The following is a 54363-nucleotide window of genomic DNA, read 5'->3' as shown; positions in this document are numbered from 1 at the left end:
GTGGAACTCGCGTTCCAGCGCCACGCGGCTGATGTTGACGAAGTGGCGCCACAGCAGGCGGTAGCCGAAGCGGCCGTTCTGCAGCTCGGCGGTGGCCTTGCGGGCCTTTTCCTTGAACTCGAGGTCTTCCTTCTGGCGCTGCGAGGCGGCCGGATAGAGGCGGTCCAGGTCCTCCAGCGTCACGCGCTGGGCGAACTCAGACATGAGATTGGCCTCGTCGGCGGCCGAGAAGCCGCGCGGGGCCTCGACCAGGCGCTCGAGCAGGGCGCGGATGAAGGCGTCCTCCTCCATGATGGCGCTGATCAGCAGCCCCATCTGGAAGCCCCAGTCGCCGAAGTGGGCGTCGCCCACCACGTCGTCGCCGCGGAAGCGGTACAGGCGCTTGACCGACTCGCCGATGATCGAGGCGCGCAGGTGGCCCACGTGCATCGGCTTGGCGACGTTGGGGCCGGCATAGTCGACCAGCACGCGACGCGGCGCGGCCAGGAGTTCGGCCCCGGCGCGCGGATCGGTCGCGATCTCGTTGGCGCGGGTCGACAGGGCGTCGCTGCTGACGCGCATGTTGATGAAACCGACGCCGGCGATCTCGACCGAGGCCAGGCGCGGATCGGTCTTCAGGATGTCGACGACCTGTACGGCGATCTCGCGCGGATTGCGCTTGGCGCTCTTGGCGGCCGCCAGGGCCCCGTTGCATTGGAAGTCGGCCAGGTCGGGCCGGTCGGACGCGGTGACGCGACCGAAGTCGGGGGACAGTCCGGCGGCCTGGAAGGCGGCCGCGGCCGCCTCGCTCAGGGACCGCTTCAAATCACTCATGGCTTGGCGACGTTTCCGGGTTGGGTCTGGGCTTGCTGCGTCTGGCCGGCGTTGACGCGGAAGCGCTTGCCGTCACGATTGAAGGCGGCCATTTCCGGGGTCACGTCGAAGCCGATCAAGACCTCGAAATTACTGCCGCTGACCTTTTCGTCGGCGCGCGGGATGGTGATCGTGTTCAGGCTCTGGTTCACGTAGACGCGATCGCGACCTTGCGGAAAGGTCACCGGCAGATCGAAATATTCCTTGGCCAGGACGTCCTTGTTGCGCTCGGTCACCGCGACCCAATAGCGGTAGGTCTTCTGGTTGCCGACGGCCTGCGGGCCGCGACCCATTTCGAACAGCATCTCGACCCGCATCTTGATCGGGTCGTTGCTCTTATAGGCGCAGCCCGAGCTCAGGCCCTGGATCTCGCCGGTATAGGCGGTCTGGGCGGCGGATTCCTTGCCGTCCTTGAACTCGACATAGCGGCTGGCGTCGTACAGCACCTTCACATAGGGGCACGGGCCGGCGTTGCGCAGCTGGGCCAGGGGCGCCTTGGGCTGGTTCCACTCGCTGTCGCGCTTCTTCTTCTTGGCGGCCTGGTCCTCTTCGCCGCCCTGGCCGCCGGGCCGTCCCCCCTGCTGGGCGTGAACGGTCGTCGCCGTGGCGGCGATCGAGAGGGCCATCAGAGCACTGAGGGCGACGGGAAAAGTGCGGCGCATGAAACGTCCGGTCCGAGATTGGAAAGCTTGAGCGGGAATTCCCACCAGCGTCATGGAGCCTGATAAAGGCATATGCGTGACGTCGCAATGTGCAGCAGATTTCAAGCGGATGCAGCCGACTTTTCCGGCGGACGCTGGCGCGGACGGGCCGGAACCCTTAGGTTCGGCGTCATGAACGCCCATTCGCCCATCTCCAGTCCCGGCCGCCGCGAACTCCGCGTGGTCCTGGCCAGTCCGCGCGGCTTCTGCGCCGGCGTCGACCGGGCGATCCAGATCGTCGAGCGGACCATCGAGAAGTTCGGCGCGCCGGTCTATGTGCGCCACGAGATCGTCCACAATCGCCATGTCGTGGACCGTCTGAAGGCCTTGGGCGCGGTGTTCATCGAGGAGCTGGATGAGGCGCCTGCCGATCGTCCCGTGGTGTTCTCGGCCCACGGCGTGCCCAAGTCGGTGCCCGCGGCGGCCAAGTCGCGCGAGATGGTCTATCTGGACGCCACCTGCCCGCTGGTCTCCAAGGTCCATGTCGAGGCCCAGAAGCATTTCGACGCCGGTCGCGAGATCGTGCTGATCGGCCACGCCGGCCATCCCGAGGTCGTCGGCACCATGGGCCAGTTGCCCGAGGGGACCGTCACCCTGATCGAGGACATCGACGACGCCCGCGCCTGGGTTCCCAAGAACCCGGCCAACGTCGCCTTCCTGACCCAGACCACCCTGTCGGTCGACGACACCGCCGAGATGGTCGACCTGCTCAAGCAGCGCTTTCCGGGCATCGCCGCGCCGCACAAGGAAGACATCTGCTACGCCACCACCAACCGCCAGGAGGCGGTGAAGCTGCTGGCCGGCGCGTCGGAATTGATCCTCGTGGTCGGCTCGAAGAACTCGTCCAACTCGGTGCGGCTGATGGAGGTCGGCAAGCGGGCCGGCGCCAAGGACGCCAAGCTGATCGACGACGCCCGCGGCATCGACTGGTCGTGGTTCGAAGGCGTGAACGCCGTCGGCCTGACCGCCGGCGCCTCGGCCCCCGAGGATCTGGTCCAGGGCGTGATCGACGCCATGGCCGCCCGCTACGACGTGACCGTCGAGGAACTGATCGAGGCCCGCGAGACCGTGACCTTCAAGCTGCCGCGGCTGCTGACGGCTTAGCCCCCGTTCCCCTCGGACCAAGGGTCCCAACCCAGGTTTTCTCAGGTCCGCTCGACGAAAAGCACGGCCGCTCGCTCTTGACCGCCAGCTTCGCCTCCCGCATCCCCGCGCCATGGCCGTCTACACCGACATCACCGACGACGAACTCGCCGCCTTCCTGGGCGACTACGACCTAGGACAGGCCGTGGCGTTCAAGGGCATCGCCGAAGGGGTGGAGAACTCCAACTTCCTGCTGGAGACCACCACCGGCCGGTTCATCCTCACGGTCTACGAGCGGCGCGCCAAGCCAGAGGACCTGCCCTATTTCCTCGACCTGCTGACCTGGCTGGCCGATCGCGGCTATCCCAGCGCCAAGCCGATCGCCGACCGCTCGGGCGCGACCCTGAAGACCATTCGCGGCAAGCCCGCCGCCCTGGTCGAGTTCCTGCCCGGCCTGTCGGCCCGCCGGCCCACCGTCGCCCACTGCCGCGAGGCGGGCGAGGGCCTGGCCTGGCTGCACCTGGCCGGCGAGGGCTATCCGGCCCGCCGCGCCAACGACCTGGGCCAGCCGCACTGGGCGCCGCTGTTCGCCAAGCACCGCAAGGCCGCCGACGGGCTGAAGCCGGGCCTGGCCGCGACCATCGACAAGGACCTGGCCGCGCTGGCCCTGGCCTGGCCGCGCGGCCTGCCGTCGGGGGTGATCCACGCCGACTATTTCCCCGACAACGTGTTCTTCAAGCCGGACGGCAAGTTCGCCGCGACGATCGACTTCTATTTCGCCTGCGACGACGCCTACGCCTACGACATCGCCGTGACCCTGAACGCCTGGTGCTTCGAGCCCGACGGCAGCTTCAACATCACCGCCGCCCGGGCCCTGATCGCCGGCTACGAGCGCCGCCGGCCGCTGAGCCCGGCCGAGCGCGACGCCATCCCGATCCTGGCGCGCGGCGCGGCCATGCGCTTCTTCCTGACCCGCCTGGCCGACTGGGGCGCGACCCCGGCCGGGGCCCTGGTCAAGCCGAAGGACCCGCTGGAGTACGAACGCAAGCTGGCCGTGCACCGCGAGGGCCTCAGCCTGTTCGGAGCCGGCGCGTGACCCCCAGGCTGGTGATCTACACCGACGGCGCCTGCCGCGGGAATCCCGGCCCCGGCGGCTGGGGCGCGCTTCTGATGTTCGGCGACAAGAAGAAGGAAATCTGCGGCGGCGAGCTGGCGACCACCAACAACCGCATGGAGCTGATGGCCGCCATCCAGGCCCTGGAAGCGCTGAACAAGCCGACCAAGGCCGAGCTGCACACCGACAGCCAGTACGTGATGAAGGGCGTCACCCAGTGGATCCATGGCTGGAAGGCCAAGGGCTGGAAGACCGCCGACAAGAGCCCGGTCAAGAACGTCGACCTGTGGCAGCGCCTGGACGCCGCCCGGGCCCGGCACGAGGTCGACTGGCGCTGGGTCAAGGGCCACGCCGGACACGTGCACAACGAACGCGCCGACGAGCTGGCGCGGCTGGGCATGCTGAAGACGCTGGGCGAGCGGGCTTAGACCTTTGATCCCGCTCATCCCGGCGAATGCCGGGACCCAGATGGAATGGCGGCGAGGTTGACGCCAAAAGCGCTGAGCTCTTCCAATCAGCCTCTTAGCTTTGGGATCTGGGTCCCGGCATTCGCCGGGATGAGCGGATCTTTTTAAGCGGCCAACACCCCCGGCTCTTCCCCCGTCGCGAACGGCAGGCCCTCGTCCTCCCAGCCCGTCACCCCGCCGATCATCAGCTTCACGGGGCGGCCCAGCGTCGCCAGCTTCAGCGCCGCGCGGTCGGCGCCGTTGCAGTGCGGGCCGGCGCAATAGACCACGAACAGGGTGTCGTCCGGCCATTCGGCCATGCGCTCGGCGTCGATCTCGGCGTGGCGGAGGTGCAGGGCGCCGGGCACGTGGCGGCGGGCATAGGCCTGGGGCGAGCCGACCACATGCAGCAGGACGAAGTCCTGTTCGCCGGCCCTCATCGACGCGGCGACGTCGGCGCAGTCGGTCTCCAGGGCCAGGCGGCGGGCAAAGTGCGCGGCGGCTTCCGGCGACGGCGCGGCGGGAATGGCGGAAACAAAGCTCATGTCGGCCTCCTCTGTTGGCGAGGAAGACTTGCCCCAGGCGGCGGCCTGGCGTTAGCTGGCACGATCGACAATGACCGTAAAGATCATGCCAAACGCGCCCGCTCGCTCCGGACCCGCCAACAGACGCGTCGTCGCCCTGGCCTATGACGGCCTGTGCACCTTCGAGTTCGGGGTGGCGGTCGAGCTGTTCGGCCTGCCCCGGCCCGAGATGGGGCCGGACTGGTACGCCTTCGCCGCGGCGGCGGTCGAGCCGGGCCCCCTGCGCGGCCTGGGCGGGGTGCAGGTGGTCGCCGACGGCGGGCTGGAGCTGGTCGAGCAGGCCGGCACCATCATCGCCCCCGGCTGGCGCGGCGCCGACAGCCCCGTGCCCCGACCCTTGATCGAGGCCCTGCGAGCCGCCCACGCCAACGGCGCGCGGGTGATGTCGATCTGCTCGGGCGTTTTCGTGCTGGCGGCGGCGGGCCTGCTGGCCGGGCGGCGGGCCACCACCCACTGGCGCTATGTCGACACGCTGCGCGCCCTTTACCCCGACATCGAGGTGCAGCCCGACGTGCTCTATGTCGACGAGGGCGACGTGATGACCTCGGCCGGCAGCGCCGCGGGGCTGGACCTGGGCCTGCACCTGGTGCGCCGCGACTTCGGACCCGAGGCGGCCAACACCGTGGCCCGGCGGCTGGTGATCCCGCCGCACCGCGACGGCGGCCAGGCCCAGTTCATACAGCGGCCCGTGCCGACCGCCCACGAGGCCTCGCGCCTGTCGCCGATTCTGGACCGAATGCGCGCCGACCTGTCCCGCGAGCACACGGTCAAGGCGCTGGCCGACGCGGCGGGCATGAGCCCTCGCACCTTCCTGCGCCGCTTCGAGGCCGCCACCGGCGTCACCCCGGCCCGCTGGCTGCTGGCCGAGCGCCTGGCCCGGGCCCGCGACCTGCTGGAGACCACCCCGGCCGGCGTCGAGCAGATCGCCCAAGCCGTCGGCTTCGGCGCGCCGGCCTTGCGGCACCATTTCAGGAAGTCGCTGGCGACGACGCCCCAGGCCTATCGGGCGCGGTTCGGGGGCCATCCAGGAGCCGCCGACACAAGGTCGCCCGCCTGAAACGAACCCGCCGCGAAATGACCTTGGTCGCGCCGTTGCGAAGCCTGGTTCGGATCCCAATCTCTTATTCGACGCGGACAACCCGGCTTTCCCCCCAGCCGGCCCCAGCGTCCTTAAAGCGCAGCGTCCGTGCCCTCCCCCCTCGGCACGGGCGCTGTTTGCGTTCAAGCCCGACCAACGTCGCTGAACATTGTCCTGGTAACGCTACCATTCCGCGCTATCCTGCACCCGAACACCTTCGTCCGTCTCGAGAACGAAGGATCACGGGAGCGAAGCGGTCATGCGGCCACTGGCCTACGCCTTGACGATCCTGGCTGTCTGCGGCGCCGCCCGCGCCGCGACGCCGCCCCCTCCACAAGCCCGACCGCCGATCGTCTCGGTCTCGCACCTGGCGGTCCACGCCGCCGATCCCGCCAAGAGCGAGGCCTTCTACGTCCATGACCTGGGCGCGGTGAAAGGGGCAGATCCCGAGAACCCCAAGGGCGCGCGCTACTATTTCAGCCCGACCCAGTTCGTCGAGGTGCTGCCCTTGCCCCCCGGCGCGCCGAGGGTCGACCGGCTGGACCATGCCGCCTTCAACACCGCCGACGCGGAAGCCCTGCGCGCCTATCTGGCCGCCAAGGGCGTGGCCGTGCCCGCCAAGGTCGAGACCGGCGCCGACGGCGGCCGCTGGTTCGACGTGGTCGACCCCGAGGGTGTGAGGGTTCAGTTCGTCCAGCCGCCGGCGACCCTGCCCGCCGTCGCGGTCAATCCGCTGTCCAGCCGCATCATCCATGTCGGCTTCATCATCCACGACCGCGCCAAGCAGGACGCCTTCTACCGCCAGATCCTGGGCTTTCGGCCCTACTGGTTCGGCGGCATGAAGGACGACTCCCCGTCCTGGGTCTCGCTGCAGGTCCCGGACGGCTCGGACTGGCTGGAATACATGATCGTCGCCCCGCCCGAGGGCCGGGGTCCGCCGCCCGGCATGAGCCAGGCCACGGCCGGGGTGCTGGACCACTTCTCGCTGGGCGTGCCCGACACCCGCGTCGCCTACACCCTGCTGTGGAACGGCGACCGCCTGAAAGGCCAGAAGGAGACGCCGAAGATCGGGCGTGACGCCAAGTGGCAGCTGAACCTGTTCGACCCCGACGGGACGCGGGCCGAGATCATGGAGTTCCACGCCGTCGGCAAGCCCTGCTGCTCGCCGTTCACCGCCGCCGATCCGGAAAAGTAGCCCACGACCACCGCTTCGAAGCCCCTTCCACGAGGCCGCCCGTGTTCAAGCTCCGCGCCCTGCTCGTGACCGCCGCCTGCGTCCTGTCCAGCATCGCCCAGGCTCAGACCCCGCCGACGGCGCCGGACTGGGCCTATCCCGACAGCCCGACCCACAAGCAGGTCCCGCCGCCGGCGGACTTCCATCGTCCCACCACGGTGATCGCCACGCCGATCGGGGTGTTCGAGGGGCAGGCCGATGTCGGTTCGGCCCTCGTCCCCGGCGCGGCCAGCTTCAAGGAGGGCGCCTACACCATCAGCTCGGCCGGCTATAACGTCTGGTACACGCGCGACGAGTTCCGCTTCCTCTGGAAGAAGATGTCGGGCGACGTCTCGCTGGCCGCGGACATCGCCTATCCCGACGCCCAGGGCTACGGCGACCGCAAGGCGGTTCTGGTCATCCGCCAGACCCTGGACGACGACTCCCCCGAGGCTCTGGTCGCCCTGCACGGCGCGGGCATGATCCATATCGCCCGCCGGCCGGCCAAGGGCGCGCGGATCGATGACATGGAATACCGGATCGGCAGCCGCGGCGGCCTGCCCGGCGGCACCAGTCCCGACAGCCTGGTGACCCTGCACGCCAAACGCATCGGCATCCAGAAATCGGGCGACGACTTCACCCTGTGGGTCAGCGAGCGCGGCGAGCCGATGCACCAGTACGGCGCGCCGTTGCCGCTGCATCTGGACGGGCCGTTCTATGTGGGCGTCGGCTTCGTCTCGCACCTGCCCGTCACCCTGGACACGGCGGTGCTGTCCGACGTCGTGCTGGAAAACGCGGCCGGCAAGGTTCGCTAGAAACAGAAGGAGGCCGTCATGCCCAATCGCATTTCCCGCCGCAGCCTGCTGGGCGCCGCCGGCGCTTCGGCGGCGCTCGCTCCGACGATCGCCAGTTCACAGGGCGCCAATTCACAGGGGGCCGCCATGGCCGACAACGACAAGATCGGTTTCGCCATCGTCGGCCTGGGCAAGCTGAGCCTGGGCCAGCTGATTCCCGGCCTGAAGGTCGCCAAGGGGGCCAAGCTGGCCGCCGTGGTCAGCGGCCATCCCGAAAAGGCCCGCCGTGTCGCCGCCGAGAACGGCCTGCCCGCCGACGCGGTGTACGGCTATGACGACTACGACCGCATCGCCAAGGATCCGCGCATCGATGTCGTCTACATCGTGCTGCCCAATTCGCTGCACGCCGAGCACACGATCAAGGCCTTCAAGGCGGGCAAGCACGTGCTGTGCGAGAAGCCGATGGCGACGACCACCGCCGACGCCGAGGCGATGATCGCCGCCGCCAAGGCCGCCAAGCGCCACCTGATGATCGCCTATCGCTGCCACTACGAGCCGCAGAACCTGGACGTCATGCGCCGTCTGCGCGCCAAGTCGATGGGCAAGGTGCGGCAGATCAACACCACCATGGGGCGGCAGGCCGATCTCTCCGATCCGTCCGACGTCTGGCGGCTGGACGGCAAGATGTCCGGTGGCGGGGCCCTGGGCGACATGGGCGTCTATGGCGTCAGCGCCGCCCGCTATCTGCTGAACGAGGAGCCGATCGCCGTTCAGGCCTGGGCCCAGACCGACCGCGCCGATCCCCGGTTCAAGGAGACCGAGGACCTGATCAACTGGCAGTTCCGCTTCCCCTCGGGCGTGATCGCCAACGGCTCGACCTCGTTCGCCTACGCTCCCACCATGGCCTTCGAGGTGATCTGCGAACAGGGCCGGCTGGACGCCGATCCGGCGGCCTTCTACGGCGGCAACCGCCTGACCGTGATCAAGGGCGGCCAGGCCCAGCCGCCGATCCCCGCCCCGCCCAGCGACCAGTTCGCCCGCGAAATGGACTGGATGGCCGACGTGGTGCGCGGCAAGGCGCCGATGGTCTCGCCGGGCGAGGAGGGGCTGCAGGACATGCGCCTGATGCAGGCGATCCTGGAGTCGGCGGCCAAGGACGGGGCGACCGTCAAGACCGACTGGGGCTACAAGCGGGCGGTCGATCCGGCGGCCGTGGTGGACGTGCCGGGGAAAGCCTAACCCCGAAAAATCCGCTCATCCCGGCGAATGCCGGGACCCAGATGGAATGACTTGAGGCTGACTCCAGGAGCGCTGAGCCCTTCCAATCATCCACACCGCCATGGGATCTGGGTCCCGGCATTCGCCGGGATGAGCGGTGGTTAGGTTGGGGGGTCTATTTCCCCCGCAGCAAACGCCACCAGCTTTCCGCCAAAGCGTCCAGCAGCGGCTCCAGTGGAGCCGAGGCGCGCTGCACCACCATCACGTAGGACAGCCGCTCGAACTGCACGAGCTGCATCAGCATCCGCGTGCGCGCCGCCGGCCGCTCGGCGTCGGAGAACCGCGCCAGGTAGTTGGGCATGGCGTCGATGAACAGGTTGATGAAGCGCAGATAGTCGTCGGCCAGGTCGGGGTCGGCGACATTGGCCTCGGTGGCCACCGCCAGCAGGTTGCGGCGCTCGTCGGTCTGCTCGGCCATGCCCTGGGCCAGCCAGGCGCGGACGTCCTCCAGGCTTGGATCCGGGATGGCGTCGAGCGCCGCGAAGGTGGCCTGGATGTTGGGGACCAGCCGGTCGCCGATGGCGTTGGCCACGTCCTCCTTGTTGCGGAAATGCAGGTAGAAGGTGGCGCGGTTGGCGCCGGCCTCGGCGGCGATCTGCTCGATGGTCACGGCCCGGAAGCCGCGCCGGCCGAACAGGGCGACGGCCGCGTCGATCAGCCGCTCGCGGGTCAGCTGGCGCTGAGCCTCGCGCAGGCCTCCCGTCCGTTCCACCGCCGCCTTCGCCAAGTTCGTTCTCCTCGTCGCTTCCGTTTTGCCACGCCCCCAGATTCGACGCCAGTCGATTGACACGACAGGTGTCGTCTGAACTACTCGACGCGTCACGCGACGGAGTGCGCGGGCTCATAGGGAAGACGCGCATGGTCATGCAGCTAGTCAGCGAAACCGCCGTCGACGGTGTCGAGGGTCCCGGCGCCCCGACCCTGTTCCCGACGCTCGAGGGGATCGACCTTTCGGACATCACCCAGTTCACACGGGGCCAGCCCTACGCCGATTTCGCCCGTCTTCGCGCCCAGGCGCCGGTGATGTGGCATCCCGAGCCCTATGGCGGCCCAGGCTTCTGGGCGGTCACCCGCCACGCCGACATCATGGCGGTGGAGGCCGACCCCCAGACCTTCTCGTCGCGCAAGGGCGGGATCCTCATGGCGCACGGCGATCCGCAGAAGCGCCATGCCCTGCTCTATCGCGCCTCGATGGACACCATGATCAATCTCGACGGCGCCGAGCACATCCAGCTGCGCCGCGAGCACATGGCCTATTTCACCCCCGCCTATCTGCGCGGCGTGACCGAGGCGGTGCGGGCCGAGGTCAGCCGGCTGCTGGACGAGATGGCCCCTCTGGGCCGCGTCGACCTGGTCGAGGCGTTCTCGTCCAAGCTGCCGCTGTTCACCCTGTGCGAAATCCTAGGGGTGCCGGCCGAGGATCGCGGCAAGTTCCTGAAGTGGATGCACTATCTGGAGATGGCCCAGGACCTGGCCCTGAAGCAGGCCCTGGCCCCGATCACCCCGACCCTGGAGCTGATGCAGTTCGTCCAGGACTTCAACACCAACGTCGAGGAGATGTTCGAGTACGGCCGCACCATGCTGCACAAGCGGCGGCAGGACCCTCAGGCCGACCTGATGAGCGCCATCGCCCGCGCCCAGGTCGACGGGACCTTGCTGAGCGACGAGTACCTGGACGGCTCGTGGCTGCTGATCGTCTTCGCCGGCAACGACACCACCCGCAACACCTTGTCGGGCACGATGAAGCTGTTGACCGAGTTCCCCGACCAGAGGGCCCGGTTGATCGCCGACCCGTCGCTGATGGGCGGGGCGGTCAACGAGTTCATCCGTATGGTCAGCCCGGTGATCTACATGCGCCGCACGGCCACGCGCGACGCGGAGATCGCCGGCCAGGCCGTCCGCGAGGGCGAAAAGGTGGTCATGTACTACGGGGCGGCCAACCGCGACGAGGCGGTGTTCGACAATCCCGACCAGCTCGACATCACCCGACCCAACGCCGACAAGCACATCGCCTTCGGCTACGGCCCGCACGTCTGCATCGGCAAGCGGGTGGCGCAGATCCAGCTGGAGGAGGCCTACCGCCAGATCCTGGGCCGCTTCCCCGACATCCGCTGGACCGGCGAGATCGACATCGCCCCCAACAACTTCGTCCACGCCATCAGCAAGCTGGAGGTCGAGTTCACGCCGGGCGGGACGGCCTGAGATGGCCCTGACGCGCGGGGACGATTATCCGATCCACCAGACGGCCGAGCCGGTGGCCTATGCCGGCACCGACCGCAATTTCTACGACCGCTACTTCTTCAACGGCTACGCGGCCGCCAATAGCCAAGAGGGGGGCGACGACGACGCCTTCTTCGCCGCCGCGTTCGGAGTCTATCCGCACCTCAACATCGCCGACGCCGCCTTCTGCTGGATGAAGGACGGCCGCCAGGTGAACCTGCACGCCAGCCGCTGGCTGGAGATGGAGCGGATGGACCTGAGCGTCGGTCCGATCACCATCCAGGTGCTGGAGCCGCTGCGCCGGCTGCGGATCACGGTCGAGGCGCCCGAGCAGGGGATCCGCGCCGAGGTCACTTTCGAGGGCAGGTCGTTCCCGATCGAGGAGCCGCGCTTCACCCGCCGGATCGGGCCGCGCACCCTGCTGGACTACACCCGCCTGACCCAGAACGGCCGCTACATGGGCTGGATCGAGGTGGACGGCGCGCGCCACGACCTGGCCGGCTTCGTCGGTACGCGGGACCGCTCCTGGGGCGTGCGGCCCATCGGGGCCCGCGATCCGCAGGAGATGGCGCCGGCCGTCCCGCCGCAGTTCTTCTGGCTGTGGAGCCCGTGCGCGTTTCCGGACGGCGACCTGTTCTTCCACACCAATGACGACGAGCACGGCCGGGCCTGGAACCGGCGGGCGGTCTGGGCGCCGCTGGGCTCGGACCGCGACGGGGCGATCGACTTCGACGCGGTGGACTACGGCGTCGACTGGCGCCCGGGCACGCGCCACGCGGCGCGGGGGACGATCCACCTGCCGGACGGCGGCGAGGTCGACATCACGCCCCAGGCCGAGTTCTTCATGCTGGGCCTGGGCTACGGCCATCCGGTCTGGGGCCACGGGCTGAACCACGGCAAGCTGAAGGTCGAGCGCGAGGACCTGGTCCTGGCCGACCTGGACCGCGCCCTGCCGTTCCACCTGCACGTCCAGGCCCTGTCGAAGGTCACCTGGCGGGGCGCGGACGGGACGATGCGGGTCGGGCGCGGGGTGTTCGAGCAACTGGCGCTCGGGCCGCACGCGCCGTCGGGCTTCAAGTCGATCCTGGACATGGCCCCATGAGCGACCTGCGAGCGGGCCTCGAAACCTACCTCACCCAGCTGTGGGGCGCGCCGACGGCGGTGACGAACCTGTCGCGCATCCCCGGCGGGGCCAGCCGCGAGACCTATCGCCTGGACGCCGACACCGGTGGGGTGAGCCGCGGCATGATCCTGCGCCGCGACCCGCCCGGCAGCCTGATCGAGACCGACCGGCGGCTGGAGTTCCTGGCCTATCGCACTGTCCACGGCCACGTGCCCGTCCCCCAGGCCATCGCCCTGGAGGAGGACGGCGGACCGCTGGACCGACCGTTCTTCCTGATGGAGCGGATCGACGGCGGGACCGTGCCCTCGCCGTTCGTGTTCGATCCCTATGCGGAACACGCGGACGCGCTGGGCCGGCAGTTCTTCAGCACCCTGGGCAGGCTGGCGGCGCTGAACCATGAGGACACGCCGATCCGCCAGGCGGCCGAGGCGCCCGCGCCGGACGACTGCTGGCGCATCGCCCTGGACCACTGGTCCGGCGTGATCGAAGCCGACGAGCAGCACCCGCAGCCGATCGTCCGCGCCGCCATCCGCTGGCTCCACCGCCATCCGCCGCCGCCGGCCCAGCGGATCAGCATCGTCCATGGCGACTATCGCAGCGGCAATTTCATGCACGACGGGGCGGGCCAGATCCTGGCCATCCTCGACTGGGAGATGGCCCACCTGGGCGACCCGATCGAGGACCTGGGCTGGGCCTTCGATCCGCTGTGGAACCACTTCGACGAGGGCAAGGTGGCGGGCCTGATCCCCAAGGCCGAAGCCATCGCCCTGTGGGAGGCGGCCAGCGGCCTGACGGTCGACCCCGAGGCCCTGGCCTGGTGGTCGCTGTTCAACGCCGTGAAGGGCCAGGCGATCTGGACCTCGGCGGCCAAGGAATATCGCGACGGCGGCTTCGTCGACCCGATCCTGGCGATCTCGGGCTGGTACACGGCCCGGCGGCACGACCTGATCCTGGCCGAGCGGCTGGCCGCTCTCGCGGCCCTTGGGGAGACCATCTGATGACCCCGGCCCTGCCCGACATCCTGCGCGGCAACTTCATGTGCCTGGCCATCCCCGGCCCGCCCGAGCAGCAGGGCGAGTTCATGACCGGCCGGGTCGGGGTGATCGCCCTGCTGTCGCTTTTGGCCGCGCAAGAAGTCGAGCGCGGGACCACGGCCCGGGTCTGGGAGAACGCGGCCATCGCCGCCGTGCTGGCTGATGCGGCCGACGCCTACGGCGTGCAGTACGCCGAGCTCGCCGCCATCGGTCCGACGGACCTGTCGCTGGAAGCCCTCGACCGCGCCAACGCCGCCCTGCGCCGGGGCTTGATCGCCCTGCACGAGGCGGTGGAGACGGCCGGCGACCTGGCCCGGCATCGGGCGATCGTGGGGCTGTACGGCGAGATGGCCGAGAAGCGCCGGCTGGACCTGCCGCCGCTGCCGGCCAGATAGTTCCTCCACCTTTTCGGCCGTCATCCTCGGACTTGTTCCGAGGACCCCTGCCTCGGCCGCGCTGTGATTTCAGGATGGGTCGCGGCGATGACAGCGCCCTCTTCTGTCGGCGGCAGCTCAGCGGAACGAGGGGTCCTCGGAACAAGTCCGAGGATGACGGAGGTGGGGAACGTGGGCGTGAACTCACAAACTTCCACTCATAAGCCTCATCAGCCCTAGCCAAGTCCGCGCTTCCGCCCCATCTGGCTCAGGCGGCCCGGTTCCAGGGAGGGACGGCCGCTCACCAGGGGCCCCATGGCGATCATTTCCGTTTCCGGTCTGACCAAGACCTATGCTTCCGGCCACCAGGCCCTGAAGACCATCGATCTCGACATCAAGAAGGGCGAGATCTTCGCCCTGCTGGGTCCCAACGGGGCCGGCAAGACCACGCTGATCAGCATCATCTGCGGCATCGTCAATCCCAGCACCGGCACGGTCACGGCCGACGGCCACGACGTGATCAAGGACTATCGCGCCGCGCGGACCAAGATCGGGCTGGTGCCGCAGGAGCTGAGCACCGACGCCTTCGAGACCGTCTGGGCCACCACCCGCTTCAGTCGCGGCCTGTTCGGCAAGCCGCGCAACGACGCCTACATCGAGAAGGTGCTGCGCGACCTGTCGCTGTGGGACAAGAAGGACGCCAAGATCATGACGCTGTCGGGCGGCATGAAGCGGCGGGTGATGATCGCCAAGGCCCTGAGCCACGAGCCGACCATCCTGTTCCTGGACGAGCCCACCGCCGGCGTCGACGTCGAGCTGCGCCGCGACATGTGGGAGATGGTCCGGGGCCTGCGCGAAAGCGGCGTCACCATCATCCTGACAACCCACTATATCGAGGAGGCCGAGGACATGGCCGACCGGATCGGGGTGATCAGCAAGGGCGAGATCATCCTGGTCGAGGACAAGGACGTGCTCATGCGCAAGCTGGGCAAGAAGCAGCTGACCCTCCAGTTGCAGAGCCCGCTGGCGGCCATCCCCGCCAAACTGTCGGACTACGCGCTGGAGCTGGCGGCCGACGGCCACGAGCTGATCTACACCTTCGACGCCCAGGCCGAGGAGACCGGCATCGCCGGCCTGCTGCGACGGCTGGGCGAGCAGGGCGTCGACTTCAAGGACCTGCACACCAGCCAATCCTCGCTGGAAGAGATCTTCGTCAGCCTGGTGAGGGACAGCAAATGAACATCCACGCGATCAAGTCCATCTACCGCTTCGAGATGGCCCGCTGGTTCCGCACCCTGGCTCAGAGCGTTATCTCGCCGGTGCTGTCGACCTCGCTGTATTTCGTGGTGTTCGGCTCGGCCATCGGCTCGCGGATGCAGGCCATCGACGGGGTCAGCTACGCCGCCTTCATCATCCCCGGCCTGATCATGCTGTCGCTGCTGGGCGAGAGCATCTCCAACGCCTCGTTCGGCATCTACATGCCCAAATGGGCGGGCACGATCTACGAGCTCTTGTCAGCGCCGGTGTCGTGGATCGAGACGGTGATCGGCTATGTCGGGGCCGCGGCGACCAAGTCGGTGTGCCTGGGCCTGCTGATCCTGGCCACGGCCCGGGTCTTCGTGTCCTACGAGATCGCCCACCCGTTCTGGATGCTGGGCTTCCTGGTGCTGACGGCGGTGACCTTCAGCCTGTTCGGCTTCGTGATCGGGGTCTGGGCGACCGACTTCCAGAAGCTGCAGATCGTGCCGATGCTGGTGGTCACGCCCCTGACCTTCCTGGGCGGCAGCTTCTATTCCATCAGCATGCTGCCGCCGATCTGGCAGAAGATCACCCTGTTCAACCCGGTGGTCTATCTGGTCAGTGGCTTCCGCTGGAGCTTCTACGGCGTCTCGGACCTGAACCCGATCGTCAGCTTCGGCGCGACGCTGTGCTTCCTGGCCGCCTGCCTGACGGCGGTGTGGTGGGTGTTCAAGACGGGGTATCGGCTGAAGGTGTAGGGCGTTGGGGACATGCACTTGTTGCGTGTCCCCTCCGCCGCCTCGAAGGCCAGAAGAAGCCCAGAATAGGATCCTCCGCGCCATGCGGTGAGGACACGCAACAAGTGCATGTCCCCGGTCGTTTATCGAACCGTCAGCACCGCGCCGTCGACGGCGACGACTAGGACCTTCTGCCCAGCCGCCGGCGGCTCGCCGTCCGCCACGACCGCCGCCCATTCCTTGCCGTCGACGAACACCCGGCCCTTGCCGTTCTGGAAGCCGCCCAGCGCCTCGCCGTCGCGGCCGACCAGCCGCAGCGACGGGTCGTTGAGGTCGGCGTTGTGGGCCTCCAGCACCGGCCGCAGGAAGCGGCGCGCGAAATAGGTGGCGGCGATGGTCAGCACCGCGAACAGGCCCAGCTCGATCGGCAGGCCGGGCGCGACGACCAGGGTCAGCAGGCCGACCAGCAGGCCCGCGGCGGCCGGCCACAGCAGCCAGCCGGTGCCGGTGGCCACCTCGACCGCCAGGAAGATGGCCGCGACCGCCAGCCAGACCCAGAACGGATGGGTGGCGTAGAACAGCATCAGGCCGTGCATGGGTTCAGGCTCCGCGTTGGGGCTTGGTCGGCGGGACCACGGTGCGGACCGCGTCGCCGCCGCCCAGGGTCTTCACCAGCTCGGCGACGCCGGCCACCGTGCCGGTCAGGCCGGCGAAGTCGGCCGGCACGATCACGGTCTTGGCGTTGGGCGACTTGGCCAGCTCGCCGAAGGCTTCGACATATTTCTGGGCGATGAAGTAGTTGATGGCGTTGACGTCGCCCTTGGCGATGGCTTCCGACACGAAGGCCGTCGCCTTGGCTTCGGCCTCGGCTTCGCGTTCGCGGGCCTCGGCGTCGCGGAAGGCGGCCTCGCGGCGGCCCTCGGCCTGCAGGATGGCCGACTGCTTCTGGCCCTCGGCGCGGGCGATCTGGGCCTGCTTCTCGCCCTCGGCCTCGGTGATCACCGCGCGCCGCTCGCGCTCGGCCTTCATCTGCCGGGCCATGGCGTTGGTGATGTCGGCCGGCGGCGTCAGGTCCTTGATCTCGATCCGCGCCACCTTGACCCCCCAGGGGTTGGTGGCGTGGTCGATGGTGGCCAGCAGCCGGGTGTTGATCAGGTCCCGCTGGCTGAGCACCTCGTCCAGCTCCATCGAGCCGACCACGGTGCGCAGATTGGTCTGGGTCAGCTGGGTGATGGCGTACATCAGGTTGTCGACCCGGTAGGCGGCCTGCGAAGCCTCCATCACCTGGATGAAGACGATGGCGTCGACCTTCACCGAGACGTTGTCCTTGGTGATGACTTCCTGCTGCGGAACGTCCAGCACCTGCTCCATCATGTTGACCCGCCGGCCGATCGCCTCGACGAAGGGGGTCAGGATGCTGATGCCGGGCTTCAGGGTGCGGGTGTAGCGGCCGAACCGCTCGACGGTGAATTCACGCCCCTGGGGCACGATCTTGATGACGTTGACGACCAGGAAGATCGCCAGCGCGACGAGCACCAACGGGACGAGATAAGACAACACTTCAAGAGCCTCCCACAACCGATGGAGGCGACCCTAGCGCGGGGCTCAGTTGTCCGCCACGGTTTCCGGCGGCGCTTGGCCCTGCGAGTCTTGTGGCGGCGCTCGGGTCCGCATCGACTGGGCCAGCTTGACGGCCAGGGCCTGGCCCTTGCGGGCCACCGCCTGCTCGGCCTGGCGGCTGGCGTCCTCGCAGCCGGGGAACTCGCCCTGGCGCGCGGCGAAGCCGGTGTTGAACCGCTCGCGCAGCTGGGCGTCGAAGGCCTGGTCGGCCTTCTCCACCTCGGTCAGCCGCACCATGCGCGAGCGCCAGTACTGATCGTCGCCACCCTGGCAGAGCTGCCGCAGGGCGTGGCTTTCGCCCAGGGTGAAGGCCAGGTCGAGCAGGGTCTGGCGCTCCGCCGGTCCCCGGTCCTGGGCCAGGGCGGACCCGGCGCCGGCCAAGGGCGCGGAGAGCACGGCGAAAGCGAGCAAGGCGTTGAGCGGCAGGCGTTTCATGGACCGCACTATCGCCATTGCCGACGCGCCTGTCACCGCTTCGCGCGCCTCAGGCGAACCGTGCGAATGCACAAAAAGACTCCGGCAGGCCTTGCGAAGGCCACGGTTTGGAGCGACCCTGTGGATAACGTGGGGAACAACACGCGCAGGGAGGTCGTCATGGCTGAAGTGCATTACGGTGTAGTCCGCGTCGGCGAAACCTGGGCCATCATCGGCGACCAGCTTCGGGTCGGCGCCTACGCCACCCGCCGGCAGGCCGAGAGCGCGGCCCGTCGCCTGGCCGAACAGGTCACGGGCGTGGGCCTTCCGGTCCGCATGCACCTGCAGGACGACATGGGCCAGCTGCATCAGCCGACGCTGCTGAGTTGATCCCCGTCATCCTCGGACTTGTTCCGAGGACCCCTGCTTCAGCCGCGAAGAATGCAGATCCGTGAAGCGGTGAGCTCGCGAACCATCCCTACCCGGCAAACCAGCGGACAGAGGGGTCCTCGGAACGAGTCCGAGGATGACGGGCTGGAGGGCAAACAGCTAAGCCGTCTCGACGTCCCCATCGTCGCCGCCGCCGTACAGAAAGCCCCGCGCCGCCTTCCAGACCTGGACCATCGAGGCCAGGAAACCGATCACCGACGCAACGACCTGGAAGATCGCCCACACCGCCGTGGCCAGCGGGCTTTCGGTGAACAGCGAGACCAGTGGATAGATCAACTGGCTGACGGCGATCCGGAACCCGGCATAGGCGGTGGAATATTCGATCACCACCCCGCCGATCGCCGCCGTCACCAGCACCGCCAGGACCGGCGCCCACAGCAGCGGCAGCAGCAGCAGAAGGCCCAGGACCGTCACCAGGCTCTTGGTCGCCAGGCCGGCCCGCGACACCGCCGTGGCCCCGACTCCGAACGCCATGGCGCCGCCCAGCAGGACGAAGGCGACCGGCAGGACCAGGTCGGCCACGTCGATCAGGTCGAGCCCCGCCACCAGGCTGGCCCCGGCGGCGATGATCAGCACCAGCAGGAAGCCGCCCAGCCACAGGGCGCTGTACTGGCTCAGCCGATGTCGGATGACGGCGCGGTCCCGCATGATGTCTCCCCCCAGAGCCAAGCTTCGCCGGACGGTGACTCGGAACCCGCCCGCCGTCGACCGGAAACTGGCCGACTGGAAACTGGTCGGCAGGAAACTGATCGCCCCGTCATGCGCTTTGCTAGGGAAGAAGCTTGGCTGTCCTCCAGGAGGCGAACATGGCCGACACCGCTGAAATGACCGTCGTGGCCGCGGCGCCGCCGCCGGGTTGCGCGGGCAACCGCCTGCTGGCCGCCTTGCGGCCCAGCGACCTGGCGATGCTGACGCCGCACCTTTCCTCGATCACCCTGGCCACCGGCCAGACCCTGTTCGAAGCCGGCGAGGACGTCGTCAACACCGTCCTGCCCTGCTATTCGACCATGGCCTCGCTGCTGGTGGTCACCCGCGACGGCGACGAGATCGAGGTCGCCTCGATCGGCCGCGAGGGCGCCATCGGCGGCATCGTCAGCGCCGGCTTCAAGCCCGCCTACGGCCGGGCCGTGGTCCGCATCCCCGGCGCCGCCCTCAGCATCCCGACCAACAGGTTGGAAGAGGCCAAGCTGCGCTCGCCGGCCCTGGCCGACCTGTTCGCCCGCTATGCCGACGTCCTGCTGGCCCAGATGATGCAGTCCTCGGCCTGCAACGCCCTGCACAGCATCGACCAGCGCATGTGCCGCTGGCTGCTGTCGACCCATGACCGGGCCAACGACGCCACCATCCGCCTGACCCAGGAGACCCTGGCCGACATGCTGGGCGTGCAGCGCACCACGGTCACCGCCGTGGCCAAGGCCCTGCAGGACGAAGGGCTGATCCGCACCGGCCGCGGACGGATCGAGATCCTCGACCAGCCGCGCCTGGAGCGCCGGGCCTGCGAGTGTCACGCCCAGGTCGAGGCGCACTTCCAGCGGATGCTGCCGGAGGTGAAGGTCTAGAGGCGCTAGCCCCTTAAAGCCGCCACCCTTCCGATCGCCGCCTCCGCCTCGCTCATGATCCGGCGCACGATCTCGCCCGCCGGCAGCACGTCGCGGATCCCGCCGGCGCTCTGGCCCATGGCGAAGCAGGACCGGTCGGGGTCCAAGCCCTCGATCTGGCCGCCGATGCCGCCCATGGCCCCGGCCTGGATCGAGGCGATGGCCTGTTGCGGGAACGGCTGGATGTCGGCCGGCCGCGCCTCCCAGTCGTCGACCCAGGCGTTCTTGCGCACCCGCATCGGCTTGCCGGAATAGGACCGCGTGCGGACGGTGTCCTCGTCGGCGGCCTCCAGCACCGCCTGGCGATAGAGGTCGCCGGCATGGGCCTCGGTGGAGGCGATGAATCTTGTGCCCATCCAGACGCCCTGGGCGCCCAGGGCCAGGGCCGCCGCCAGGCCGCGTCCGTCGTACAGACCGCCGGCCGCGATCACCGGGATGTCGACCGCGTCCACCGCCTGGGCGACCAGCGGCAGGGTCCCGACCAGGCCGGTGTGGCCGCCGCCCTCGCCGCCCTGGCAGATCACCGCGTCGCAGCCGGCCTGCTGAGCCTTGACCGCGTGCTTCACGGCCCCGCAGACGACCATGACCTTCAGCCCCGCCCCCTTCAGCCGTTCGATGATCGGCAGGGGCACGCCCAGGCCGGCGACGAAGGAGCTGGCCCCGCCGTCGATGATCGCGTCGACCGAGGCCGTCAGGGCGTCGGGCGTGGCGGCCAGCAGGTCGACGCCGAACGGCTTGTCGGTCAGGTCGCGGACCTGGGCCATCTGCAGGCGGATGAAGTCGGGACTGGTCCCGGCCATGCCCAGCACGCCGTAGCCGCCGGCGTTGGAGACCGCCGCCGCCAGCGGCGCGTAGGACACTCCGCCCATGCCGGCCAGCAGGATCGGATGCTCGACGCCGAGCAGGTCGCACAGCGGAGTGTGCAGGGTCATTGGACTTCCTCCCGTCTTTTCCGGGAGGATGGGCGCGGTTTCGGGTGATGCAAAGCGTGCCGCGAGGGCAGGCCTCAATCCCGGCGCAGGACGTCCGGCTGGGCCTCGGCTTCCGACGTCCAGAAGCAGGCCGCCATCGAGGTCAGGATCATCGCGATCAGGGCCAGCACGCCCCGGGGCGGGGTCAGGCCCACGATGTCTTGCGGGGTCATCTGTCGTTTCCTCTGGCGACGCCCGGATCTGATGCCCAGGCTGTCGACAGGGAAAGCTTCTCATCAGCCCGATGGTTCCGCAAGCCCCTTGTTTCCAAAGGGAATTCGTGGACCCTAGCGTCCAGCTTTCATCAGAAGATCGAATAGGCCCCGTCGATCACGAAGGTGTCGCCCGAGTGATAGCTCGAGGCGTCCGAGGCCAGATAGACGGCGATGCCGCCGAAGTCGGCGGGCTCGCCCCAGCGCCGGGCCGGCACGCGGGGAATGACCTTCTCGGCGAAGGCGGGATTGTCCTGGGCGCCCTGGGTCATGTCGGTGGCGATCCAGCCGGGCAGGATGGCGTTGGCCCGCACCCCGTAGCGGGCGTGCTCGACGGCGACGGACTTCATCATCGAGATCACCGCCCCCTTGGTGGCCGCGTAGGCCTGATTGCGGGCCGCGCCCTCGATGGCGGCCAGCGAGGCGACGCCGACGATCGAGCCGCCCGGATCGCCGCCCTTGGCCCGCTCGACCATGTGGCGGCAGGCCTCGCGAAAGGTGAAGAACACCCCGTCCAGATTGACCGCCAGGGTCTTGCGATAGGTCTCGGTCTTCATCTCCACGAAGCTGGGCGCGCCGTAGCCGACCCCGGCGTTGGCGAACACGCTGTCGACCCGGCCCATGGCGGCCACGGCTTCCTCCATGCCCTCGCGGACCTGGTCTTCCTGCGAGACGTCGACCACCTGGGCCTTCACCCGGGTCCCGTGCTTGAGCAGTTCAATCTCGGCGGCCTGGTTGCGTTCGGCGTTGGAGCCCCAGATGACGATGTCGGCCCCGGCCTGGGCCAGGGCGCTGGCCATGCCCAGGCCGATGCCGCGATTGCCGCCGGTCACCAGGGCCACGCGGCCGGTCAGGTCGAAGGGTTTGTAGGCCATGGCGTGTCGCTCCCGAACGTTTGCCCGGGCGCGGAGCGTCCGAACGTTTGTTTGAGGGGAGCGGTTGTGAGGCCAAACGTCAAGGGCTCCGCCGGTGAACACTTGCCCCCTACGGGTCGCTTCGCGACCGTCTTCCCCCGCAGGGGGAAGAGGAGCCGCGCGGACGCGTGCGCCCTCCGCCCCCTATGGGGGCGGACAGACCGCGAAGCGGTCAGGTGGGGGCAAGGGGGTGAGCCGCCTACGCTCCCCTACGACCCGAACCGCGCGAACGTCTCGGTGATCACCTGGCGCGTCACGTCCCACTCGACCATGGCCAGGGCCTCGTCCAGCGATACGAACCGGGCCTCGGCCGCGTCGTCGCCGGCCACGGGTTCGCCGGAGATCCAACGGGCGGCGTAGTCGATCATCACGTAGTGGCGGGTGGTCGCGCCGGTCTCGCGCGAGGTGAACAGGCCGTCGACCACGTCGACCAGGCCCAGCAGCTCGGCTTCGACGCCCGTCTCCTCGGCCAGCTCGCGCAGGGCCGCCACGACCGTGGTCTCGCCGCGCTCCAGGCGGCCGCCGGGCAGGCTCCACTGGCCCAGGCGCGGCGGGGTGCCGCGCTTGATCAGCAGCACCTGGTCGCCGCGCAGGCAGATGACGCCGACGGTGGGGACGGGAAACGCGGAGACGGCGGGCTGGACGGCGGAAGCGGAAACCATGGCGCGTCAGATACGCTCGGTTCGGGCCGCGTCAAGCGATCGGGGATAGGCGCATGCGCCTGTCCCCATCACGTTCATCACGGAAACCCGTTCCGGAGGTCCAGGCTGGAGCTGACTCCCACCTGGGTCAGGCAATGGCCCAGCCAGTCGTCGGCCGCCTTGCGCCCGCGCTCGCGCAGGTTGGTCAGGAAGGTCCACTCGGTGTCGAACTTGCTGCCCAGCGACAGGTCGGCCAGGGCCTTGTCGGCGGTGATGGCGTGCATCAGCATCTTGCGATAACGGCCGCGGGCGTTGTCCTTCAGCAGGCCCTCGTCCAGCAGCTTCTGCACGAAGCCGATGGCCCGCAGCTCGCTGGCCAGGGCGGCGTTGAAGGTGATCTCGTTCAGCCGGTCCATGATCTCGCCCGGCGTCCTGGGCGTCTCCTCGCGGACGAACGGGTTGAGGCTGACCAGCAGGATGTCGTCGGGGGTGTCGTCGTAGAACAGCGGCCACAGCGGCGGATTCGCGAGAAAGCCGCCGTCCCAATAGGGCTCGCCGTCGATCTCCACGGCCTGGAACACCTGGGGCAGGCAGGCGCTGGCCATGATGTGGCGGGCGGTCAGCTCGGTCTCGCGGAACACCTTGGACTTGCTGGTCCGCACCTGGGTGGCGGCGATGTACAGCTTGATCGGCGAGCGCTCGCGCAGAGCCTTGAAGTCGATCTCGCCTTCCAGGGCGTCGTGCAGCGGGTTCAGGTTGAACGGGTTGAACTCGTAGGGGCTCATCGACAGGGCGAAGGTCTCGGCCAGCCGCCAGCCGGGGCTGTTCTTGATCCAGTCGGTTCCGCCGGCGAAGGCGGTGGTCCAGATGCTGGTGTCGCCGAACACGTTGCGGCCGCCGTTGCGGTTGACCTGTTTCCAGAAGCGTTCGAGCCGGATCTTGGCCCCGTCCCGCCCGCCGTCCAGCAGGCCCTGGGCCAGGCACACGGCGTTCATCGCCCCGGCCGAGGCGGCGGTCACCGCCGAGATCTCGATGTCCTGCTGCTCGAGCAGGCGGTCCAGCACCCCCCACTCGAACGCCCCGTGCGAGCCGCCGCCCTGCAGGGCCAGGGTGATCGGCTTTGGGCCGGAGGACTTCTTCTTGAACGGACCGATCGGCATGCGGACTCCGTCTTACGGTCGGGGACATGCCCTCGCGGCGTGTCCCCATCAGAAAGCGCCGCGCCCGCCCGTGGGGACACGCCGCGAGGGCATGTCCCCAGTTACTGCGCCGTCCAGCCGCCGTCGATGCTGAAGGCCGAGCCGTTGGCCGAGGCCCCGGCGTCGGAGACCAGGTACAGCAGCATGCCGTTCAGCTGGTCGAAGGTGACGAACTGCTTGGTCGGCTGGGCCGCCAGGATCACGTCCTTCATCACAGCCTCTTCCGAGATCCCCCGGGCCTTGGCCTGGTCGACGATCTGGGCCTCGACCAGCGGGGTCTTCACGAAGCCGGGGCAGATGGCGTTGCAGGTGATCCCGAAGGTGGCGGTCTCCAGGGCGACGGTCTTGGTCAGGCCGAGGATCCCGTGCTTGGCGGCGACATAGGCGGCCTTGAACGGCGAGGCCACCAGGCCGTGGGCCGAGGCGATGTTGACGATCCGTCCGCGCCCCTGCTCCTTCATGATCGGCACGGCCGCGCGGGTGGCGTGGAAGGCCGACGACAGGTTGATGGCGATGATCAGGTCCCACTGGTCGATCGGGAAGTCCTCGATCGGGGCCACGTGCTGGACGCCGGCGTTGTTGATCAGGATGTCCAGTTCGCCGAACTCGGCCTTGGCCGCCTTGACCATCTCGGCGATCTGGCCGGGCTTGGTCATGTCGGCGCCGTTGTAGAGCACCTCGACCCCGTGTTTTTCGGCCAGTTCCGCGCGGGTCTTCTCGATGGCGGTCATTTCGCCCAGGCCGTTGAGGACGATGTTGACGCCCTGGGCCGCGAGCGCGTCGGCCATGGCGTGACCGATGCCGCTGGTCGAGCCGGTCACGATCGCGACCTGCCCCTGCAAACCGAAATCCACGGCCATCGGCATCTCCCTGCGCTCAACGCCCATCATGCTGCAGCGCAGCATATAGCTCGCCCTTGCGATGGGCGAGTGCTTATAAATTCATCGTTAGATGAAATTATGGCTGGAGGCGAGCGAAAACCCAGTCGGCCGGCGTGGAAAGGTCGGCGCGATATTTGTAGCCGTCCAGGTCGAAGGCCCTGAGGTCGGCGGCCTTGTCGATGCGGTTGTCGACGGCGAAGCGGGCCATGCGGCCGCGGGCCTTCTTGGCGAAGAAGCCCAGCACCCTCAGCGTATTGCCCTTCTCTTCCTTGAAGTGGCAGGTGACGGTCGGCAGCTTCAGGGCCTTGGCGTCGACGGCCCCGAAATATTCCTGGCTGGCCAGGTTCACCAGGGTGGGGTCGGCGTGGTCCTTGGCCGCGGCGTTCAGGGTCTTGGCGATGGTCTCGCCCCAGAAGTCGTAGAGGTTCGAGCCCCTCTTGGTCTTCAGCCGCGTGCCCATCTCCAGGCGATAGGCCTGCAGGGCGTCCAGCGGACGCAGCAGGCCATAGAGGCCCGACAGGATCCGCAGGTGGTCCTGGGCCCAGTCCAGCGCCGGGCGGTCCAGTTCACGGGCGTTGAGGCCGGCATAGACGTCGCCGTTGAAGGCGATGACCGCCTGCAGGCCGTCCTCGACCTGGGCGTCGAAGGCCTGAAAGCGCTGGTAATTCAGGTCGGCCAGCTTCTCGGAGATGTGCATCAGGCGACGCAGGTCGGCCGCGGTCAGCTTGCGCGTCACCTTGGCCAGCTCGGCGATCTGCGGCTTCAGCTCGGGCGTGGTGAGCGGCAGCACCTGATCGGGCGCGGTGAAGTCCAGCGACTTGGCGGGGGAGATGACCATCAGCATGGCGGTGCAGATAGAGCCTCGGAGCGGCCACGGCTAGTGCGGTCGGGCTGGACAAGGGCGCCGCGCGCCGCGATGTTGCCGCCCCTTTCGCCGGACCGCCCGACCATGCCCCAGATCCTTGGCCTCCTGGCCGCCCTGACCTGCCCTCTGGTGATGTTCGTCGCCCTGTTCCTGGTGATCCGCACCCCGGGCCTGAAATGGCGCATCGCCTGGGCGGTGCTGTGCTTCGTCGGGGTCGGGGCGTTCTGGATGCGAGCGTCGGACGGGATGTGGGGCTTCGTGCCGGCGGCGATCAACCTGCTCGGCCCCGGCCAGCAGCCGGGCTTCTACAAGGCGACATTCCCGATCGGGGCCCTGGCCTCGATCTTCGTCTGCCTGAGCGTCCGGCGCGCCCAAGCGGCGGCGGCGAAACGGCGCCAGGAGACGGATTAGACCGTCTTTTTTAATCCGCTCATCCCGGCGAAGGCCGGGACCCAGATCCCATAGCGGTGTGTTGGGCTGGATTAGCTCTGAGCTTCAGGAACTCACCCCAAAGCCATTCCATCTGGGTCCCGGCCTTCGCCGGGATGAGCGGAAAAATTAGAACAGCACGCGCGGGTTCATGATCCGCTTGGGGTCCAGGGCCGCGCGGACGGCGCGCAGGGCCTCGACCTCGACGGCGCCCTTGTAGCGCAGGGCCTCGACCGACTTCATCGCCCCCAGGCCGTGCTCGGCGCTGATCGAGCCGTTCATCGAAGCGACGATGTCGTGGACGATCCGAGCGCCCTCGTCGCGCAGGGCGTCGTGCGGGTCGTCCGCCGCGCCGTCGGCCCGCAGCACGTCGTAGTGGACGTTGCCGTCGCCGACATGGCCGAAGGCCACCACCCGCACGCCCGGCCACCGGGCCTCGACCGCCGCGGTGGCCTGGTCGATGAAGTCGGCCACCTTGGACACCGGCACCGAGACATCGTGCTTCCAGGCCGCCCCCTCGGGCTTCTGGCCGCCGGACTGGTTCTCGCGCACCGCCCAGAAGGCGTGGGCCTGGGCTTGCGTCTGGGCGATCGCGGCGTCCTGGATCAGGCCGGTCTCCAGCGCGCCGGCCAGCAGCCGCTCCATGGCCGCCTCGGCCGCGCCGGGCTCGCCCGAGGCGGTCTCGATCAGCACGTACCAGGGATGCACCGCCTCCAGCGGCTCGCGCAGGCCCGGTATGTGCTTAAGCGCGAAAGCGACACCCAAGCGGCTCATCAGCTCGAAGGCCTCGACCGCGCCACCGGTCTCGTCCTTGGCCCTGGCCAGCAGGGCGATGGCGTCATGCGGCGTGGCGACGGCGGCGACGGCCACGCAGCGCGAGGCCAGCAGCGGATAGAGCTTCAGGCTGGCGGCGGTGATGATCCCCAGCGTGCCCTCGGCCCCGATCAGCAGGTGCTTGAGGTCATAGCCGGTGTTGTCCTTGCGCAGCCGCTTCAGACCGTTCCAGACCTCGCCATTGGGCAGCACCGCCTCGATCCCCAGGATCTGCTCGCGCATGACGCCATAGCGCAGCACCGCCGTGCCGCCGGCGTTGGTCGAAGCCAGGCCGCCGATCGTGCACGAGCCTTCCGAGGCCAGGCTCAGCGGGAAGCGGCGATTGACGCTCAGGGCCACCTCGTGGGCCTTGGCCAGGGTGACCCCGGCCTCCAGCACCATGACGTCGTCGAAGGCGTCGACGTCCCGCACTACAGTCAGCTTTTCGGTCGAGAGAAGGATCTCGCCCTGCGGGATCTGGCCGGCGACCAGGCCGGTGTTGCCGCCCTGCGGGGTGATCGCCACGCCTTCGGCCGCGCAGATGCCGACCACCGCGGCGACCTGATCCGTCGAGCGCGGCAGGGCCAGCAGTGGGGTCTGGCCGGACCACCGCCCGCGCCACTCCCGCAGCTTGGGCGCCAGCCGGTCGGGATCCTGGCTCCACCCGCCCTCGCCGAGCACGGCCTTGAGGCGGGAGACGACATCAGCGGGAACGGGCTTGGTCATGGTCGCGGAGGATACGCTTCTGGATACCGTGCTGTCAGTATATACTGCGGGCTATACGGAGGCGCCGATGGGCATCCTGATCAAGAACCCGGAGGCCGAGCGCGCTGTCCGCGAACTGGCCGAACTGACCGGCGAGAGCCTGACCACCGCCGTGGAAATCGCGGTGAAGGAGCGGCTCGAGGCCAAGCGCGCAACGCCGCCGAAGCACAAGCCGCGCAGCGTCGCGGAGATGCGCGCCATCACCTGGAAGTACCTGACGCCGGAAGCGCGCGCCGGCCTCATCCCGCCCATCACCAAGGCCGACTTCGACGCGCTCAACGCCATCCCGGGTGTCGACGACGAATGAGACTCGTCGTCGACACCTCGGCCCTCGTAGCGATCGCGACCGAGGAACCGGAATGCGACTCGTTCATCGAGCAGTTGGAAGCCGCCGACGAAAACCTGATCTCGCCCATGAACTACGTCGAGGCGGGCGTGGTGCTGACCACGCACGGCCTATTCACCTCGCGCGACGCGATCGACGCCTGGCTCGCGGACTATCGTGTCCAGATCGCGCGGGAGCCGGCGATCGAGGCCGCCGCCCTCGACGCCTATCTGAAATTTGGCAAGGGGCGGCACCCCGCGAAGCTGAACCTCGCCGACTGCTTCGCCTACGCCCTAGCCAAGTCGCTGGACGCGCCGCTGCTTTACAAAGGCGATGACTTTCCGCTGACGGACGTGCGCTCGGCGCTCGATTAGACGCTGTGGGCCGCTCGGCGTCACGGCGCGAATTCCCCGTCCTTCGACAAGCTCAGGATGAGGAATTCGAACGCCGACGCCGCAGCAGCAGCCCTCATCCTGAGCTTGTCGAAGGACGAGGGCGGCCCGCAGGCGCTCGCCTCCTTGCCGTCTACAGAGCCTACCCCGCAGCCGGGTCCGGCATGCCCCGAACGTCGCGCCAGTATTCCTCGCGCACGTCGTCGTCGATCACCGGGGGTTCGCCCGCGCCCTTGTAGAGGCGGTCGTCGCCGGCCTTGCGCGCCTTGGCGATCCAGAAAGGCTGACCGGTTTCGGTATCGCTGAAGTTGGCTTTCAGCCCCGAATTCCGCAGCGCCTCGAACGTACGGCCGCCGTAGTAGAGGGTTTCGCCGGTCTTGGAGAACCTGACGCGTCCGATCCGCGCCGGACCGTTCAGCCCCTTGGACTTGTCCTCGAGATACATGATGCGGAATTTCATCGGCTCTATCCTATGAACCCGGCCGCGCGCCGCAGCCGGTCATTGATCGCCTCGCCCAAACCTTCGTCGGGGATCGGCGCGACGGCGATGCCGGCGGGCTTGGCGCGGTCGGCGGCGCGCAGGAACGCGAACAGGTTGGCCGCCGCCTCGGCCAGATCGCCCGAGGGGCTGAGGTTGAACACGCCCTCCCCCGCCGGCCAATCCCCAAACGCCAGAAACGCCTCGCCGGGTTCGGGCGCCGCCGCCTCGATGCGCACGGGCGCGTCGGGCGCGTAGTGCAGGGCCAGGCGGCCAGGCGAGCGCCTGGCGTCGTTGTCGGCTTCGGCCAACGGACCGACCACGGCTTCCAGCTGGGCGCGGGTCACCGCGCCGGGGCGCAGCAGGCGGACGGGACCGTCGAGCAGGGCGACGACGGTGCTCTCCAACCCGACCGCGCAGGGCCCGCCGTCCAGGGCGACGGCGGCCTTGTCGCCGGTCTCGGCCACGGCGTCGTCGAAGGTGGTGGGGCTGGGCCGGCCCGAGCGGTTGGCCGAGGGCGCGACCACCGGCCCGCCGAACGCCGCCAGCACGGCGCGCGACAGCGGATGGCCGGGCACGCGGATGGCCACGGTGTCCAGCCCGGCCCGGGCCAGGTCGCAGACGGCGGCGGTGTCACGAACCGGCGCGACGATGGTCAGCGGGCCCGGCCAGAAGGCGGCGGCCAGGGCCAGGGCGCGATCGTCGAGGGCGGCGATGCGCGCCGCCGTCTCGGCGTCATGGACGTGGGCGATCAGCGGATTGAAGCGCGGGCGGCCCTTGGCCTCGAAGATCGCCGCGACGGCCGCGGGGTTCGAGGCGTCGGCGCCCAGGCCGTAGACGGTCTCGGTGGGCAGCAGCACCAGGCCGCCGTCGGCGAGCGCCTTCGCGGCGGCGGCTACTTCCGCTTGGCCGTGATGGCGAAGCTGACCTTCACCTTGCCGCCGATCTGATCCGTAGACGCCCATTCGCCCTGTCCAACCCCGAACGCCGTCCGGTCCAGGGTGGTTACACCGCGCGCCGTGGCCGTGTCGCCGTCGATCTTCAGGGTGAAGGGCAGGCTGACCGGCTTCTTGACGCCGCGCAGGTCCAGCGTCCCGTCGGCGACGAACCTGCCCTCGCCGGTCTTGCGGAACTTGCTGGCGGTGAAGGTGGCCTTGGGATGGGCGGCGGCGGCGAAGAAATCGTCGCTGGGCAGGCTGGCGTCGCGCTGGTCGTCGCCGGTGGCGGCCGAGGTCATGTCGATGCCGACGGTCAGCTTGGAGCGGTCCAGGGCGTCGGGCGAGAACAGGATGTCGGCGGTCCAGCGCTTGAACTGGCCGTCGATCGCGTCGCCGGCCCAGGTGGCCGAGAAGCCCAGGGTCGAGCTCTTGGCCACGGTCCAGGCGACGGGGTCCTTCAGAGGATTGTCCGGTTGCGCCGGAGCGGTGGCGGCGGCCGGAGCCGCGATCGGCGCGGGGCCGCTGGCGGCCTCGGTCGCGGCGGCGGGTTCGGCGCTGGGCGTTCCGGCCTGGGCGTCGGCGAGGTCGGCGGGGGCGGCGGGCGCCGGAGCGGCGTGCTTGACCGTCGGCCGGTAGGCGTAGCCGGCGGCGACCATGGCGATCAGGCCGACGGCGGCCAGCCAGGCGCGCGGCTCCAGCCAGCCCGGCCGGGCGCCCGGGGCCATGTGGTTCAAGACCTCGTCGCGATCGAGGATCTGGTGCTTGGCCACCGCGCCCAGGTGCAGGGCCAGCAGGCCGTAGGTCAGCTTGACCAGCAGGCCGTGGCCGGTCTCGCCGATCTCGTGCCACAGGTGCTTCGGCCCGGGGGCCAGCTCGGGCAGGAACGGCAGGTGCGGCCACGGGATGGTCCCGTACAGCAGGGTCGGGATGTTCAGCTTGCTGGCCGACACCATGATCCAGCCGGTGATCGGCAGGCCGATCATGATCACATAGAACGCGACATGGACCACTTGCGAGGCGATGACCTCCCAGCGCGGCTGGCCCACCGGATGCGGCGGCGGCCTGTGGAACAGCCGCCAGGCCAGACGCGTCAGGCTGAGCAGCAGGATCGTGATGCCGATCGATTTGTGCAGTTGGAAGATGGCGTAGGTGGCCGGCCCCTTGGGCTCGTCGCCCATCCGCCAGCCCAGGATGACCTGGAACAGGATGGCGGCGGCGATCAGCCAGTGCAGGGCGATCGCCACCCCGGTGTAGCGAGCAGAGGGTCTGTTGCGTTGGTGCGAAGGACCCGCCGCCGAGGCGGTTTCGATAGGCGTCTCGGCGGTCATGGTCGTCCTCGTCTCAAACTAGGGTCTCGTTCGTCCTAAGGCGGACGATCCTACTTCTTCGGATTGAACTCGATCTCGATCAGCAGGTCGACATCGTCGCCCACCATCGGCACCAGGTGGGTGAGGCCGAAGTCCGAGCGCTTGATCTTGCCGGTGGCCGAGAAGCCCATGATCTGCGAGCCGAACGGGGTCTTGGCGTAGCCGTCATAGACCACGTCCAGGGTCACCGGCTTGGTCACGCCGCGGAAGGTCAGATCGCCGGTCAGCTTGCCCGGCTCGACCTTGGTCGAGACGAAGGTGATCTTCGGATACTGGGCGCCGTTGAAGAACTTCGGATCCGTGCCGATTTCCTTGTTGAAGTCGGGCAGGCCCGTATCGACGGCCGTGGCGTCGATGGTCACCGAGATCTTGGTGTCCAGCGGCTTGGCCGGATTGTAGTCGTAGGCGGCGTCGACCGCGCCCTGCGCGAAGCGGAAGGTGTATTTCGAAGCGCCGAAGTGGCGGACCTTCATGGTCACGCTGGTGTGGCGCTTGTCGATCGTCCAGGTCCCGGCCGGAGCCGCGGCCGGATCGGTGACGGCCTGGGCGGACGCCACGGCCGGCAGGACGGCGACGGGCGCGGCCAGGAGGGCCCCAACCAGGAGGGCGGAGGCAAGGCGGCGGTTCATGAGGAAGGCTCCAAACTGTAATAGCAGCAGTTGCTGAACCCCCAACTTAGGAAGCTTGGCCCCGCGATGAAGGGACCGCCCTTCACGAAGCCGTGATCGGTTCGGCTTTGCACCCCGCGCCGCAGCATCTAAACGAAGTTCACCTGAGCCCGCCGCCCGATCGGACCTGTCCCATGACCTACCGCGCCCCCGTCCGCGATCTCGCCTTTGCCCTGAAACACGTGGCCGGCTTCGACCGCCTGGCCGCCGCGTTCCCGGAGGCCGACGCCGACACCGTGGAGGCCGTGCTGCAGGCCGCCGGGGTGTTCGCCAGCGAGGTCCTGGCTCCGCTCAACCGGGCCGGCGACCTGGTCGGCGCCAAACTGGAAAACGGCGTGGTCCGCGCCGCGCCCGGCTTCGCCGAGGCCTATCGCCAGTTCGCGGAAGGCGGCTGGACCAGCCTGGCGGCCACTCCCGAGCACGGCGGCCAGGGCCTGCCCAAGACCCTGGAGGTGGCGGTGATGGAAATGGTCCAGGCCGCCAACATGGCCTTCGGCCTGTGTCCGATGCTGAGCCTGGGGGCCATCGAGGCCCTGGACCACCACGGAACCGAGCGCCAGAAGACCCTCTACCTGCCCAAGCTGGTGTCGGGCGAGTGGACCGGCACCATGAACTTGACCGAGCCCCAGGCCGGCTCGGACCTGGGCGCCCTGACCACGATGGCCACGCCGGACGGCGACGGCGGCTACACCCTGTCGGGCCAGAAGATCTTCATCACCTGGGGCGACCACGACGCCGCCGACAACATCCTGCACCTGGTGCTGGCCCGCACGCCCGACGCCCCGCCCGGCGTGAAGGGCATCTCGCTGTTCCTGGCCCCCAAGCTCATGGTCGAAGAGAGCGGCGGCCTGGGCGCGGCCAACGCCCTGCGGGTCGGTGGGCTGGAGCACAAACTGGGCATCCACGGCTCGCCCACCTGCGTGATGCTGTACGAGGGCGCCAGGGCCGAGCTGGTCGGCGGACTGGGCCAGGGCCTGGCCCACATGTTCACGATGATGAACGCCGCGCGCCTGCAGGTCGGCGCCCAGGGCGTGGCCATCGCCGAGCGGGCCTACCAGCAGGCGCTGGACTTCTCGCTGGAGCGCGCCCAGGGCCGTTCGGCCTGGACCGGCGCCCAGCCCTCGCGCCTCTACGACCATCCCGACATCCGCAAGACCCTGGTGCTGATGAAGGCCAGGATCGAGGCGGCCCGGGGGATCTGCCTGTCGACCGCCGTGGCCGCCGACCTCTCGACCCACGCGGCGACCGAGGAAGAGCGCGGCGCCGCCAAGCTGCGCGAGGAACTGCTGACCCCGATCGCCAAGGCCTGGTCCACGGATATCGGCGTCGAGGTCGCCTCGCAGGGCGTGCAGGTGCACGGCGGCATGGGCTTCATCGAGGAGACCGGCGCGGCCCAGCACTATCGCGACGCCCGCATCGCCCCGATCTACGAGGGCGCCAACGGCATCCAGGCCATCGACCTGATCGGCCGCAAGCTGGGTCTGGCGGAAGGCCAGGCGATCGGCGACCTGATGGACGACATGCGCGACACCCAGGAGGCCCTGGAGACGGCCGGCGGCGCGCTGGGCGGCGTGGCCCTGCGCTTCAAGGCGGCGTTGGACGCGGTCGGCTCGGCCACCGCCTGGCTGATCGAACGCCGGGCCCGCGCCATGCCCGACGCCCTGTCGGGGGCCACGGCCTATCTGAAGCTGCTGGGTGACACGGTCGGCGGCTGGATGCTGGCCAAGGGGGCGCTGGCCGAGCCCGCGGGCCTGCGCTTGGCCCTGGCCCGGGTCTATGGCGAGAACGTGCTGGCGACCGTGCCCGGGCAGGTCGCGGCGGTGACGGGCGGCTCGGCGGATCTGGAGAGCGTGACGCCGGAGATGCTTGGCGCACACTGACTTGCCTCCACCTGACCGCTTCGCCGGCCTGTCGCGGCGAGGGGGCGGAGGAGACGCGTCTTCCTCTTCCCCTTCTGGGGGAAGACGGTCGCGAAGCGACCCGTAGGGGGCAAGTGTTCGCCGCGACGAAAAAGGGCGGCTCCTCGCGAAGCCGCCCTTCCCATGTCGGAAGCTCGAAGGCCCCTACAGCTGACCCAGCATGTAGTCGGCCGACGAGACCTTGAATTCCCCGCCCTCTTCGACGTTCAGGGTCTCGACCAACCCGTCCTTGGCGATCAGCGAATAGCGCTGCGAGCGCAGGCCCATGCCGAACTTGCTGCCATCGAACTCCAGGCCGATGGCCCGGGTGAACTCGCCGTTGCCGTCGGCCAGCAGCAGCACTTCGTCGGTGATGCCCTGGTCGGCGCCCCAGGCCTTCATCACGAACAGGTCGTTGACCGAAACGCAGGCGATCGTGTCGACGCCCTTGGCCTTCAGGTCGGCGGCCTTTTCCTTGAAGCCCGGCAGGTGCTTGGCCGAGCAGGTGGGGGTGAAGGCGCCCGGGACGGCGAACAGGGCGACCGTCTTGCCCTTGAACAGATCGTCGGTGGTGACCGGGGCCGGGCCCTCGGCCGTGCTGGTCATGAAAGTCGCCGAAGGAAGCTTGTCGCCAACCTTGATCGCCATGTGCGGTGTTCCTGCTCTGCGTGTTCGTTGAAAGCGCGCAACGGAGATAAAGGCCCCGGAGCGGATCGCCAAGGGAAGGTTAGACTTGAAACCGACGCGTTCCGATCCGATCCTCTTAAGATGGACTCACATCGCACGGATCAGGGAGCCTTCCTCGCCGGACAGATGCTGGTGGCCATGCCCGGCATCGAGGATCCGCGCTTCGAGCGCGCCGTGCTGTATGTGTGCGCCCACGACGCCGAGCAGGCCATGGGCCTGGCGGTCAACCGCCCGGTCGAGGGCCTGACCCTGTTCGAACTGCTCAACAATCTGGGCGTCGCGCCGGAGATCGAAGCCGGCGGCGACCTGGTGATGCTGGGCGGTCCCGTCGAGCGCGAACGCGGCTTCGTGCTGCACACCGACGACTATGTCTCGCCCGACTCCACGGTGCCGGTGGCCGACGGCCTGGCCCTGACCGTGACCCGCGACGCGCTGGACGCCTTGGGCAGCAAGATCCGCCGGCCGCGCCACGCCATCCTGGCCCTGGGCTATTCCGGCTGGGGTCCCGGCCAGTTGGAGCAGGAACTGCGGGACAACGTCTGGCTGATCTGCGACGCCGACGAAGCCTTGCTATTCGGCGATGACTACGACAACAAATGGACCATGGCCTTGGCCAAGATCGGAATCACCGCTGATCATCTGTCGTCCCAAGCCGGTAGAGCTTGAGTAGACGACCCCGCAATCACCCGGTGGAAACCTGGGGTTAACCTGTATTATACTGCGCGCTTGTAGCGGTTATATTCCGCCATAGTCACGCTGTTGCTTTTTCAAGCCGTCACGGGGGACCCGGCTCGCGCATACATGCGTGACGTGTGGTCAGGACAGTGGCATGGCTTACCTGCGTCTCACATCGCCAACGAACGACAACTGGGCGGCCCGGGACAACGACAACCCGCCGCCCGAAACCTGGGGCCAGCGCCGCTACGGCGTGATGCCGCCTCCCAGGCGACCGCTCGGCGGAAACATACTGCTGGGGATGATCGCCATGCCGCTGGGCGTCTGGGGCCTGTGGCTGCTGATGGGAAGCGAACCCGTCGAGCCCGCGCCTCGGCCGCTGGTGTTCCAGGTGCCGCCTCCCGAAACGCCCCTGGCGGTCGCCGCGGCCGACGCCCGGCGCGGCCTGAAGATCGTCCTGTCCACGGACTCCCGCCCCGTGGCCCATCCGGAGACTTGGGGGGCCCTGCCGACCGCCGCCGGCGCGCCCGTGGTCGCCACGCCCCTGGCCGACGCCTCGCCGCCGGAGGACGCGGCCGGCTGCCGCGACGCCCCGACCCTGGCGGCCCAGATGACCTGCGTCGACCCGACCCTGCGCGAGGCCGAGCAGCGGATGGGGGCGGCCTATGAGGCGGTGCTGGCGGCCGGGGTCTCGCCGGCGGCCCTGGGGCGCTCCCAGGCCCGCTGGCTGGCCACGCGGGACGTGATGGCCCAGTCGTCGCCCGAGGACCTGCTGGTCGCCTACCAGCAGCGCGAAAGCCAGCTGCGCAGCTTCGCGGTCGCGCTGGAGCTGCGGGCTGGATCCGTGGGTCAGCGGAATGCAACGTCCGAAGCCCCTCCCCCCGTGGGGGAGGCGATCGCGCAGCGATCGGTGGGGGGAGCCTGACGGGTAGGGCGGATCACTCCCCCTCCGTCGGTTTCGCCGACGCCTCCCGACAAGGGGAGGATTTAGCCCCGGGCCTTCACCGGCGCGGCGCCGTCGACATAGGCCTCGTTCAGATAGACCTCGGCCTCCTGCGGCGACAGGGCCGGCGCATAGCCGAAGCCCTGGCCGTAGTCGCAACCCAGCGATTGCAGGGCGCGGGCCATTTCGGCGTTCTCGACGCCCTCGGCGACGACTTCCAGGTCCAGGTCCTGGCCCAGCTTGACCACCGAGCGGACGATCTTGGCCGAGCCGGCGTTGCTGCCCATGGTCCGCACGAAGTAGCGGTCGATCTTCAGCGTGTCGAACGGCAGGCGCGTCAGGTAGGACAGCGACGAGAAGCCGGTGCCGAAGTCGTCCAGCGCCAGGCCGGCGCCGGCTTCGCGCAGCGTCTTGAGGATCATCGCGGCCCGCTCGGGATCGCGCATGATGTCGCTTTCGGTGACTTCCAGCTTCAGGGCGCCGCGCGGCAGGTCGTGCTCCTTGAGCACCTGACGCACGTCGTGGACCAGGCCCGGACGATCGATCTCGCCGGTCGACAGGTTGACGCTGACGGTCAGGGCGCCGACGGCCGGGTGCGAGGCGCGCCAGGCGGCCAGCTGCCGGGCCGAGGTGCGCATCATGTGCTCGCCCAGCTCGCTCATCAGGCCCATCTCCTCCACCAGCGGGAGGAACTCGTCGGGCGGCAGCATGCCGCGACGGGGGTGGATCCAGCGGGCCAGAGCCTCGAAGCCCGACAGGGCGCCGGTCGACAGCCGCACCACGGGCTGGAAGAAGGGGGTGATCTCGCCCCGGCCGATGGCCCCGCGCAGATCGGCCTCCAGGGCCAGGCGCGACAGGCCGTCGGTCTCCATCGAGCGGCCATAGGCGGCGGCGCCGCCGCGGCCCACGGAACCGGCCGCCTCGACGGCCAGTTCGGCGCGGCGCAGCAGTTCGGCCGCCTCGGGGGCGTCCTCGCCGCCCTCGGCCGATACGGCGCCGATCGACAGGGTCGGGTGGATGTCGAAGCCGGCCACCCGCAGGGGCTGCTCCAAGGCGTTGCGCAGCAGTTCGGCGGGCTCGAAGCCGGACGGATCGCACAGCACCGCGAACTCGTCCTCGCCGATCCGGCCCAGCAGGGCCTCTGATGGGAAGGCGGCGGCCAGGCGCGAGCCCAGGGCGGCCAGCACCAGGTCGGCGCGTTCGTGGCCCAGGGCCTCGTTCAGGCGGCGCAGGCGGTCGACGTCGGCGACCACCAGCTCATGCACGCCGCTCTTGCCCAGCCGCTCGCGGGCCTGGGCGATGAAGCTCTTGCGGTCCAGCAGGCCGGTCAGGGTGTCGCGCTCGGAGGCGGCGAACTTGACCTCGGGGGCGATGACGCCGGCGGCGCGCACCCCGTCTTCAAGCCAGGTCCCGCGCCAGATGCAGATTTCGCCGTTGCGCATGCGCAGGCGGGCGACGATCTCGCTGCCTGGCGGGCGAACCTTGAGGATGTCTTCGGCCTGGGCGCGGTCCTGCGGCAGGGTCAGGGCGCGGAAGGCGGCGGAGGAGCAGTCGGGGGCCAGCGGTCCCAGGCCCAAGGCGCGCGCCGCGCCGTTGACGCGCAGTCGGTCGGACTCGGGCTCCCAGAGCCACAAGACGACTTCGGCGGCGCCCAAGGCCTCCAGCGTGGCCGTGGCGTCCCATACGCGTCGCTGACTGATCTTGAACGACATGCCCTGATCCCGCGCCCGAAGGCGCTGTGTCCGGGTCCGCGCTATTCTGGCGCGACCATCCCGAACAGGCGATGATCTCGCCACTCGCCGTTAATTTTCAGATAAGCGGGGGCATATCCCTCTTCGCTGAACCCGGATTTCAGCAGAACGGCGGCCGAAGGCTCGTTTTCAGGCATGCAGGCCGCTTCCAGCCGGTGCAGCGCCAGTTCGCCGAACGCGAAGTCGATCGCCGCCCGGACCCCGTCCTGCATGTAGCCCTGGCGGGCGTAGGGCTGGCCGATCCAGTAGCCCATCACCCCGCACTGGGCGACCCCGCGCCGGATGTGGAACAGCCGCACCCCGCCGATCAACGCCCCGTCGTCGCGGCGGAACATGAAGAACGGAAACGCCTCGCCCGTCTCCAGTTCGCGGGCGTAGGCGTTGAGCCGGGCGCGGAAGGCGGCGCGCGTCAGGTCGTCCTCGGGCCAGGTCGGCTCCCAGGGCTTGAGAAACGCCGCCGACTGGGCGCGCAGCTCGGCCCACGGCTTGTAGTCGTGCAGCCTGGGCAGACGCAGGAAAACCTTCTCGCGCTCGATGCGCGGGCCGGGATCGGTCTGGAAGAGGCGTAGGAAGACGGTCAAGCGAGAACCCTGCGAGAGGCCGCACCTTTGAGCGTGGCGCGCCTCTAGGCAAGGGGGCTTTCCGCCCGACGTCGGACGGAAAGGCCGTCAGGGCGTCACGACCTACTTTTGCGGGCTGAAGATCAGCTGGCCGTAGCCCGGCCAGATCTGCGGGCCGTCCTGATTGGGAATGACCACGATGTAACGGCCGGTGGCTTTGGTGTCGGCGTAGTGGGCGACGAGCTTGGCCTCGCCCCCGGGGACCGGCAGGGTGAAGTTGATCGCGCCGGCGCTGTTGGCCGTCCACTTGCCGTTGATGACCTGGTTGCCTTTCTCCAGCGAGACCCAGCCGCTGGGCGTGAACCGCAGGATCGAGGTCTTCTTGTCTTGCTGCACCCAGGCGCCCAGGACATTGGTCTCCGCCGCGAGCTGGAGCTGGGTCTTCTTGATGACCATCGGCGTCTTGCCGAGGCCGGCCGACGGAACGATCCGGATCGGCGGCCGAACCCCGGCGGGCTTCGGCGGAGTCGGCTCGGCCGCGGGGGTGGGGGCCACGGGGGTTTCGACGACGGGCTCGGACGTCGGCGGCGGTGTCGTCGATGTGGTCGTCGTTGACTCGGCGGGCGGCGTCGCGGGGACCACCTCGGGAGCCGTCGGCGGCGCCGGGGTTTCGACCTTCGGGGGCGGCGGCTTGGCCGCCTCCTTCTTGTGGCAGCCGGCCAGCGCCAGCGCGACGAGGCTCACCGTGATCCAGCGTCCAGTCATGTCATCGCTCCCCGGGGGCCGCGCGCCCCGCCCGTGAGCGGCATTCAAGTCCCGATGCTGCCGGAACACAAGTAAAGATTGCATACTGCACTTTTTGCGAGAGCTTGACCGTGGTCGGCCGCCGACCTCCCTCGGACTTGTTCCCAGGATGACGGGCTGAGCAGGCGTCAAATGTCCGCCCGCGGCGGCGAGGCCGCGCCTTGAAACCTTGATGGCGAGCCTGCGTCAATGACCGCCTCTGGCGGCCGCGACGCGGCGACGCTCCGCGTCGTCATTGACACGGCCAGACGACAGAGCTCCGATCCACCAAGGCTTTAAGGCGTGGCCGCATCCGGGGCGGATGCAGACCTGCGCCAAGCGGACGTTTCAGATGTCCGGGATGGGTGGAAGTTGGACGTCAGGGCCGCACCGGCAACCTCCATGCAGCTACCAGCGCGTGGGCCTTTCTGACTATGTCCAAGCGATGCTCCGGCGTGCCCTCCAGCTCGATACGTTCGACCTCGATTTTCCGGAGGTAATCAACGACCTGCTGCTCGGGCGCTCCATCATTCACTAGCCTCCAGAAGGCGGGAAGATAGGCGCGATATTCGTCCTCAGGCCCCTCGATATCGTAGACGCCGATCGGATCCCACTGGCGGAACAGCAAGCGGTCGAGTGCTTCGTAAGCGCCAGAATCTTCGCCGGTCAGTTTGGTCCCCATACCACCATCATGCCCTTGAGCTTGGCTGCCGTCACTCGAAAGCCGACTTATCGAATTTCGCCAAGGGGTGGTGCGCCGACGTTCAGCGAGCGTTGCCCGTGCAACCAGAAGCCCGGATGAGGCGAACGTTCCTCCAGTCCAGCGGAACCTTCACCTCGCCGTCATCGACCGTTGAGATTGTCGCATAGCCGCTGAACGTCGCAGGTATTTTTGCATCATCAGATCCGACAGCATCCTTCTGGACGGGCTCGTAGAGGGTAATCAGGACGAACCGGTCCAATGCCTTTGGTGAGCCTCGACTGAACCAAGTTGCCCCTTGGCTGCCTTCGCCCTCGAGTATTCCATCTGGCGTGGCGCTGTTTCCCGCTTTGATTCGCCATCCTGACGGTATCCGGCAGACCGCACCGAAGGTCACACCCCAAGTCTCAATCGAAAAGCTCTCTACGCTTTCGTCCGGCTTGAGCGGGATGCCAACGATAGATGCGAGGTAAGTGCGCGGCTGGTCAGGCGCTGACGCGTGTGCGCCGATCAGGAGCATTAGCGCTAAGGCGTTCATAGGCAGAGCATGTGTCGTCTGAGGAGCGTCCGCAACGGGTCGTGAGCGGACATCGACAGCCAGCGCCCTCTGCCCTACCCCAGCGTCTTCTCGAACACTTCCCCCGCCTTCAACGCCGCCTTGGCGCCGAGGATGGCGCTGGCGGCCTTGCCGGGACCCAGGATCATGCGGCCCAGCCGCTGCAGGTCTTCCACCGACACCGCGTCGACTGCCTGCGCCAGTTCGGCGGGGGTGTAGAGGCGGTCGAACATTAGGGCCTGGCCGGCCGCCTGTTCGGCGCGCGACAGGGGCTGCTCGCGGGCCATGAACATGTGGGCCTTCAGCTGGGCCTTGGCGCGGGCCAGCTCGGCGTCCTCGATGCGGGCGGCCAGCAGGGCGATCTGCTCGGCGCAGACCTTGGCGGTCTCGGCCGCGTCGCCGGCCGCGCAGCCGGCGTAGACCCCCAGGGCCCCGGCGTCGGCGTAGGTGTCGGCATAGGCGTCGATATTGTAGGCCAGCCCCCGCTTCTCGCGGGCCTCCTGGAACAGCCGCGACGACATCCCCCCGCCCAGGGCCTCGGCGAAGATCCGCAGGGCGAAATAGTCGTCCTGGCGGGCGCTGACGGCCGGCAGCATGAACACCAGCTGCGCCTGCTCCAGCTTGCGGGCCTGGCTCTTGCGGCCGCCGATGAACTCGGGGGCCGCGAAATTGGCGGCCCCGCCGGCGGCGGGCATCGCGCCGAACTCCCGGCGGGCCAGGTCCAGAACCTCGTCCAGCTCGACCGCGCCGCTGGCGCTGACGATCAGCCGGTCGGCGGCATAGAGCTGGCCGCGCCAATGCGACAGCCCCTCGGACGTCGCGGCGTTGACGGTGTCGACCGTGCCCAGGATCGGCCGGGACAGCGGGTGGTCGCCCCAGGCGGCGGCCTGGACCAGGTCGAACACGTAGTCGTCGGGGGCGTCGGCGGCCTCGGCGATCTCCTGGGCCACCACCTGCTTTTCGCGGGTCAGGTCGCCCTCGTCGAGGGTGGGGCGCAGGACCAGGTCGCCGAGCACGCTCATGCCCAGGTCCAACCCGCCCTTCAGGGCGCGGACCTGGAAGCTGGTGCGCTCATAGCCGGTGGCGGCGTTGATCTGGCCGCCCTGCGCCTCGATCACCTCGACGATGTCGCGCGAGCTGCGCTGGCCGGCGCCCTTGAACACCATGTGCTCGAGCAGGTGCGACCAGCCCGACCGCGCCGGGTCCTCGTAGGCCGCGCCGCGGCCGGCGACGACGGACAGGGCGATGGTCTCCAGGCCCGGCATCGGGTCATGGACGACGCGGACGCCGTTTTCGAGGGTGTGGAGGATGGTGGTCATTCAGTCTTTCTCCTCCCCCGTGAAACGGGGGAGGTGGCCGCGAAGCGGACGGAGGGGGCGCGGGACGGGGCAGGACGCCCCCTCCGTCACGATGCTGCGCATCGCGCCACCTCCCCCGCTGCGCGGGTGAGGAGCAGACACGCCCCGTATCACGAACCCGCTGAGGCGAACACCCGCACGAAGGCCTTCACGGTCTCGGCGTCGGCCGGCAGGCGGTCGAACTTTTCGGGCTTCTTCGAGAGGTCCGGCGTGGCGCGCGGGGTGGTTGGGGTGACGCCGGCGGCGGCCGCGACGGCCTCGGGGAACTTGGCCGGGTGGGCGGTGGACAGCACCACGACCGGGGTCGACGGATCGGCCAGGCGCAGCACATTGGCGGCGGCGACGCCGACGGCGGTGTGCGGGTCGATGACCTCGCCGGTCTCGTTCAGGGTCGACAGGATGGTCTTGGCGGTGTCGGCCTCGCTGACCGACGCGCCCTGGAACAGCTCGCGCATCTTGGCGTGGGCGCTGGGGGGGATGTCGAGCATGCCGGTCCCGGCGAAGGCCCGGAAGGCGCGGCCGGTCTCGACCCCGTCGCGGCCGACGGCCTCGAAATACAGCCGCTCGAAGTTGGAAGCGACCTGGATGTCCATGGCCGGGCTCTGGGTGGCGGCCACGGCGCCGCGCGCGTAGCGGCCGTCCTCGAAGGCGCGGGCCAGGATGTCGTTGGAGTTGGTGGCGGCCACGATCCTGGCGATCGGCAGGCCCATGCGGGTGGCGACATAGGCGGCGTAGGCGTCGCCGAAATTGCCGGTGGGCACCACGAAGGCGACCTTGCGGGCCGGCGCGCCCAGGGCGACGGCGGCGGTGAAGAAATAGACGGTCTGGGCGGCGATCCGCGCCCAGTTGATCGAGTTGACGCCCGACAGGTCGACGGCGTGGCGGAACTGGTCGTCCGAGAAGGCCTGCTTGACGATGGCCTGGCAGTCGTCGAACGAGCCCTGGATCGAGACGCAGGCGACGTTCTTGTCGGTCGCCGTGGTCATGAACCGGCGCTGGACCTCGCTGATCCGGCCTTCGGGGAACAGGGCCACGATGCGGGCGTGCGAGCGGCCGCGGAAGGCCTCGACGGCCGCGCCGCCGGTGTCGCCAGAGGTGGCGCAGATGATGGTCATGGTTCGCGACTGACGCGACAGCACGTAGTCGTACAGCCGCCCCAGCAGCTGCATCGCCACGTCCTTGAACGCCAGGGTCGGGCCGTGGAACAGCTCCAGCAGGTGACGGCCGGGGGCCAGCTGCTTCAGCGGCGCGACGGCGGCGTGGGCGAAGGAGGCGTAGGCCTCCTCGCACATCTCGGCCAGGTCCTCGGCGGGCAGGTCGTCGCCGACGAACTTGCCGATCACCGTGGCGGCGACCTGGGCGTAGGGCTGGCCGGCGAAGGCGGCGATCTCTTCGGGGCTGAAGGTCGGCCAGCGCTCGGGCACGTAGAGGCCCCCGTCGGGCGCGAGGCCGGCCAGGACCGCGTCCAGGAAACCGATCGAGGGGGACTCGCCCCGGGTCGAGACGTAACGCATCAGGATCTCATCTTCCGCCAGAGCATGGCGGCATAGATAAACAGCAGGGTTACGGCAAGACCGAACCACGTCAGAGCGTATTCCAGGTGCCGATTGGAAATTTCTGCCGGAAGCGGCGCGGGGGTGACGCCGGGCGGGATGGGCGTCGCGGTCTCGACCATCAGGATGTAGGGCGCGGGCTTGTCGGCGGCGAAGCGGGCCACCGTCGCGGCGCGGTCACCGCCCAATTGCTTGGGGGCCATCAGCACGCCGACGGCCTGGGCGGGCGCGGCCAGGCTGACGGGCGCCGGGGTCGACTGGCCGGTCAGGGCCTTGACCACGCCCAGGTCCAGCAGGATCGCGCCATAGCCCGCGGCCGAGGTTCGGCAGATCGCCGTGGCGCGCCAGACGATGTCGCCGTCGCGCACGCCATAGACCAGCGGCAGGGTCTCGGCCTTGTCGGTCGCGCAATCGACGGCGACGCGGGTCCAAGCCACGTCCTCGCCCTTCTCGGCGCGAGCCATGACGGCGGCCAGCGGTTGGGCGGGAGCCGTCTTCAGCACCTCGATCCTGGCCAGCAGGTCTTCCTTCCAGGCCAGGCGCTTCACCTGCCAGACGCCCAGGCCGCACAGGATGCCAAGGGCGATCAGGGTGGCGATGGTCAGGCCGATGGGGAAGCGGCGGTCCTTCGGGCCCCCGTCCTGCCGTAAGGAAGCGTCAGACATCGTCGCCGCCGGCCTCGGAGGCGTTGTTGGCGATGTGGGCGGCGACCATCAGGCCCTTGGCCGGCCGCATCATCCCCAGGCACAGGACCAGGGTCACCGGCAGCCAGACCACCAGCAGCACCCACACCGGCCAGTTGAAGGCGAACATCGAAAACAGCGCCCCGAAGGCGCACAGGAAGCCGGCGATCAGGATCACGAAGGTGGCGGCCCCGTCGCCGGTCTCGTGGGCCCCCAGGTCGAAGCCGCAGGCCTCGCAGGTTCGGCTGACCTTCAGGAATCCGTCGAACAGCATCCCCTCGCCGCAGCGCGGGCAATGGCCGGTCGCGCCGGCGAGGTAGGGGTTCACGTGGGCCATGGACGGAGTCCCGGAATAGCGGACGGGGACGGGCGCATGTGCCTGTCCCCAATACAGAACCAGAAAGCAAAAAGGCCCGGAACACCGCGTGGCGTTCCGGGCCCTCTCGAAGCGGATGATCTAGTGCGGCGAAGCGCCGAAGATCACGTAGACGAAGGCGAACAGGAACAGCCAGACCACGTCCACGAAGTGCCAGTACCAGGCGGCGGCCTCAAAGCCGAAGTGCTGCTTGGGGGTGAAGGCGCCGTTCATCAGCCGGATCAGGCAGACGATCAGGAACAGGGTGCCGACGAACACGTGGAAGCCGTGGAAGCCGGTGGCCAGGAAGAAGGTCGAGCCGTAGAGGCCCGAATTGGCGGCCGCTTCCGAGTAGAACAGGTGCTCGTGGTTGATGTGGCTGTACTCGTAGACCTGGATGGTCGTGAACAGCGCGCCGAGCAGGATGGTCAGGATCAGGCCCCACTTGGCGCCGTTGCGGTCGCCTTGCTGCAGGGCGTGGTGCGACCAGGTGATGGTCGTGCCCGACAGCAGCAGGGTCAGGGTGTTGACCAGCGGCAGGTGCCAGGGCGAGACGGCCTCGACCCCGGCCGGCGGCCAGGTGGCCCAGGCGGCGCGGACTTCCTCGATGCCCGACAGGGTGCGGTGATGATGGAACAGGGCCATCTCGAAGAAGATCCAGAACCACGCCACGAAGAACATCACTTCCGAGGCGATGAACAGCACCATGCCGTAGCGCAGGCCGATCGAGACGACGGGGGTGTGGTCGCCGGCGTTGGCTTCCTTCACCACGTCGCGCCACCAGCCGAACATCGTGTAGAGCACGCCGGCCAGGCCGGTCGCGAACAGCCACCACTGGCCCTTCTCGATGCCGAAGACCCCGCCCTTGATCCAGGCGATCAGGCCGAGGGCCATAAGCGTGGCCGAGGCCGAGCCGACGAACGGCCACGGGCTGGGGGGCAGGATGTGATAGTCGTGTTTGACGGCGCCGTGGGCCATGTGCGTGCTAACCCTTTAATCCCTCTAAGCGCATCGACCGGTCCCCCCGCCGACACGCCATGTTTGAAACGCTATAGCGCCCTCGGCGGCTTGCCGCCAAGGGGTTCGACGATGCGCGGCGTCGTCGCCGCCTGTTTCGTCCCGGCCGCGTCCGGAACCGCCGGGAAGAAGGTGTAGGAGAGCGTGATCTCCGACTTCCCCTTGGTGTCCGGATCCGTCACGAAGCCGGGGTCGACGAAATAGACGACCGGGAACTCGACCGTCTGGCCGGGCTCGATCGTCTGGCTGGAGAAGCAGAAGCATTCCAGCTTCTGGAAATAGGGTCCGGCCTGCTCGGGGACGACGTTGTACATCGCCCGTCCGGTCAGCGGCTTGTCGCTGGTGTTGGTCACCTTGAAGAAGGCCAGGCCCGTTTCGCCGATGCGGATGTCCTGGCTGACCTGCATGGCCTGGAAGTCCCAGGGCAGGTTGCGGACATTGGCGTCGAATCGGATCTCGATCTTGCGGTCCAGCACCTGGGTCGGCTTGGCCACGGCCTTGCGCACCGTGCCGTCGAAGCCGGTGGCCTGGCAGAACAGCTTGTACAGCGGCACCGCCGCATAGGCCGCGCCGACCATGCCGAAGAAGGCCACCCCGCAGATCGCCGCGACCTTCAGGTGACCGCGCCCCTTCGGCCGGGGCCCGACGCCGACCAGGTTGTCGGCCTCGATCTTGCGCCGGTCTTCAGGAGAAAGAATGGCTTCCGGCGACAGGTCGTCCTTAGAAGTGGGGGCCAACATTGCCTCCCAGCTTCACGACGGTGACCACGAACACCAGGATGACGAACGCCGCCAGGCCCAGGCCCAGGGCGATGTTGCGGCCGCTGCGCGCCTTGGCGGCGGGATCCAGATCCTTGCGCGAGGTCATAGCGGCAACTCCAGCACTTTCAGGCCCAGGACGGGCAGGCCCAGCACCGCCTCGGCCAGCAGGGCGGCGAACAGGGCGAACAGATAGAGGATCGAGAAGGCGAACAGGTTGCGGGCGTGGCGCGCATCACCGACGGGCTTGCCGCGCTTGGCCTCCGTTTCGCCCACCTCGTAGAGGTCGCGGTCGGCGGGACGCGGGTCGGCGGCGTCGCCGGCCGTGCTGGCGAACACCCGCCAGGCCAGGGTCAGGAACACCAGGCCGCCCAGGCCCGAGACCGCCAGATAGAGCCAGCCGCCCAGGCCAGTGAACACCGGCGCGATGCAGACCGGGATCAGGACCAGGCTGTAGAGCAGGATCTGCCTGCGGGTCTCCTTGGCGCCCTTGACCACCGGCAGCATCGGCACGCCGGCCTTGGCGTAGTCGGTGCTGATGTACAGCGACAGGGCCCAGAAGTGCGGCGGGGTCCACAGGAAGATCACCAGCACCATCAGCCAGGCGTTCAGCGGCGCGTGGCCGGTGGCCGCGGCCCAGCCGATGGCCGGAGGCAGGGCGCCGGCCAGGCCGCCGATGACGATGTTCTGGGCGGTCCAGCGCTTGAGCCACATGGTGTAGACCACCGCGTAGAACACGATGGTGAAGGCCAGCAGGCCGGCGGCCAGCCAGTTGATCGCCATGCCCATCAGCAGCACCGACAGCAGGCTCAGCACCACGCCCAGGGTGGCGGCTTCCTCGCCCTTGACCAGGCCGGCGGGCACCGGACGGCCGCGCGTGCGGCGCATCTTGGCGTCGATGTCGGCGTCGTACCACATGTTCAGCGCGCCCGAGGCCCCGGCCCCGACCGCGATGCAGAATACCGCCACCGCGCCCAGCAGCGGGTGGATCGGCGCGCGGGCGGCCAGCAGCCCCGTCAGGGCGGTGAACACCACCAGCGACATCACCCGCGGCTTCATCAGCTGGAAATAGTCCTGCCAACGGGCGTGGCGGACCGCTGGGGCCGCCTCGGCTTCGGGTGTCAGGACATGTCCAGTCAGGACGGGGGAACGGGCCATTTTACTTAAGGGTCTTGCGGTCTTGATGGGCGAAGGGCGCGGGCTGGATTCTCATCCGGCCCGCGCCCCCGCGCTTTGGGTGTCTAGCTTACCAGGATCAGTGGCTGTCGGCCTTGATGACCGGCGGGTCGCTGAACTGGTGGAACGGCGGCGGCGAGGACAGGGTCCATTCCAGGGTGGTGGCGCCTTCGCCCCACGGATTGGCCTCGGCCTTGCGGCGACGGATGGCGGCTTCCAGCAGGATCACCAGGAACACCACCACGCCCACGGCCGTGATCGCGTAGCCGACCGACGAGATGTAGTTCCAGTGCGCGAAGGCGGCCGGATAATCCACGTAGCGGCGCGGCATGCCCTGCAGGCCCAGGAAGTGCTGCGGGAAGAACACCAGGTTCACGCCGACGAACATGATCCAGAACTGCAGGCAGCCCAGGAACTCGTTGTACTTCACGCCCCACATCTTCTCGAACCAGTAGAAGAAGCCGGCGAAGATGGCGAACACCGCGCCCAGGCTGAGCACGTAGTGGAAGTGGGCGACGACGTAGTAGGTGTCGTGCAGGCTGTAGTCGATGCCGGCGTTCGACAGGACCACGCCGGTCACGCCGCCGACGGTGAACAGGAAGATGAAGCCGATCGCCCACAGCATGGGCGTCTTGAAGCTGATCGACCCGCCCCACATCGTGGCGATCCACGAGAAGATCTTCACGCCGGTGGGAACCGCGATGACCATCGTGGCGGCCACGAAATAGGCGCGCAGGTTGATGCTCATGCCGACGGTGTACATGTGGTGGGCCCACACGATGAAGCCGACGAAGCCGATGGCGACCATGGCGTAGGCCATCGCCAGGTAGCCGAAGATCGGCTTCTTGGAGAAGGTCGAGACGATGTGGCTGACAATGCCGAAGCCCGGCAGGATCAGGATGTAGACTTCCGGGTGACCGAAGAACCAGAACAGGTGCTGGAACATGACGGGGTCGCCGCCGGCGGCCGGGTCGAAGAAGTGGGTGCCGAAGTTGCGGTCGGTCAGCAGCATGGTGATGGCGCCGGCCAGGACGGGCAGCGACAGCAGCAGCAGGAAGGCGGTGACCAGCACCGACCAGGCGAACAGCGGCATGCGGTGCAGGGTCATGCCCGGCGCGCGCATGTTGAAGATCGTGGTGATGAAGTTGATCGCGCCGAGGATCGACGAGGCGCCGGCCAGGTGGAGGGCCAGGATCGCCAGGTCCATCGACGGGCCGGTGTGGCCGGTGGTCGACAGGGGCGGATAGATCGTCCAGCCGCCGCCGAAGCCCTTGCCCGGGCCGCCGTCGACGAACATCGAGGTCAGCAGCAGCACCCAGGCGGCGACCAGCAGCCAGAACGAGATGTTGTTCATCCGCGGGAAGGCCATGTCCGGCGCGCCGATCATGATCGGCACGAACCAGTTGCCGAAGCCGCCGATCATCGCCGGCATGACCATGAAGAAGATCATGATCAGGGCGTGGGCGGTGACGACGGCGTTGTAGCCGTGCTTGGACTGTTCGATCAGGCCCATCAGGCTGATCGACGAGTTGGGACCGAAGATCTGGATGCCCGGCTCGGCCAGTTCCCAGCGGATCAGGCCCGACAGCACGCCGCCCACCAGGCCCGCCATGATGGCGAACAGGATGTAGAGCGTGCCGATGTCCTTGTGGTTGGTGGAGCCGAACCAGCGCGCGAAGAACGGCGGCTTGTGGTCGGCGTCGTCGTGCGAAGCGTCGTGATGATCGATGTCAGCGGCGTGAGCCATCGGACTTAATCCTGCAATCGTATCTTAGGCCGCCGGCGCGGCGGGAGCCGCGGCCGGAGCGGAAGCGGGGGCGGTCGCGGCCGGGGTCACCGTGGCCGGGGCGCCGGCGGCTGCGGGAGCAGCGGCGGGCGTCGCGGCCGGCGCGGCGGGCGCGGTCTTGGACTTCACCCAGGCGTCGAAGTCGGCCTGGCTGACGACGTGGATCTCGATCGGCATGTTCGAGTGGTCGACGCCGCAGAGTTCCGAGCACTGGCCGTAATAGACGCCGATCTTGTCGGCCTTGAACCAGGTTTCGTTCAGACGGCCGGGAATCGCGTCGGTCTTCAGGCCGAAGGCCGGCAGGGCGAAGGCGTGGATCACGTCGGCGCCGGTGACCTGCACGCGGATCACCTGGTTTACCGGAACAACCATCGGCTTGTCGGCGGCCAGCAGGTACGGCACGCCCTTGGCGACGGCCTCTTCCTGCTTCAGCGGCACCGAGGTGATCTCGCTGATCTTCTGGTCGGGATATTCATAGCCCCAGTACCACTGGTAGCCGGTGGCCTTCACCGTCAGGTACGGCTTGGGCATGTCGTTGTAGGCGAACAGCAGCCTGAACGAGAAGATGGCGATGACCATCAGGATCAGCACCGGGCCGATCGTCCAGATGATCTCGACGGTGGTGTTATGGCTGAACTTGGCCGGGACCGGGTTGGCCTTGGCGTTGTAGCGGATGACGATCCAGATCAGCAGGCCCAGCACCAGCAGGGTGATGGCCGTGATGATCGGCATCAGGATGTGGTCGTGGAAGGCGATCGCCTCGTACTTCAGCGGCGAGGCCGCGCGCTGAAGATCGTAGGCGCCGGGGGTCGGCTGACCCAGCAGTTCGGCGCCCTTGGCGAGGGCTTGCCCCGCGAACACGCCCGAAAGGGCCATCGTCGTGGCGGCGACGGCGGCTACGCCCGTCAACTTCCGCCGCATCCCCTGAATTTGCGCCTTCATATCCCTCACGGCCCGTTTCGGCGGCGATGTTGACGTAGGTCAACGCCACGCCGCGCCGAATTGCACAATACGACCAGCGACACGGGACCTGGCAATCGACTTCGTCATGGGACGTGGAATCGAACGACCAATCCCGGCGTCTCTGGCCGGTCGCTGGCGTGCATACGCGCTCCGATCCAAGTTGCCAAGCACCAGAAACCTTGTGGGAAACACCCCCGCGACGCCCTGCCTCGGCTAACTGCGAACCACTCTTAACTGAGCACTTATCGCGGCCTACGTACCATTACTAACATGTAATGACAGCTACCTTGCATTGGACACTACCTTGCGTCACAAGGGTGCTCAGCAACGGGCCCAGCTCGGAGAACCGAACGCCGTGACAGAAGCCATTGAAGTTCAACTGAAGAAAGGCGTGCTGGCGCTGTGCGTGCTGGCCCTGCTGTCGAAGGCCGACAGCTACGCCTACGAAATCGCCAGCAAGCTCGCCAAGGATATCGATATGGGGGAAGGGACGATCTACCCGCTCATGCGCCGCATGCAGTCGGACGGCCAGGTCGAGACCTATCTGGTGGAATCCCAGAGCGGCCCGCCACGTAAATATTACCGCCTGACCGAGGCCGGTCGGGCCAGCTTCACGGCCCAGAAGGCCGAATGGGCGGCCTTCAGCTCGGCCGTCGAAAACATCCTGGGAGCCGCCGCATGACGCGCGCCGAATTCCTCATCCGCCTCAAGCGCGGCCTGGCCGGCATGCCCGCCGCCCAGATCGCCGACATCGTCGCCGACTACGAGGCCCACTTCAACGACGCCCAGGAGGCCGGGCGCAGCGAGAGTGAAGTGGCCGCCGCCCTTGGCGACCCCGAACGCCTGGCCCGCGAACAGCGCGCCGAGCAGGGGGTCAAGCGCTGGGAGGAGACCAAGAACCCCTCGGCCGCCGCCGGCGCGATCTTCGCCATCGTCGGCTTGGGGGCGATCGACATCATCTTCCTGCTGCCCCTGCTGATGGGCGTGCTGGGAACGCTGTTCGCCCTGTTCATGGCCGCCATCGTCATGTTCGTGGCCGGCGGCGCGGTGACGACCGCGGGGCCGTTCGCCGGATTGCCCGGCGGTCCGGTCGTGGCCTTCCTGACGGGCATCGGCCTGATGGCCGGCGCCACCGCCATGGCCGCCGTCACCACCCTGCTGACCATCTGGCTGGTCAACGGCCTGGTCTGGTTCGGGCGCCTTCACTACCGGCTGTTGAAGCCGGCCATCGAAACCCAGGTCTGAGGGGACCGTCATGATCCGCAACCTGACCATCGTCGCCGTCGCCAGTTTCGTGCTCTGCGTCGGCTGCTTCACCGCGGCCTTCATGATCGGCGGTCGCGACATCGCCCAGCACGGCTGGAACTTCCCGGCCGACTGGAACATCGAGGTCAACGACGACAACGACCACGTCCATATCGGGCCCGGCTTCCACCATGACCAGGACGACGAGACCACGACCCGGCAGATCGCCTGGAGCGGCTCGGACGCCCTGCAGATCGACGTGCCGGCCGAGGTGATCTTCACCCAGGCCGCCGCCGGGGCCGGGGCCAGCGTCAAGGTGACCGGGCCCAAGGAGCTGGTCGACCGGGTGACCCTGGAGAACGGCCGCATCGCCCTGCGCGACGGCCAGGGCTCGGCCACCGTCTACGGCCACGGGATCCGCGTCCGCAACGACAGCGACGAACTGTCGATCGAGATCGTCGCCCCCAGCGTGCGGTCCTTCACCCTGAACGGCAGCGGCGACCTCTATCTGAAGGCCTATGACCAGCCGGACCTCGTCCTGGAGATCAACGGCAGCGGCGGCGTCGACGCCCAGGGCAAGGCCGGGAAGGTCGACCTGCGGGTCTCCGGCTCGGGCGAGGCCGACCTGCGGGGCCTGGACACCGGCGACGCCAAGATCGCCCTGGCCGGCAGCGGCGAGGCGCACGTCGCCCCGCGCGGCGCGACCGAGGTCGACGTGGCCGGCAGCGGCGACGTCTATCTGACCAGCAAGCCGACCGTCCTCAGCTCGAACGTCGCCGGCTCCGGCGAGGTGCACCAGGACTGGTGATCCTTCGCCCGTCCCTCCCCCTTGTGGGGAGGGTGGCCCTGGCGGAGCCAGGGTCGGGTGGGGTTTGATGAGTCAGCAGGCCCCACCCGTCCGCTTCACGTCCACCCTCCCCATAAAGGGGAGGGAAAGCTGGATACCGCGCCGAATCGTCGCCGGGGTGATGACGAAGGCGGATGAAACGCTTACCTGTGAGCCCATGACCGCTCTCATGAACGCCCCTTCCCTGCTCGCCTCGGCCAATGTCGATCCCGAGCGCGCCCGCGCCATCCTGGGCGAGGCCCTGGCCGGAGCCGACGACGGGGAGCTGTTCGTCGAACGCTCCGAGAGCGAGGCCTTCGTGTTCGACGACGGCCGCCTCAAGAGCGCCTCCTATGATTCGGGCGAAGGCTTCGGCCTGCGGGTGGTGGCCGGGGAGACCGCCGGCTACGCCCATTCCGCCGAGATCTCGGAAGCCGCCATCGGCCGCGCCGCCGATTCGGCCAAGCTGGCCCGCCGCGGCTATGCCGGCGTCAGCGCCGAGGCCCCGCGCGCCACCAACGAAAGGCACTACGGCGAGGACGACCCCGTCTCGTCCCCCGCGTTCTCCGACAAGGTCAGCCTGCTCCAGGAAATCGACGCGTTCGCCCGGGCCCGCGATCCGCGCGTCGTCCAGGTGATGGCCTCGATGGCCGGCGAGCGCCGCGTGGTCGAGATCCTGCGCGCCGACGGCCGGCTGCTGCGCGACGTGCGGCCGCTGGTGCGGATCAATGTCCAGGTCACGGTCGAGAAGGACGGCAAGCGCGAGGCCGGATCATCCGGGGCCGGCGGCCGCGCCGGGTTCTCGGCCTGGATCAGCCCCGACAAGTGGCAGGCCCAGGTCGACGAGGCCCTGCGCATGGCGCTGGTCAATCTGGACGCCGTGGCCTGCCCGGCCGGCGAGATGGACGTGGTGCTGGGCCCGGGCTGGAACGGCGTGCTGCTGCACGAAGCCGTCGGCCACGGCCTGGAGGGCGACTTCAACCGCAAGGGCATCAGCGCCTTCTCGGGCCGCATCGGCGAGCGGGTGGCCGCCAAGGGCGTGACCGTGTTCGACGACGGGGCCATCACCGGCCGCCGCGGCTCGCTGACCATCGACGACGAGGGCACGCCCACCGAGCGCACCGTGCTGATCGAGGACGGCGTCCTGGTCGGCTACATGCACGACCGGATGAGCGCCCGGCTGATGGGCATGGCGCCGACCGGCAACGGCCGCCGCCAGTCCTACGCCCACATGCCCATGCCGCGCATGACCAACACCGGCATGCTGGCGGGCAAGGACGACCCGGCCGAGATGATCGCCTCGATGAAGCGCGGCCTCTACTGCGCCAATTTCGGCGGGGGCCAGGTCGACATCACCAACGGCAAGTTCGTCTTCCAGTGCACCGAGGCCTATCTGGTCGAGGACGGCAAGATCACCGCACCGGTCAAGGGCGCGACCCTGATCGGCGACGGCCCCAGCGCCCTGACCAAGGTGACGATGATCGGCCACGACTTCGACTTCGATCCCGGCATCGGCGTCTGCGGCAAGTCGGGCCAGGGCGTGCCGGTCGGTGTGGGCCAGCCCTCGCTGAAGATCACCGGCCTGACCGTCGGCGGCACGGCGGTATAGTCACAACCCTTTGTGAAACCTGATGTTTCCGATCACGGCCAAGGTGATCGGCGACAACATTTCACAAATGTAACCTACCTTTCGGTTTTGTAACTGGTTCTGGCGCAGCTGGACCGACAGGTTCGCGGCCACAAAGCGGGGGCGCTTTGGGGGATCGCGTAATGAGCCTTGCTTCCGTCATCTTCGCTCTGGGACTTGCCGCGCCAGAGGCCCAGGCCGCGCCCCCGCGGGACGTCACCCCCGAGGTGGCCGCGCCGGTCGCCGAGGCCCAGCGCGGGGTGATCAGCTATCCGCCCAGCTTCTTCGCCGAACAGCGCCCCAGCACCGCCCTGGACATGATCACCCGCCTGCCCGGCTTCCGGCTGGACGGCGGCGACAGCGCCCGCGGCTTCGCCGGCACGGCCGGCAACGTGCTGGTCAACGGCGAGCGCCCGACCACCAAGAGCGAGAACCTCGAGGACATCCTCAAGCGCATCTCGGCCTCGGCCGTCGAGCGCGTCGAGCTGATCCGCGGCGGCGCTCCGGGCATCGACATGCAAGGCCAGACGATCCTGGCCAATGTGGTGATCAAGTCGACCGTCCAGGTCGAGAAGGTCGCCAATCTCCAGACCTATCTCTATCCGGACGGCCTGTTCGGACCGCTGCTGGAGTTCCAGGCCTCGCGCCGGGAC

The 54363-nt window shown here is 68.7% G+C and carries 62 protein-coding genes (2 of these 62 cut by a window edge); 26 read left to right on the top strand and 36 right to left on the bottom strand.

Annotated elements, in window-relative coordinates; translation table 11 throughout:
* On the bottom strand, positions 1–813 hold the start of the coding sequence (locus tag ASD38_RS03855; RefSeq protein ID WP_056457717.1) for an arginine--tRNA ligase. It extends 1029 nt beyond the left edge of the window; 813 of the gene's 1842 nt are visible here — the first part of the coding sequence; the start codon lies at positions 811–813; the stop codon falls past the left edge of the window.
* Positions 810–1514: a hypothetical protein gene (locus tag ASD38_RS23705; protein WP_056435654.1), complete on the bottom strand. Its 705-nt coding sequence runs from the start codon at positions 1512–1514 to the stop codon at positions 810–812. Before ASD38_RS23705 ends, ASD38_RS03855 begins: the two co-directional genes overlap by 4 nt.
* Positions 1515–1685: 171 nt before the next feature.
* On the opposite strand from ASD38_RS23705, the gene ispH reads away from it, so the two are divergent.
* The 3 genes from ispH (at position 1686) to rnhA (ending at position 4178) form a co-directional block, all read left to right on the top strand.
* On the top strand, positions 1686–2657 hold the full coding sequence (gene ispH, locus ASD38_RS03845; protein ID WP_056435657.1) for a 4-hydroxy-3-methylbut-2-enyl diphosphate reductase: 972 nt from the start codon (positions 1686–1688) through the stop codon (positions 2655–2657).
* Between the two features lie 112 nt (positions 2658–2769).
* Positions 2770–3732, top strand: coding sequence for a homoserine kinase (gene thrB, locus ASD38_RS03840; RefSeq protein WP_056435660.1), 963 nt, complete (start codon positions 2770–2772; stop codon positions 3730–3732).
* Positions 3729–4178, top strand: a complete 450-nt coding sequence (gene rnhA, locus ASD38_RS03835) for a ribonuclease HI (RefSeq protein WP_056435663.1) — start codon at positions 3729–3731, stop codon at positions 4176–4178. The genes thrB and rnhA overlap by 4 nt, the downstream gene beginning before the upstream one ends.
* Positions 4179–4321: 143 nt before the next feature.
* Here the strand turns inward: rnhA and ASD38_RS03830 are convergent, their stop codons facing one another.
* Positions 4322–4741, bottom strand: a complete 420-nt coding sequence (locus tag ASD38_RS03830; protein ID WP_056457714.1) for a rhodanese-like domain-containing protein — start codon at positions 4739–4741, stop codon at positions 4322–4324.
* An 85-nt stretch (positions 4742–4826) separates the two neighbouring features.
* Between ASD38_RS03830 and ftrA the strand changes: the two genes are divergently transcribed.
* From ftrA to ASD38_RS03810, 4 genes are all read left to right on the top strand, one after another.
* Positions 4827–5837: a transcriptional regulator FtrA gene (gene ftrA, locus ASD38_RS03825; RefSeq protein WP_200945990.1), complete on the top strand. Its 1011-nt coding sequence runs from the start codon at positions 4827–4829 to the stop codon at positions 5835–5837.
* A 280-nt stretch (positions 5838–6117) separates the two neighbouring features.
* Positions 6118–7053 (top strand): VOC family protein, encoded by a 936-nt coding sequence (locus ASD38_RS03820; protein ID WP_056457708.1) that lies wholly within the window; start codon positions 6118–6120, stop codon positions 7051–7053.
* A 41-nt stretch (positions 7054–7094) separates the two neighbouring features.
* Entirely contained in the window at positions 7095–7886 is a 792-nt protein-coding gene (locus ASD38_RS24260; RefSeq protein ID WP_056457706.1) for a hypothetical protein, read from the top strand.
* 18 nt (positions 7887–7904) lie between these two features.
* On the top strand, positions 7905–9104 hold the full coding sequence (locus ASD38_RS03810; protein WP_056457703.1) for a Gfo/Idh/MocA family protein: 1200 nt from the start codon (positions 7905–7907) through the stop codon (positions 9102–9104).
* A gap of 154 nt (positions 9105–9258) precedes the next feature.
* On the opposite strand, the gene ASD38_RS03805 is transcribed toward ASD38_RS03810, so the two are convergent.
* Positions 9259–9870 (bottom strand): TetR/AcrR family transcriptional regulator, encoded by a 612-nt coding sequence (locus ASD38_RS03805; protein ID WP_056435682.1) that lies wholly within the window; start codon positions 9868–9870, stop codon positions 9259–9261.
* Positions 9871–10007: 137 nt separating this feature from the next.
* On the opposite strand from ASD38_RS03805, the gene ASD38_RS03800 reads away from it, so the two are divergent.
* From ASD38_RS03800 to ASD38_RS03775, 6 genes are all read left to right on the top strand, one after another.
* Positions 10008–11345: a cytochrome P450 gene (locus tag ASD38_RS03800; protein ID WP_056458266.1), complete on the top strand. Its 1338-nt coding sequence runs from the start codon at positions 10008–10010 to the stop codon at positions 11343–11345.
* 1 nt (position 11346) lies between these two features.
* On the top strand, positions 11347–12465 hold the full coding sequence (locus ASD38_RS03795; RefSeq protein WP_056457700.1) for a hypothetical protein: 1119 nt from the start codon (positions 11347–11349) through the stop codon (positions 12463–12465).
* Positions 12462–13484, top strand: coding sequence for a phosphotransferase family protein (locus tag ASD38_RS03790; protein WP_056435688.1), 1023 nt, complete (start codon positions 12462–12464; stop codon positions 13482–13484). The genes ASD38_RS03795 and ASD38_RS03790 overlap by 4 nt, the downstream gene beginning before the upstream one ends.
* Positions 13484–13915 (top strand): hypothetical protein, encoded by a 432-nt coding sequence (locus ASD38_RS03785; protein WP_056457697.1) that lies wholly within the window; start codon positions 13484–13486, stop codon positions 13913–13915. The genes ASD38_RS03790 and ASD38_RS03785 overlap by 1 nt, the downstream gene beginning before the upstream one ends.
* A gap of 294 nt (positions 13916–14209) precedes the next feature.
* Positions 14210–15133: an ABC transporter ATP-binding protein gene (locus ASD38_RS03780; RefSeq protein ID WP_056435694.1), complete on the top strand. Its 924-nt coding sequence runs from the start codon at positions 14210–14212 to the stop codon at positions 15131–15133.
* The gene (locus ASD38_RS03775; RefSeq protein ID WP_056435697.1) at positions 15130–15891 is read left to right on the top strand and encodes an ABC transporter permease; all 762 of its coding nucleotides are present in this window, start codon (positions 15130–15132) and stop codon (positions 15889–15891) included. Before ASD38_RS03780 ends, ASD38_RS03775 begins: the two co-directional genes overlap by 4 nt.
* 122 nt (positions 15892–16013) lie before the next feature.
* Here ASD38_RS03775 and ASD38_RS03770 read toward each other — a convergent pair whose 3' ends face one another.
* The 3 genes from ASD38_RS03770 to ASD38_RS03760 are packed head-to-tail and all read right to left on the bottom strand — an operon-like array spanning position 16014 to position 17925.
* On the bottom strand, positions 16014–16466 hold the full coding sequence (locus ASD38_RS03770; RefSeq protein ID WP_056435699.1) for an NfeD family protein: 453 nt from the start codon (positions 16464–16466) through the stop codon (positions 16014–16016).
* A 4-nt stretch (positions 16467–16470) separates the two neighbouring features.
* A complete protein-coding gene (locus ASD38_RS03765) occupies positions 16471–17427 on the bottom strand; it encodes an SPFH domain-containing protein (RefSeq protein WP_056435702.1) in 957 nt (318 codons plus the stop codon).
* Positions 17428–17475: 48 nt separating this feature from the next.
* Positions 17476–17925: a TIGR02301 family protein gene (locus tag ASD38_RS03760; protein WP_056435705.1), complete on the bottom strand. Its 450-nt coding sequence runs from the start codon at positions 17923–17925 to the stop codon at positions 17476–17478.
* 159 nt (positions 17926–18084) lie between these two features.
* Here ASD38_RS03760 and ASD38_RS03755 point away from each other — a divergent pair, with 159 nt between their 5' ends.
* Entirely contained in the window at positions 18085–18294 is a 210-nt protein-coding gene (locus ASD38_RS03755) for a hypothetical protein (protein ID WP_056435708.1), read from the top strand.
* Positions 18295–18453: 159 nt separating this feature from the next.
* Here the strand turns inward: ASD38_RS03755 and ASD38_RS03750 are convergent, their stop codons facing one another.
* Entirely contained in the window at positions 18454–19002 is a 549-nt protein-coding gene (locus tag ASD38_RS03750) for a hypothetical protein (RefSeq protein WP_056435711.1), read from the bottom strand.
* Positions 19003–19160: 158 nt separating this feature from the next.
* Between ASD38_RS03750 and ASD38_RS03745 the strand changes: the two genes are divergently transcribed.
* Positions 19161–19913 carry a Crp/Fnr family transcriptional regulator gene (locus ASD38_RS03745; RefSeq protein ID WP_056435714.1) on the top strand — a complete coding sequence of 251 codons (753 nt, stop codon included), beginning with the start codon at positions 19161–19163 and terminating at the stop codon, positions 19911–19913.
* Positions 19914–19918: 5 nt separating this feature from the next.
* On the opposite strand, the gene ASD38_RS03740 is transcribed toward ASD38_RS03745, so the two are convergent.
* The 7 genes from ASD38_RS03740 to yaaA all read right to left on the bottom strand — a co-directional run bounded on the left by ASD38_RS03740 (position 19919) and on the right by yaaA (position 25614).
* Positions 19919–20884, bottom strand: coding sequence for an NAD(P)H-dependent flavin oxidoreductase (locus ASD38_RS03740; protein WP_056457694.1), 966 nt, complete (start codon positions 20882–20884; stop codon positions 19919–19921).
* 74 nt (positions 20885–20958) lie between these two features.
* The gene (locus tag ASD38_RS24255) at positions 20959–21096 is read right to left on the bottom strand and encodes a hypothetical protein (RefSeq protein ID WP_200941382.1); all 138 of its coding nucleotides are present in this window, start codon (positions 21094–21096) and stop codon (positions 20959–20961) included.
* A 131-nt stretch (positions 21097–21227) separates the two neighbouring features.
* Positions 21228–22010, bottom strand: a complete 783-nt coding sequence (locus ASD38_RS03735; protein WP_056457691.1) for an SDR family NAD(P)-dependent oxidoreductase — start codon at positions 22008–22010, stop codon at positions 21228–21230.
* 248 nt (positions 22011–22258) lie between these two features.
* A complete protein-coding gene (locus ASD38_RS03730) occupies positions 22259–22711 on the bottom strand; it encodes an NUDIX hydrolase (RefSeq protein WP_056435722.1) in 453 nt (150 codons plus the stop codon).
* 77 nt (positions 22712–22788) lie between these two features.
* Positions 22789–23850 (bottom strand): patatin-like phospholipase family protein, encoded by a 1062-nt coding sequence (locus ASD38_RS03725; protein ID WP_056435725.1) that lies wholly within the window; start codon positions 23848–23850, stop codon positions 22789–22791.
* A 101-nt stretch (positions 23851–23951) separates the two neighbouring features.
* On the bottom strand, positions 23952–24749 hold the full coding sequence (locus ASD38_RS03720) for a 3-hydroxybutyrate dehydrogenase (RefSeq protein WP_056436293.1): 798 nt from the start codon (positions 24747–24749) through the stop codon (positions 23952–23954).
* Between the two features lie 97 nt (positions 24750–24846).
* Positions 24847–25614 (bottom strand): peroxide stress protein YaaA, encoded by a 768-nt coding sequence (gene yaaA / locus ASD38_RS03715; RefSeq protein ID WP_056457687.1) that lies wholly within the window; start codon positions 25612–25614, stop codon positions 24847–24849.
* Between the two features lie 105 nt (positions 25615–25719).
* Here yaaA and ASD38_RS03710 point away from each other — a divergent pair, with 105 nt between their 5' ends.
* Complete coding sequence (locus tag ASD38_RS03710; protein WP_056436296.1) at positions 25720–26046, top strand: hypothetical protein; 327 nt, start codon at positions 25720–25722, stop codon at positions 26044–26046.
* A 147-nt stretch (positions 26047–26193) separates the two neighbouring features.
* On the opposite strand, the gene ASD38_RS03705 is transcribed toward ASD38_RS03710, so the two are convergent.
* Positions 26194–27603 carry an FAD-binding oxidoreductase gene (locus ASD38_RS03705; RefSeq protein WP_056435731.1) on the bottom strand — a complete coding sequence of 470 codons (1410 nt, stop codon included), beginning with the start codon at positions 27601–27603 and terminating at the stop codon, positions 26194–26196.
* A gap of 67 nt (positions 27604–27670) precedes the next feature.
* Here ASD38_RS03705 and ASD38_RS03700 point away from each other — a divergent pair, with 67 nt between their 5' ends.
* Both ASD38_RS03700 and ASD38_RS03695 read left to right on the top strand, forming a co-directional pair.
* Positions 27671–27949, top strand: coding sequence for a type II toxin-antitoxin system VapB family antitoxin (locus ASD38_RS03700; protein ID WP_235523748.1), 279 nt, complete (start codon positions 27671–27673; stop codon positions 27947–27949).
* Positions 27946–28341, top strand: a complete 396-nt coding sequence (locus ASD38_RS03695) for a type II toxin-antitoxin system VapC family toxin (RefSeq protein WP_056435736.1) — start codon at positions 27946–27948, stop codon at positions 28339–28341. The genes ASD38_RS03700 and ASD38_RS03695 overlap by 4 nt, the downstream gene beginning before the upstream one ends.
* A 160-nt stretch (positions 28342–28501) precedes the next feature.
* Here ASD38_RS03695 and ASD38_RS03690 read toward each other — a convergent pair whose 3' ends face one another.
* The 4 genes from ASD38_RS03690 to ASD38_RS03675 are packed head-to-tail and all read right to left on the bottom strand — an operon-like array spanning position 28502 to position 31771.
* Positions 28502–28819 (bottom strand): hypothetical protein, encoded by a 318-nt coding sequence (locus ASD38_RS03690; RefSeq protein ID WP_056435739.1) that lies wholly within the window; start codon positions 28817–28819, stop codon positions 28502–28504.
* A gap of 5 nt (positions 28820–28824) precedes the next feature.
* Positions 28825–29802 (bottom strand): L-threonylcarbamoyladenylate synthase, encoded by a 978-nt coding sequence (locus ASD38_RS03685; protein ID WP_056457684.1) that lies wholly within the window; start codon positions 29800–29802, stop codon positions 28825–28827.
* On the bottom strand, positions 29733–31103 hold the full coding sequence (locus ASD38_RS03680) for a YceI family protein (protein WP_056457680.1): 1371 nt from the start codon (positions 31101–31103) through the stop codon (positions 29733–29735). The genes ASD38_RS03685 and ASD38_RS03680 overlap by 70 nt, the downstream gene beginning before the upstream one ends.
* 50 nt (positions 31104–31153) lie before the next feature.
* Entirely contained in the window at positions 31154–31771 is a 618-nt protein-coding gene (locus ASD38_RS03675; RefSeq protein WP_056435744.1) for a YceI family protein, read from the bottom strand.
* A 173-nt stretch (positions 31772–31944) separates the two neighbouring features.
* On the opposite strand from ASD38_RS03675, the gene ASD38_RS03670 reads away from it, so the two are divergent.
* Positions 31945–33690, top strand: coding sequence for an acyl-CoA dehydrogenase (locus tag ASD38_RS03670; protein ID WP_056457677.1), 1746 nt, complete (start codon positions 31945–31947; stop codon positions 33688–33690).
* Between the two features lie 183 nt (positions 33691–33873).
* On the opposite strand, the gene ASD38_RS03665 is transcribed toward ASD38_RS03670, so the two are convergent.
* Positions 33874–34356: a peroxiredoxin gene (locus ASD38_RS03665; protein WP_056457675.1), complete on the bottom strand. Its 483-nt coding sequence runs from the start codon at positions 34354–34356 to the stop codon at positions 33874–33876.
* A 120-nt stretch (positions 34357–34476) separates the two neighbouring features.
* On the opposite strand from ASD38_RS03665, the gene ASD38_RS03660 reads away from it, so the two are divergent.
* A complete protein-coding gene (locus tag ASD38_RS03660) occupies positions 34477–35061 on the top strand; it encodes a YqgE/AlgH family protein (RefSeq protein WP_056435754.1) in 585 nt (194 codons plus the stop codon).
* A gap of 163 nt (positions 35062–35224) precedes the next feature.
* Entirely contained in the window at positions 35225–35995 is a 771-nt protein-coding gene (locus ASD38_RS03655; protein WP_056457672.1) for a DUF1311 domain-containing protein, read from the top strand.
* 62 nt (positions 35996–36057) lie between these two features.
* Here the strand turns inward: ASD38_RS03655 and ASD38_RS03650 are convergent, their stop codons facing one another.
* From ASD38_RS03650 to coxB, 15 genes are all read right to left on the bottom strand, one after another.
* Entirely contained in the window at positions 36058–37725 is a 1668-nt protein-coding gene (locus ASD38_RS03650) for a putative bifunctional diguanylate cyclase/phosphodiesterase (protein ID WP_056435762.1), read from the bottom strand.
* Between the two features lie 41 nt (positions 37726–37766).
* Positions 37767–38345, bottom strand: coding sequence for a GNAT family N-acetyltransferase (locus tag ASD38_RS03645; protein ID WP_056435765.1), 579 nt, complete (start codon positions 38343–38345; stop codon positions 37767–37769).
* Positions 38346–38447: 102 nt separating this feature from the next.
* On the bottom strand, positions 38448–39089 hold the full coding sequence (locus tag ASD38_RS03640; protein WP_056457670.1) for a hypothetical protein: 642 nt from the start codon (positions 39087–39089) through the stop codon (positions 38448–38450).
* Positions 39090–39486: 397 nt separating this feature from the next.
* The gene (locus ASD38_RS03635; protein WP_056457667.1) at positions 39487–39789 is read right to left on the bottom strand and encodes a hypothetical protein; all 303 of its coding nucleotides are present in this window, start codon (positions 39787–39789) and stop codon (positions 39487–39489) included.
* Positions 39790–39871: 82 nt separating this feature from the next.
* Positions 39872–40327, bottom strand: coding sequence for a hypothetical protein (locus tag ASD38_RS23700; protein ID WP_156390544.1), 456 nt, complete (start codon positions 40325–40327; stop codon positions 39872–39874).
* A gap of 92 nt (positions 40328–40419) precedes the next feature.
* Positions 40420–41682, bottom strand: coding sequence for a M16 family metallopeptidase (locus ASD38_RS03630; protein WP_056457664.1), 1263 nt, complete (start codon positions 41680–41682; stop codon positions 40420–40422).
* A 149-nt stretch (positions 41683–41831) separates the two neighbouring features.
* Entirely contained in the window at positions 41832–43235 is a 1404-nt protein-coding gene (thrC, locus tag ASD38_RS03625; protein ID WP_056435777.1) for a threonine synthase, read from the bottom strand.
* Positions 43235–43939, bottom strand: coding sequence for an SURF1 family protein (locus ASD38_RS03620; protein WP_056457661.1), 705 nt, complete (start codon positions 43937–43939; stop codon positions 43235–43237). The genes thrC and ASD38_RS03620 overlap by 1 nt, the downstream gene beginning before the upstream one ends.
* Complete coding sequence (locus ASD38_RS03615) at positions 43932–44294, bottom strand: DUF983 domain-containing protein (RefSeq protein ID WP_056457658.1); 363 nt, start codon at positions 44292–44294, stop codon at positions 43932–43934. Before ASD38_RS03615 ends, ASD38_RS03620 begins: the two co-directional genes overlap by 8 nt.
* Positions 44295–44414: 120 nt before the next feature.
* Positions 44415–45290 carry a cytochrome c oxidase subunit 3 gene (locus ASD38_RS03610; protein WP_056435785.1) on the bottom strand — a complete coding sequence of 292 codons (876 nt, stop codon included), beginning with the start codon at positions 45288–45290 and terminating at the stop codon, positions 44415–44417.
* Positions 45291–45361: 71 nt separating this feature from the next.
* Positions 45362–46000: a cytochrome c oxidase assembly protein gene (locus ASD38_RS03605; protein ID WP_056436302.1), complete on the bottom strand. Its 639-nt coding sequence runs from the start codon at positions 45998–46000 to the stop codon at positions 45362–45364.
* Positions 46001–46049: 49 nt separating this feature from the next.
* Entirely contained in the window at positions 46050–46196 is a 147-nt protein-coding gene (locus ASD38_RS24250; protein ID WP_200941383.1) for a hypothetical protein, read from the bottom strand.
* Positions 46193–47245, bottom strand: coding sequence for a heme o synthase (gene cyoE / locus ASD38_RS03600; protein ID WP_056435788.1), 1053 nt, complete (start codon positions 47243–47245; stop codon positions 46193–46195). Before cyoE ends, ASD38_RS24250 begins: the two co-directional genes overlap by 4 nt.
* 97 nt (positions 47246–47342) lie before the next feature.
* Positions 47343–49010, bottom strand: coding sequence for a cytochrome c oxidase subunit I (gene ctaD, locus ASD38_RS03595; RefSeq protein ID WP_056435790.1), 1668 nt, complete (start codon positions 49008–49010; stop codon positions 47343–47345).
* A gap of 24 nt (positions 49011–49034) precedes the next feature.
* Positions 49035–49991, bottom strand: a complete 957-nt coding sequence (gene coxB, locus ASD38_RS03590; protein WP_056435792.1) for a cytochrome c oxidase subunit II — start codon at positions 49989–49991, stop codon at positions 49035–49037.
* A gap of 376 nt (positions 49992–50367) precedes the next feature.
* On the opposite strand from coxB, the gene ASD38_RS03585 reads away from it, so the two are divergent.
* The 5 genes from ASD38_RS03585 to ASD38_RS03565 all read left to right on the top strand — a co-directional run.
* Complete coding sequence (locus tag ASD38_RS03585) at positions 50368–50694, top strand: PadR family transcriptional regulator (RefSeq protein ID WP_056435795.1); 327 nt, start codon at positions 50368–50370, stop codon at positions 50692–50694.
* Positions 50691–51257 carry a DUF1700 domain-containing protein gene (locus tag ASD38_RS03580; RefSeq protein WP_056435798.1) on the top strand — a complete coding sequence of 189 codons (567 nt, stop codon included), beginning with the start codon at positions 50691–50693 and terminating at the stop codon, positions 51255–51257. Before ASD38_RS03585 ends, ASD38_RS03580 begins: the two co-directional genes overlap by 4 nt.
* A 10-nt stretch (positions 51258–51267) precedes the next feature.
* Positions 51268–52065, top strand: coding sequence for a GIN domain-containing protein (locus ASD38_RS03575; protein ID WP_056435801.1), 798 nt, complete (start codon positions 51268–51270; stop codon positions 52063–52065).
* A 196-nt stretch (positions 52066–52261) separates the two neighbouring features.
* Positions 52262–53692 carry a metalloprotease TldD gene (gene tldD / locus ASD38_RS03570; protein ID WP_056457655.1) on the top strand — a complete coding sequence of 477 codons (1431 nt, stop codon included), beginning with the start codon at positions 52262–52264 and terminating at the stop codon, positions 53690–53692.
* A 161-nt stretch (positions 53693–53853) separates the two neighbouring features.
* Positions 53854–54363, top strand: partial view of a TonB-dependent receptor plug domain-containing protein gene (locus tag ASD38_RS03565; RefSeq protein WP_056457653.1) — the beginning only. It continues 1539 nt past the right edge of the window; 510 of the gene's 2049 nt are visible here — the first part of the coding sequence; the start codon lies at positions 53854–53856; its stop codon lies off the right edge, out of view.

Source organism: Caulobacter sp. Root487D2Y, from assembly GCF_001427165.1.
Lineage (GTDB): Bacteria > Pseudomonadota > Alphaproteobacteria > Caulobacterales > Caulobacteraceae > Caulobacter.
This window is presented reverse-complemented; position numbering and strand designations above follow the sequence as displayed.

Excerpts from the sequence above, each read along its gene's own strand:
- ASD38_RS03735 (WP_056457691.1), bottom strand. The coding sequence starts at position 22,010 with ATGGCCTACAAACCCTTCGACCTGACCGGCCGCGTGGCCCTGGTGACC.
- ASD38_RS03800 (WP_056458266.1), top strand. The coding sequence starts at position 10,008 with ATGCAGCTAGTCAGCGAAACCGCCGTCGACGGTGTCGAGGGTCCCGGC.
- ASD38_RS03810 (WP_056457703.1), top strand. The coding sequence starts at position 7,905 with ATGCCCAATCGCATTTCCCGCCGCAGCCTGCTGGGCGCCGCCGGCGCT.
- ASD38_RS03740 (WP_056457694.1), bottom strand. The coding sequence starts at position 20,884 with ATGACCCTGCACACTCCGCTGTGCGACCTGCTCGGCGTCGAGCATCCG.
- ASD38_RS03730 (WP_056435722.1), bottom strand. The coding sequence starts at position 22,711 with ATGGTTTCCGCTTCCGCCGTCCAGCCCGCCGTCTCCGCGTTTCCCGTC.
- ASD38_RS03785 (WP_056457697.1), top strand. The coding sequence starts at position 13,484 with ATGACCCCGGCCCTGCCCGACATCCTGCGCGGCAACTTCATGTGCCTG.
- ctaD (WP_056435790.1), bottom strand. The coding sequence starts at position 49,010 with ATGGCTCACGCCGCTGACATCGATCATCACGACGCTTCGCACGACGAC.
- ASD38_RS24250 (WP_200941383.1), bottom strand. The coding sequence starts at position 46,196 with ATGACCTCGCGCAAGGATCTGGATCCCGCCGCCAAGGCGCGCAGCGGC.
- ASD38_RS03580 (WP_056435798.1), top strand. The coding sequence starts at position 50,691 with ATGACGCGCGCCGAATTCCTCATCCGCCTCAAGCGCGGCCTGGCCGGC.
- ASD38_RS03620 (WP_056457661.1), bottom strand. The coding sequence starts at position 43,939 with ATGTCTGACGCTTCCTTACGGCAGGACGGGGGCCCGAAGGACCGCCGC.
- ASD38_RS03770 (WP_056435699.1), bottom strand. The coding sequence starts at position 16,466 with ATGCACGGCCTGATGCTGTTCTACGCCACCCATCCGTTCTGGGTCTGG.
- ASD38_RS03635 (WP_056457667.1), bottom strand. The coding sequence starts at position 39,789 with ATGGGGACCAAACTGACCGGCGAAGATTCTGGCGCTTACGAAGCACTC.
- cyoE (WP_056435788.1), bottom strand. The coding sequence starts at position 47,245 with ATGGCCCGTTCCCCCGTCCTGACTGGACATGTCCTGACACCCGAAGCC.
- ASD38_RS03700 (WP_235523748.1), top strand. The coding sequence starts at position 27,671 with ATGGGCATCCTGATCAAGAACCCGGAGGCCGAGCGCGCTGTCCGCGAA.
- ASD38_RS03610 (WP_056435785.1), bottom strand. The coding sequence starts at position 45,290 with ATGGCCCACGGCGCCGTCAAACACGACTATCACATCCTGCCCCCCAGC.
- ASD38_RS03720 (WP_056436293.1), bottom strand. The coding sequence starts at position 24,749 with ATGGCCGTGGATTTCGGTTTGCAGGGGCAGGTCGCGATCGTGACCGGC.
- ASD38_RS03575 (WP_056435801.1), top strand. The coding sequence starts at position 51,268 with ATGATCCGCAACCTGACCATCGTCGCCGTCGCCAGTTTCGTGCTCTGC.
- ispH (WP_056435657.1), top strand. The coding sequence starts at position 1,686 with ATGAACGCCCATTCGCCCATCTCCAGTCCCGGCCGCCGCGAACTCCGC.
- ASD38_RS03630 (WP_056457664.1), bottom strand. The coding sequence starts at position 41,682 with ATGACCACCATCCTCCACACCCTCGAAAACGGCGTCCGCGTCGTCCAT.
- yaaA (WP_056457687.1), bottom strand. The coding sequence starts at position 25,614 with ATGCTGATGGTCATCTCCCCCGCCAAGTCGCTGGACTTCACCGCGCCC.
- ASD38_RS03690 (WP_056435739.1), bottom strand. The coding sequence starts at position 28,819 with ATGAAATTCCGCATCATGTATCTCGAGGACAAGTCCAAGGGGCTGAAC.
- thrC (WP_056435777.1), bottom strand. The coding sequence starts at position 43,235 with ATGCGTTACGTCTCGACCCGGGGCGAGTCCCCCTCGATCGGTTTCCTG.
- ASD38_RS03615 (WP_056457658.1), bottom strand. The coding sequence starts at position 44,294 with ATGGCCCACGTGAACCCCTACCTCGCCGGCGCGACCGGCCATTGCCCG.
- ASD38_RS03745 (WP_056435714.1), top strand. The coding sequence starts at position 19,161 with ATGGCCGACACCGCTGAAATGACCGTCGTGGCCGCGGCGCCGCCGCCG.
- ftrA (WP_200945990.1), top strand. The coding sequence starts at position 4,827 with ATGCCAAACGCGCCCGCTCGCTCCGGACCCGCCAACAGACGCGTCGTC.
- ASD38_RS03670 (WP_056457677.1), top strand. The coding sequence starts at position 31,945 with ATGACCTACCGCGCCCCCGTCCGCGATCTCGCCTTTGCCCTGAAACAC.
- ASD38_RS03665 (WP_056457675.1), bottom strand. The coding sequence starts at position 34,356 with ATGGCGATCAAGGTTGGCGACAAGCTTCCTTCGGCGACTTTCATGACC.
- ASD38_RS03710 (WP_056436296.1), top strand. The coding sequence starts at position 25,720 with ATGCCCCAGATCCTTGGCCTCCTGGCCGCCCTGACCTGCCCTCTGGTG.
- ASD38_RS03755 (WP_056435708.1), top strand. The coding sequence starts at position 18,085 with ATGGCTGAAGTGCATTACGGTGTAGTCCGCGTCGGCGAAACCTGGGCC.
- coxB (WP_056435792.1), bottom strand. The coding sequence starts at position 49,991 with ATGAAGGCGCAAATTCAGGGGATGCGGCGGAAGTTGACGGGCGTAGCC.
- ASD38_RS03760 (WP_056435705.1), bottom strand. The coding sequence starts at position 17,925 with ATGAAACGCCTGCCGCTCAACGCCTTGCTCGCTTTCGCCGTGCTCTCC.
- ASD38_RS03705 (WP_056435731.1), bottom strand. The coding sequence starts at position 27,603 with ATGACCAAGCCCGTTCCCGCTGATGTCGTCTCCCGCCTCAAGGCCGTG.
- tldD (WP_056457655.1), top strand. The coding sequence starts at position 52,262 with ATGACCGCTCTCATGAACGCCCCTTCCCTGCTCGCCTCGGCCAATGTC.
- ASD38_RS03695 (WP_056435736.1), top strand. The coding sequence starts at position 27,946 with ATGAGACTCGTCGTCGACACCTCGGCCCTCGTAGCGATCGCGACCGAG.
- ASD38_RS03685 (WP_056457684.1), bottom strand. The coding sequence starts at position 29,802 with ATGGGCGTCTACGGATCAGATCGGCGGCAAGGTGAAGGTCAGCTTCGC.
- ASD38_RS03830 (WP_056457714.1), bottom strand. The coding sequence starts at position 4,741 with ATGAGCTTTGTTTCCGCCATTCCCGCCGCGCCGTCGCCGGAAGCCGCC.
- ASD38_RS24255 (WP_200941382.1), bottom strand. The coding sequence starts at position 21,096 with ATGACCCCGCAAGACATCGTGGGCCTGACCCCGCCCCGGGGCGTGCTG.
- ASD38_RS03780 (WP_056435694.1), top strand. The coding sequence starts at position 14,210 with ATGGCGATCATTTCCGTTTCCGGTCTGACCAAGACCTATGCTTCCGGC.
- ASD38_RS03675 (WP_056435744.1), bottom strand. The coding sequence starts at position 31,771 with ATGAACCGCCGCCTTGCCTCCGCCCTCCTGGTTGGGGCCCTCCTGGCC.
- ASD38_RS03650 (WP_056435762.1), bottom strand. The coding sequence starts at position 37,725 with ATGTCGTTCAAGATCAGTCAGCGACGCGTATGGGACGCCACGGCCACG.
- ASD38_RS03660 (WP_056435754.1), top strand. The coding sequence starts at position 34,477 with ATGGACTCACATCGCACGGATCAGGGAGCCTTCCTCGCCGGACAGATG.
- ASD38_RS03680 (WP_056457680.1), bottom strand. The coding sequence starts at position 31,103 with ATGACCGCCGAGACGCCTATCGAAACCGCCTCGGCGGCGGGTCCTTCG.
- ASD38_RS03795 (WP_056457700.1), top strand. The coding sequence starts at position 11,347 with ATGGCCCTGACGCGCGGGGACGATTATCCGATCCACCAGACGGCCGAG.
- ASD38_RS03655 (WP_056457672.1), top strand. The coding sequence starts at position 35,225 with ATGGCTTACCTGCGTCTCACATCGCCAACGAACGACAACTGGGCGGCC.
- ASD38_RS03725 (WP_056435725.1), bottom strand. The coding sequence starts at position 23,850 with ATGCCGATCGGTCCGTTCAAGAAGAAGTCCTCCGGCCCAAAGCCGATC.
- ASD38_RS03790 (WP_056435688.1), top strand. The coding sequence starts at position 12,462 with ATGAGCGACCTGCGAGCGGGCCTCGAAACCTACCTCACCCAGCTGTGG.
- ASD38_RS03640 (WP_056457670.1), bottom strand. The coding sequence starts at position 39,089 with ATGACTGGACGCTGGATCACGGTGAGCCTCGTCGCGCTGGCGCTGGCC.
- ASD38_RS03750 (WP_056435711.1), bottom strand. The coding sequence starts at position 19,002 with ATGCGGGACCGCGCCGTCATCCGACATCGGCTGAGCCAGTACAGCGCC.
- thrB (WP_056435660.1), top strand. The coding sequence starts at position 2,770 with ATGGCCGTCTACACCGACATCACCGACGACGAACTCGCCGCCTTCCTG.
- ASD38_RS03820 (WP_056457708.1), top strand. The coding sequence starts at position 6,118 with ATGCGGCCACTGGCCTACGCCTTGACGATCCTGGCTGTCTGCGGCGCC.
- ASD38_RS23705 (WP_056435654.1), bottom strand. The coding sequence starts at position 1,514 with ATGCGCCGCACTTTTCCCGTCGCCCTCAGTGCTCTGATGGCCCTCTCG.
- ASD38_RS23700 (WP_156390544.1), bottom strand. The coding sequence starts at position 40,327 with ATGCTCCTGATCGGCGCACACGCGTCAGCGCCTGACCAGCCGCGCACT.
- ASD38_RS03775 (WP_056435697.1), top strand. The coding sequence starts at position 15,130 with ATGAACATCCACGCGATCAAGTCCATCTACCGCTTCGAGATGGCCCGC.